Raw genomic sequence first — 56164 nt, 5'->3', positions numbered from 1 at the left:
TCGTACGGCAGGGCGTAGACGGGCGCGGGCTCGACGAACTTGCCGGCGGCGTCCAGCTGGGTGGGGATGAAGTCGGTGAGGCCGAGGGGCAGGTCCGGCAGGTTCGGATCGGCCTGCAACGAGCGCAGGTCCACCAGCCCCCGCTGGTACGGCGCGAGAACCTGGTAGGGGTCGGCGTAGACCACCTGGTACTGGGCCCGGCCCGAGGCCAGGTCGAGGGCGACCCGCTGGACCAGCGCGGTCAGCTCCAGCGTCACGATGTTGACGTTGATCCCCGTCAGATCGGTGAACGGGCGGAGGTTCGCGGCGATGGCCGCGGTGGGAGCGGTGTTCTCCGAGATGAAGTTCAGGGTGGCACCTTTGAACTGCCGCCACTGGTCGCCCCCGGCGACGCGTGCCACATCGTCGCGGGAACCGCAGGAGCTCAGGCTCCCGGCCAGCGTCAGGGAGGCTCCGGTGGCCAGCGCGCCACGGAGAACGTCACGCCTGCTCGGCTGAGATGGATGGTCGCTCACTGCACCTCCTGACACCGCAGGTCAGGGCAACGACGATAGATTTATTCCATTTATCCGGTTATATCGCAAAAATATTGATTTAAACATATATATGATGTTTTGTCCTAAAGATGTGAGGCCTTGGCTTCCATTGAGAAGTGGCGGCAGGGTTTGTTGAACCGAGGAGTGGCGGCGGATTCGTTGAACGCGCCCGATCGGACCGAGGCCGCCCTTTGCCTTACTTGCACCGTTATGGGTCGGTCGGGAAGCCGCAGCACCTTCCATGGTGCACATACAACGTCCTCGGGGTCGGTGGCTGACTTCTTGATGGATAACCTCGAAAGAGTGCCGTCGAGGCTCAGACCCGACGGGACGTCACCTATCGAGGCTCAGACCCGATGGGACGCCACCTGAGGCGCCGCGACACTGTCATCCCGACCACATCGGGGGCCTCCGCGGACCAACGCCTCGTCCCCCACCAGCGAAGGGCCACTGTCATGTCCAATTCTTGGGAGATCAAAAACCGGCTGTGCGACGCGGTCAACGCCCACGATCTGCACCGAGTGCTCGAGTGCTACAGTCCGGACGCCGTCCTCGTCGGGCCGGCGGGCGTGGCAGAAGGGTACGAGCAGATCGCCTGGTACTACGAGCATCTCTTCAAGGGCTTCCCGGACTTTCACCAGACGGCCTGGTTCGAGGTCGCCTGCGACGAGCCCGCGGTCACGGAATGGACGATTACCGGCACCCACATGGGGCCCCTCCTTCTGCCCGACGGGCGCGAGCTGGAAGGAACCGGCCGTCGCATCACCGTCCGCGCCTCATGCGCGGCCCACATCGCCGACGGCCTGATCGTCACGCACCGGGAATACTTCGATCAGCTGGAGCTGTACAGCCAGCTCGGCTTCGGCCTGACCAGGATTGACGGCTCCACCGTGTAGGTCAGGGTAGGTCGGGCGCTCGTCGCCAGGCCGAGGACCGCGCTCAGCTCGCGCTGGGGACGGTGACGTTCCTCTCCTTGAAGTTGTAGCCGTTCTTCGAGGCGTTCTCCCGCAGGGACTCGAAGGATCTCATGCTGGCGTCGAGGTCGGCCTGGGTGGCGGTGCCGTTCTTCAGCTTGCCGAGCAGGTTGTCGAAGCTGTCGCTGACCGCCTTGGTCCCCTTGCACAGCGTCGGGTTGGCCATGGCGAAGCGCCTGGCGACCCTCAGTTCGTGAAGGGTGAAGGCACCGGCCGCGGCCGCCTTCAGGAAGTTCCGCTTCCGTCTCGGCGCCCCGCGTTCGAAGCCGCCGCTCCGCAGCGGCCTGTAGATGTAGCGATAGAAGGCACCCAGGGCGAGTCCCGCGTGCAGCGCGAAACGCGTCTTGGCGAACGGCCTGGCGTTGGCCGTGGCCGGGCACTCCCCGTCGTACTCCCGGTCGGCTTCCACCGCCGGCGCACCCGCGGCGGGCGGGACGCCGGGGTCCGGCAGGTCGGGCGCGGGCGCGGAGTTCCTGGTCGCCGCGATCTCGGGATTCGCGGTGGTCGTCTGGTCGCCGGCACAGCCACCGAGCAGCGTCACGGCCAGCAACGCCGCCGCCGGGACGGCAACGGACCGGGCACCCCGTACAGGCATTTTTCCCCCTGAAGAACTTCAGGCGCTCCGATTCGCACCTTCCCTCACCGCCGTACCCTTCGTAGTCGATTAGACACATTCTGTAGCGGAGGTCGCGGGGATGCCTGGTCGGTCGTGTCTTCGCGTGTGATGTCGAGGGCGTTGGTTCCGCGCTCGGCACCCGTCTCACGCTTCCATGATGCTCCGGTGTCCAGGGGCGGTGCTCCGTACCGGGCCACCGCCCCGCCGGCGCATGGATTTCTTCTCCCGCTGCCACGTCGCAGTCGCGTGATCATCGAAATCGACGGAGTTCACGAGGAATCTCGACAGGACACCGTAGTCTGTCTTAACGATCATTTGCTTTCGACCTGTGCAGGAGCACCCGTTGCCTGACATTCCTCCCACTGCAGGCGAAATGTGGACTGAGCTGGATACTTCCGTGGCTCATTCCGCGCGACTGTGGAACTACCTGCTCGGCGGGAAGGACAACTTCGCCGCCGATCGCGAGGCCGCGGAACAGGTGCTCGCCTTCATGCCGGAGCTGGTGCAGTCGGCTCGGTTCAACCGGGAGTTCCTGGGTCGCGCGGTGCGGCATCTCGCCGGTGAGGCCGGTGTCCGGCAGTTTCTCGACATCGGCACCGGACTACCCACCGCCGACAACACTCACGAGGTCGCGCAGGCGACCGCTCCCGACTCCCGGGTCGTCTACGTGGACAATGATCCGATGGTCCTCGCGCATGCCCGGGCACTGCTGACGAGCAGCCCCGAGGGCGCCACCGACTACCTTGACGCGGACGTCCGCGACCCGGACCGGATCCTGGCGGAGGCCCGCAGAACGCTGGACTTCGGTCAGCCGATCGCGGTCATGCTGCTTGGCATCGTCAACTTCGTCATCGACGACGATGAGGCGTACGAGATCGTCCGGACGTTGATGGACGCGGTGCCTGCCGGCAGCTACCTGGTGATGTCCCACCCGACCCGTGAGGTCAACGCCGAGGCCGTCGACCGGGCCCTTGAGATGTGGAACGACGGCGGCTCCGCCCAGATGGCCGTCCGTACGCCGCAGCAGATCGCCCGTTTCTTCGACGGCCTCGACCTGCTCGACCCTGGCCTGGTCACCTGCTCGCGGTGGCGCCCGGACGGTAACGACACCACGCCGACGTCCGAGTTCGGTGCGGTCGGTCGTAAGAGCGGCTGACCCGGCCGCCGGTCGGGCCGGAGAATCGCGCGTCGCCGAACGGCGCCTCGCCACCGACGGCCGGCGGAAACCCAGAACGACCGCGGCAGACGCGAGACGGACCAGAGCCGCGATCGTTCTCGCGCACATCGCGCATGCCGTAACCCGCTGAGATCGCCTCATTGAAATGAACTTCGATATGCGACATTCGGACAGCCGGCTGTCCGGTTCGCGGTTCTCCCTTTAATCAGGATACGGAGATGCGACGGGGAATGGCCGGTGAGTGCCTTTCATCGATTACCGCCGGCCTTCAGTAACCCCCTATGCCCCACGCCAAGGAGCTCGATCCCACCAAGTCGCCAATTGCCTTCTTCGGCTATGAATTGCGCCGATATCGCCAGGAGGCCGGTCTGACCCAGGGAAAGCTGGCCAAACGGACAGGATTCGCGCTGGGCACGATCTCCATGGCGGAGACCGGCCGGAGACGCCCCACGGATGACTTCGTCAGGAGGTGCGACAAGGCCCTCGGCGTCGAAGGGGCGCTCATCCGGATCAAGGAGATGATGGACAATGTCGCCGCGCAGCTACCGGCCTGGTTCCGGCCCTGGGCCGAGATAGAGCAGGCCGCCGAAAGCCTGCGCACCTGGCAGCCGCTCCTCGTGCCGGGTCTGTTACAGACGGCCGACTATGCCCGGTCGATCTTCAATGGCGGACCTCGGGCCTCGGTGGAAAGCGTGGAGAGACACGTGGCCGCCCGGTTGGATCGTCAACTCATCCTGGAGCGGGAGGACCCGCCCATGCTCTGGGTCGTCCTCGACGAGGGGATTCTGAATCGCCTCATCGGTACCAAAACAATCATGGCGGGCCAGCTCGACCACCTCCTTGAGATGGCAGAGCGGCCGTATGTCACCATCCAGATCCTCCCCTTCGGCGCATGCAGCACCACCGGTCTTCTGGGCGGATTTGTCATTGCACAGACCAAGGGCGCCGCCAATACTGCGTATATGGAGTCAGCCGGTCATGGCCAAGTCACCGATAGACCTGGCGAGATAGCGGACATCACCATCAGATACGAGGTGATCAGAGCTGAGGCACTTCCGCAGCGGGCGTCGTTGGAGCCGATCACAGAGATGAGAGAACGATGGATCGGGAACTGAACGAAGCCATATGGGTGAAGTCGCCGTTCTCGGGTGACAACGGCGGCGACTGCGTGGAGGTTGCCCGGTTGTCGGGTGGGCGGGTCGGGGTCCGTGACAGTAAGGATCAGGCGGGTCCGGCATTGATCTTCACGCCGGGGGAGTGGGAAGCGTTCACCCGCTGGGTCCGCACCGACAACGCGGTCTAGCTTCACGATCAAGGCAGGATGCCACCGCGGTGGTCGTCTCACCCGGCAGCATCGGCAGCAGATGCGTCAGGGACTCCAGCCACTCCCGCGACGCCGTATACGGCCGTGCGCGGCCCACCTCTCCAGATCGTTTGCGACGGCGTCGAGGTCGGCCGCGACCGACTGCTCGCCGGGGTGCCCGGCCGATGGGCCGGCGCCGATTGGCCGGGCACCCCCGGCGTTCAGAGGCAGGTGGTCAGAAGAACGGAGATGACGGTGCAGGTGGCTGAGGCGTTGTTGTTGGCCGGGTTGGGGTCGGCGGGCGCGGAGGTGGTGCGCGTGCCGGTGATCGTGACCTGGCCGAGGGAGAGCAGGCGCAGGGGCAGACGGAAGGTCTTACTCGCGCTGGCGCCGCTGGTGATGGCTCCGTAGGCGCAGGTGACCGAGCCGGCGGCGCTGGTGCATCCGGCTGCCAGATTGGTGGCGGTCTTGCCCGGCGGCAGGGTCGCGGTGAGGGTGGCGGAGGTGACCGCGTTCGGGCCGGTGTTGCGGGCGGTCAGGGTGTAGCCGATGTAGGGCGTCAGGATGCCCAGGTGCGGCTGGGCGCCGAGGTCGACGTCGATGTCGGCGGCGGGCGGCGTGTTGACGGTGGTGTTTTCGGCGTCGCTGTTGTTGGCCGGGGTGGGGTCGGGTTTGATGCCGGTGACCGTGGAGGTTGCGGTCAGGGCACCGGTGGCGGTGGGCTTGACCGTGATGGTCACCGTGGCCGAGGCGCTGTCGGCCAGCGCGCCGAGCGGGCAGGTGATGGTCGGCGCGGCGACGGCGCACGAGCCTTGGGAAGCGGCGGCGGAAATGATGGTGCGGGCCGTACCGGACAAGGTGGTGGACAGGCTCACCCCGGTAGCGGCGTCGGGCCCGTTGTTGGTGATGGTCGCGGTGTAGGTGAAGGTACCGCCCTGGCTGACGGGGTCGGCCGAGTCGGCGACGGTGACGCCGAGGTCGGTGGATGGAGCGGCGCCGGGTGTGGCGAAGGCCACCGCGTAGGGGAAGTCGCCGACGGCGATGGTGGCGGTGACGGTGTTGGTGGCGGCGTCGATCACCGAGACGTTGTCGTCGCCGCCGTTGGCGGCGTAGACATGGGCGCCGTCCGTGGCCACAGCCAGCCCGTACGGGCTGTCGCCGACGCTGAAGGCGGTGGTGACGGTGTTGGTGGCGGTGTCGATCACCGAGATGGTGCCGGAGGCGACGTTGCCGACGTAGGCACGGCTGCCGTCCGGGGTCAGCGTGACCGTGAAGGGGGCGTATTCGACGGCGACGGTGGCGACCACGGTGTTGGTGGCGGTGTCGATCACCGACACGGAGGCCGAGTTCTGGTTGACGCTGTAGACGCGGCTGCCGTCCGGGGACACCGCGACCCCGTTCGGAGCTTCGCCGACCGGGACGGTGGCGGTGACGATGTTGGTGGCGGTGTCGATCACCGACACCGAGTCGGAATCGTGGTTGGAGACATAGACGCGGCTGCCGTCCGGGGACACCGCGACCCCAAACGGGACTGTGCCGACGCCGATGGTGGCGGTGACCGTGTTGGTGGCGGTGTCGATCACCGAGACGGTGTTGCCGCCGCCGTTGGCGATGTAGGCGCGGCTGCCGTCCGGGGACACTGCCACGCCCGCCGGGCTTGCGCCGACGGTGATGGTGGCGCCGACGGTGTTGGTGGCGGTGTCGATCACCGAGACGGTACCGCCGCCGTTGTTGGTGATATAGACGCGGCTGCCGTTCGGGGATGCCGCCGCGCCCGCCGGGCTGCTGCCGACGGTGACGGTGGCGGTGACGGCGTTGGTGGTGGTATCGACGACCGATACGGTTCCTGCGGCAAGATTGGCGACGTAGGCGAAGGTCTGAGCGGCCGCGTGCGCGGGCATGGCGGTGAGGCCGGTCATGGCTAGGGCGGTCAGCAGCGCGCACAGGGCTGCCATCGGGCGTCGTCGTAAGGGCGTGACGACGTGCGTGGTCGAAAGCATGAAGTTCCTCAGGGTGAGTCGAAGGATGATGCCGCGCGCGATGACGCCTTCACACGTCTGGGTGCCCCGTCCACCCTCGCCCGCGCTGGAACCGGCCCAAATCAGGCGGCGGGACCGGCCCGCCGTACGCGTCGTGGCCGTTGACGCGTAACCAAACGCTGAACGTCGCGGCATCGGGGAGGGCCTCGCGCTCGTCGTAACCTCATCTGCTCTCCCGTCGGTTGTGGCAGGTCCACACACCCGACGCGCGACAGAGCACATGACAGAGAGTGATACGCGTAGAACCTTCGGTTATTTACCTACATTGCCGCTCTCGGCTCGGCAACCGCGTTGGCCTATATTGGACAGTTTCCGCGACCAGCTGGACACGTACGGTTACTACCGAAATGTCGCTGGTTCAGCGCATACAAGCCACTTATTGCGCGAGGCAGAGGGTCGGCCATCCTCCGTTGCGATCAGGATGTGGTGCGGGTGGCTGCCGCGAGGGTGTGAATCTCCTCGATGATCGCGGGCCAGAGTTCGCGGGGGAGGTGGTGACACATTCCCGGATAGAGCACCAGGCGCGCGCCGGGGATGGCGTCGGCGGTGGCCTTCGCCGCGCTCGGCCGTACCATCGGGTCGGCCTCGCCGTGCAGGACGAGCGTGGGAATCCGCAGTCCGGCGAGCCGGGAGGTGAGATCGCCCGTCGCGCCGAACGCCGCCGAGTGGCGCATCATGCCGTCCTCGCCGGGGTCGCGATCGTAGGACAGTTCGGCGAGTTCCCGCACCTCCGCCTCGTCGAGGGGATAGGCGGGGGAGCCGATGAGACTCATGGCGTCGACGAGCCGGTCCCCGGCGCCTTCCCTGCCCGGAGCGCGGCGTCGCAGGGCCGCTCGCGCGGACTTCGGTTCACCCCGTGACCTCATCCGCTCCGGGATGATCGAGATGCTGCCGCTGGACGACGAGCGGCGCACCGAGGCGCGCATCGCGATGGCCTTTCTCGGCCGGTCCGTGGTGGCGCCCTCCCTGGCCACGCTCCTGAGAGAGGCCTACCCCCACATCATCGCCTTCTGGGCGCTGCAACTCCGTACCGCCCAGGAGGCCGGCCAGGTGCCGGGCGACCTCGACCCCGAGCGTGAGGCGATGATCCTGTACGCCCTGACGCAGGGGCTGGTCAGCCCGACCCTGATCGACTGCTGTCCGGCGGAGCTCGTCGAGGCCACCGTCGACTATCACCTCGACAGGCTTTTCCGCCGAGGCCGGTGACGGAAGAGCGTCCAGCCGTACGGCCTGCTCACCGGTGCCGGTGCGGACCTGAACATACGGAGCTTCTTCGGAGCGCTGTCAGCAGATCTTGGTGCCGTACACGTGGTCGACCGTCATCGTCATGAGCACCCTGCGGTCGGCCACCATCACCGACCGATATTCGTCCCAGTCCGGGTGCTCCCCGGCGGCGAGGCGGTAGTAGTCCACCAGCGCCTCGACCTCGGGACCGTGAGGGTCGGTTCCCGGCCCGGTGAGTGTCGCCGTTCCCTCGGCGGTGGCCCACGCCAAGCCGTCGGGGCTGGTGACCTCCAGCGTGGCGCGTGGGTCTCGACGCAGATTCGCCGTCTTGGCTCGTCCCTCGGTCATCGAAACGTGGATGACACCGGCGTCCTGGTCATAGAAGGGCATGACGGGAGAGAGCTGGGGGCGGCCGTCCGATTTGATCGTTGCGAGGACGCCGAGTCGACTTTCCGCGAGCAGCGTGCGTGGGTTGAACGATGTGGCGGTCATGCTCAGGTCCAAGTCACGACCGGATGCCGGCTATTCCCGGCGATGCCTGGCCTGAACGGGCGGAGATGTGACCTGCGTCAAGCGTGAGTCCCCAAGGTTCAGAGGGTTTTTGTCGTCGCCAACCGTGAATCGGGACGACGCGAGGGGCGGAGGCGGTGCCACCTATACGCGAGCGTGAACATAGAGTTACAGTACAACTACCTAGAGTAGTGGAATGGAGACGCGATAATGGCCGCCGTCAACCGCAAGCATGACCTCTGGTTCGACACGGGGGACACCGACCGTGATGGCGGAATCGCACGTGCGGACCCGCCCGCTCCGTGCCGGCAGGCCGTCGGGCAGCTCGGATGCGCGTCGGATCCGGCCAAGATCCGTCACCTGGTCGACGTCTACAACACCCTCTGGGAGTCGCTGGTCCGGCAGGCGGACGTCAACCGTGACGGCAGCGTCTCACGGGCGGAGTTCTGGGCGGCGATGGAGCGGTGATGCGCCGGCCTCGCCCACTTCGTGCGGCCGGTCGCCGAGGTGGAGCCCACCCTGATCGGCGTGGACGACGGCGGCGTTCCGCCGACCGAGGAGTGCGCATCGATGGACGCGGCATCCTGTAGATCATTTTCAATGATCATGGGTGTGTCTCAGGCCCCTCACCCCTTCGCGGTGTCCCGGGTTCCGGTCCGGCCGCGTCGCGTGCGGCCTGCCGGGAGCGGGTGGCCAGCCAGAGGTCGAATCGGTCGCCCGCGTCGTCGAGGTGGCGCCCGGTGATCCGCATCGCCTTGTCGATCCGGTTGCGTACGGTGTGGCGGTGCACCCTGAGCAGGCGGCTGGTCTCGTCCCAGGAACCGCCGGTGTCCAGCCAGGCCGTCAGGGTCGCCACCAGGTTTCCGCTGGGATCGGCGTGATCGAGCGCTCCGAGCATGGCGTCGGCGTAGCCTTGCAGCGCTCGGCGGTCGCCCAGTTCCAGCAGCAGCCGGCTGGAGCGGCTCTCCCGCGCCTCCACGGGCTGCCCGGTCAGCCTGCTCATCTCCAGGAGGTTCCCGGCCTGCCGGATCGACGAGGCGGCCGACTCCGGCGCGACGGGGGGCCCGATGCCCGCGGGGCAGCCCGGAGCGAACCGGCTGAGGACCTCCCGCACGTCGAGATCACCGCCGACGACGACCTCGATCACCCCGTCCGTGATCCTGGCCAGCCCGCCCGGTACGGCGAGCGCCAGGTCCGCCGCCACTTCCGCGGCCTCGCTCGCGGGTCTGACCGCCAGGCCGCGTACGGCGTCGGTGACCAGCCCGGCCTCGGCCAGCACGTCCCGGGCCCGCCCGGCAGAGGCCGCGTCCAGCAGCCGCCCCAGCAGGGCGGATCGGTGCCCGCGCTCGGGCTCTTCGGCCAGGTGACGTCGTTCGAGTTCGAGGGAGAGCAGCGAGACCAGGCCCGAGGCCAGCAGCCGCGTCGTCGGCTCCATCGAACCGGTCAGCATGAGCAGCCCGCGCAGCCGCCGGGCACCGAGCGGCTGCACCTCCACGTGGGCGGTGCCCACGATGCTGCTCCCGCTGCCGTGCATGCCGCGGGCGGCGACCCGCTGGATCAGGTCCGCGCCGGAGTCGAGCAGCAGGTCCGCGGTGTCCTGCCCGGATGCGGCGATCAGCCGCCCGAGGGGGTCGGTCACCGCGACGCCGATCCCGGTGGCCTCCGTCCACGCCTTCAGGATCGGGGCAAGCCCGCGGCCCGAGGCGGCGGCGGCCGTCAACCGCCGCTGGGTCTCGAACGCGCGCTCCAGCCTCCGGTGCTGCTCGGCCGCCCGCGCGGCGAAGACGGCCTTGGTGACCGCGATGAAGGGGATCTCGTCGGGCACGGTCAGCAGCGGCAGCCCGGCCTCCTCGGCGGCGGCGATCAGCGGTGCCGGCGCGTGCTGGTAGGGCAGGCCGTGCCCGAGCCCGAGCGCCAGCCCGCAGGCTCCGCCCCCGGCGACGTCGCGCACGTAGGCTCGGCACGAGGCGGGGTCCATCGGCAGCAGCAACCCGATGGTCATGAGCAACTCGCCGCCCTGCAGCCACTCTCCCGGCCGGACCAACTCGGACGTGTGGGCGGCCTCGACCAGGCGATCCAGATGATGTGACCCGACGACTACCGACAAGTGAAGCTCCGGCATGGCGACCAGGTCGGCGATGCAAAACGCCATGGACACAGTGTCCAACAGTTTCCGGAAGATTCGCCATTCGTTCCATCCTCGTTTTTATTCCGGCGACATACGGTTCCTGGCAACAGCCCGCCGCGACGCCCCCGAGGAAGACCCATGAGCGACAGACCAAGGCCCTTATCGGGCATGCCGGCCATCGAAGTGCGCTCCATCGACTACGTCCCGGCGAGGGAGAGACACGGCAAGGTCTGGCACCAGGGACCGTTCTGGTTCACCGGCAACTTCGTGCTGACCACGATGGTGACGGGCTTCCTCGGCCCCGCCTTCGGGCTCAGCCTCGGCTGGTCGGTGCTGGCCGTCGTTCTGGGCGCGTGTTTCGGCACCTTCTTCATGGCCTTCCACGCCAACCAGGGCCCGCGGATGGGCCTGCCGCAGATGATCCAGTCGCGGGCCCAGTTCGGTCTCCGCGGGGCGATCGTCCCGTTCGCCGCCGTGGTCTTCGTCTACGTCGGGTTCAACGTCTTCAATGTCGTACTGGCCACGCAGGGAATGCAGACCATCCTGCCCGGCGGCGCCGGCCTGTGGTATCCGCTGCTCATCGGTCTCGCGATCGTGCTCGCCGTGGTCGGCCACGACCTGCTGCACAAGGTGCAGCGCTGGCTCACCTACCTGCTCATCGCGGTGTTCGCCATCATCACGATCGGGGCGTTGACCCAACCGGACGGGCCCTCGGCGGCCCCGGTCTCCGGTTTCTCCTGGACGTCGTTCCTCCTGGTGTTCTCCGCGGCGGCGGGCTACCAGATCAGCTACGCGGTCTACGTGTCCGACTACTCCCGCTACCTGCCGAAGGACGTGTCCTCCAAGAAGGTGATCTGGTGGACCTATGCGGGTGCCGCGGGCTCGGCCGTCTGGCTGATGTCGCTGGGCGCCCTGCTGGCCTCGATGACGCCTACGCCGGACGCGATCGCCGGTATCCAGCAGATCGGGAACGACATCGCGCCCGGGTTCGGCACCTTCGCCGTGGTCGTCTCCGCCCTGGCACTGATCACCGTCATGGCCGTCAACGCGTACGGCGGCATGCTCACCTCCGCGAGCATGGTGGACGCCTTCCGCACGGTGCGGCCGACCATCGGGATCCGGGTGATCGGCGTCGTGGCGATCCAGGTCGTGGTTCTCGTGGTGGCGTTGCTGCTGCCCGCCGACTATCTGGCCAGCCTGAACGTCTTCCTGCTGCTGATGCTGTACTTCCTGATCCCGTGGACCGCGGTCAACCTCGTGGACTTCTACTTCGTACGGCGGGGGCACTACGCCATCACGGCGATCTTCGATCCGCGCGGCATCTACGGGCTCTGGTCCTGGCGCGGCCTGACCGCCTACCTCGTGGGCATGGCCGCGATGGTCCCCTTCTTCTCCACCTCCTTCTTCACCGGTCCGGTGGCGGCCGCGCTGGACGGAGCCGACATCTCCTTCGCGGTGGGCCTGCTGGTGTCCGGCCTGCTGTACTTCGCGCTCACCCGCGGGATCGACCTGGAGGCCGAGAAGGTGGCCGTCGCCGCCAGCGACCGCGAGCTGGAACGCCGTGAGCCGCAGGCCGGCCACGACCCGTCCACGTCCCCGGTGACGGCAATATGAGCACTATGAGCCAGATGCCCCTGACCTCCGTCGCCTGCTGCCAGATCACCCTCGCCGTGGGAGACCCGGACGGCAACCGCGCCGCCGCCCAGCAGGCCGTCGAACGCGCGGCGGCTGCCGGAGCCCGGGTCGTGGTCCTCCCCGAACTGGTCAACAGCGGATACGTGTTCCGCGATCGGGAGGAGGCGGCCGGGCTCGCCGAGCCGCTGGACGGTCCCACCGTGGCCGGCTGGATCGCCTCCGCCCGACGGCACGGTCTGATCCTGGTGGGAGGACTGTGCGAGCGTGACGAGAACGGGCTCGTGCGCAACTCCGCCGTGCTCGTCGACGCGAGCGGCGTGCGAGCCGTATACCGCAAGACACATCTGTGGGACATGGAGAGGACCGTCTTCACCCCGGGGGACGAGCTTCCGCCGGTCGTCGACACGGAGGTCGGCCGGATCGGACTCCTGGTCTGCTACGACCTGGAGTTCCCGGAGTGGGTCCGCACCGTGGGGCTCCGCGGCGCCGACCTGCTCTGCGTTCCCACGAACTGGCCGCTCTCCCCGCGGCCGACGGGGGAGCGCCCCGCCGAAGTGGTGCGGGTGCAGGCGAACGCCTCGGTGAACCGCATGTTCGTCGCCGCCTGCGATCGGGCCGGACCCGAGCGCGGCGTGGCCTGGGTCGGCGGCTCGGTCATCACCGACGCCGACGGGTTCCTCCTCGCCGGCCCCCTCCCCGACTACGACGAGGGCCTGGTGATCGCCGAGTGCCGGCTCGGTGACGCCCGGAACAAACGCATCAGCGAGCACAACGACGTGCACGCCGACCGTCGGCCAGAGCTGTACCGGTCGATTCTGGAGCCCGCGCAGAGTGCGGACCGATTCCTCATGGAGAGAAAGCACCATGCCTGAAGCACCCCGCGATTCCAGCGGTCCGGGAGATCCCGTCGGCCCGGTCGACGCGATGAGCGTGCCGCGGTTCGCGGGTCCCTCGACCTTCGCCAGGCTGCCCCGCGTGGACGAGGTCGGTCATGTCGACGTCGCCGTGGTGGGGGTGCCCTTCGACGGCGGGGTCAGCTACCGGCCCGGGGCACGGTTCGGCCCCGCCCACGTCCGCGCGTCCTCCAAGCTGCTCCGTCCCTACAACCCGGCCCTGGGGGTCTCGCCGTTCGCCGTACAGCAGGTGGCCGACGCCGGTGACATCGCGGCCAACCCCTTCGACATCGGCGAGGCGGTGCGCACCATCGAACGGGCGGCCCGCGATCTGGGCGCCGACGGCACGCGGCTGCTCACCATCGGCGGTGACCACACCATCGCGCTCCCGCTGCTGCGGGCGGTCGCGGCGGTGCACGGTCCCGTGGCGGTCGTCCACTTCGACGCGCACCTGGACACCTGGGACACCTACTTCGGTGAGCCGTACACTCACGGCACGCCGTTCCGCCGGGCCGCCGAGGAGGGGTTGCTCGACCCCGAACGGTGCCTGCACGTGGGAATCCGCGGGCCGCTCTACACGCCGGACGACCTCAGGGAGGACGACGTCCTCGGCTTCCAGGTGGTGCACTCCGACGACTACCAGGACGCGACCGTCGCCTCCGTGGTGCAGCGGATGCGCCGCCGGCTCGGCAGCGGCCCCGTCTACGTGTCCGTCGACATCGACGTGCTCGACCCGGCGCACGCCCCCGGCACCGGGACGCCGGAGGCCGGAGGGCTGACCAGCCGCGAACTGCTGAACACCCTGCGCGGCCTGGTCGGACTCGACGTCGTCGGAGCGGACATCGTCGAGGTCGCCCCCGCGTACGACCACGCCGAGATCACGGGTATCGCCGCGGCGCACGTCGGCTACGAACTGCTCTCCGTCCTCGCCCGCAACCGCCAGGACGCGCCCCTCGTGCCGGATGGGACCGCGCGGTCGCGGGAGTAGGAGTGCCACGGCGACTCCGGGAGGATCGGCGGCCCACCCCGGACCGGGCGGCCGCGGGAGTGGGAACACGACGACGGCCCCGGGAGGACCGGCGGCTCACCCGCCGACCGCCTCGGCCACGACGGGTCCGGACGCCTCCGCCGTCTCGCCGTGAGCACGATCGCCACCGGCCCGAGCGGGTCCGGACGCCTCCGATGCCTCTCCGGCAGGGTCCGGTTGGGAACGTTCCCAACCCGGAGGACGATCGACCGGGGTGATGCCGCACAGTGCGGCGACCGCGTCGAGCGGCACGTCCTCGGCGACGGCGCGCACCAGCAGGGTCTCCATCCCCCGCAGCAGCGTGTGGACCGTGGTCCGGGGCAGGTAGGCGGTGTCGGCCAGCAGGTGGAGTTCGCAGGTTTCCCTGGCCGGGCCGATGATGAACTGGACCGTGGTGGCGTCCACGTGATCCCAGGAGCCGGCCGGGGCGAACGTGGTCCGTCCGGTGAGGGCGGCGATCGCGGCGGGGTCTCCCGGCTGATCCAGCGCGGGCAGGTCGGGCCAGTCGCCGCCGCCCCGCGTGTCGTTGAAATAGGCCGACAGGTCGATGGGCCCACCCCGTCTGCGGCCCACCTCCTCGCGCATCGCCATCAGCCCCAGCGGTTCGTAGTGCGCGTGGCGGTAGGCGGTCAGGGCCTGCCGGTGCCCGATGCGGGTGGCTTCCGCCAGGGTCCCGCCCGGCAGTTCCAGCATGAAGATCCCGTCCTGCGCGGCGGGGCCCACCAGGGCGCCGATCCGGGGATCGTGCCGGTTGGCCCCGATCAGTTGCATGGCTATCCGCCGGTGCCCGGTCAGGGTCGACAGGAGTACGGCGCTCGCCGTGGTCAGCACGCTGGCCGTGCTGACCGACCAGCGCGCCGCCAGCGTGTCGGCGGCGGCGCCGAGTGCGACCGACCTCATGAGGATCCGGATGAACCTCGGCTCTCCGGCCGGGTGGCGGGGGTAGTCGAACATGAACGCGGGCGCCTTCTCCAGCACCGCCTGCCAGTATCGGACCGCTCTCTCCCCGCGTACGGCGCCCGGCCCCTCGCGCTCGAAGGCGGCCTGGTCCATCGGCTGCCAGGTGGGTTCGGGCGGCTCGTTCCCGGACAGCAGGTCGCGCCAGTCGGCCGCCAGCAGGCCCAGCGCTCCTCCGTCAGCTGCCAGGTGGGACAGGCCGAAGGCCACGGCGCGAGGCCGTCCGCCGATCGTCACGACGGCGCATCGCACCGGCAGCTCGGCCTCGTAGTCGAACGCCGCAGCGGCCAGGCCGGCGGCCAGTTCCCTGGCGGCGGTCAGAGGTCTGGCGTGCCCGCCGTCGACGACCCGGACCGTCAGCCGTCCCTCGCGCGTCACGTGCTGGACCATGCCGCCGGGGGACCGCCGGAAGTTCGTCCGGAGGGTCTCGTGCCGTTCGAGGAGGCGGCGCAGGGCCCCCAGGACGGTGTCGAGGTCGCGCCTGCCGTAGACGGGCAGCGTCCAGGGCATGTTGAAGTAGGAGTCGCCGTCGGCCCGCCACGTGGTCAGCCGCCAGATCGACGACTGTCCCCAGGTGAGCGGGGCCACGCCGCCCCGGGCGCCGGTGAACTCCACGACGGCCGTGCCGTCGTCCACCGTCGCTCCCGGTTCGGGCGGCGACGGCACCCGTGACGCCGGGGCCGGAGCGTCGGTCTCGGCACGGAACCGCTCGGGATCGGTTCGCAGAAAGGTCGCACCGTCAGAATTCACGCCACCAGGCTGATCTTCCCGAACCACGGTGTCAATGGGTGTCTCAGCGACCCGGGCCGGTCGTTCCGTCCACACGGGATCCGGGCGCCCGCTTGGGCCGGAGGATGCCTAGCCGTCCGCGGGCGCCCCGCCGATCGCCGGCCCCGAGACGTCCTCACCTCGGAGCGGGTCGCTCGGCGGCGGTTTCGAGGGCCCGGACCTAGATCGACCGTAAGAGATGTGTCAACGCTTGTACCTATTGTGTATATTTTCCGTAATTAGATCTCATGTGAGGGAGGATTTATCGTGCGAGCTTTCCCGCAGGTGTTGTTCGACGAGGCACACAGCGAGTCATGGACCATCCGGCGGGACGTGGCCGAGACGATGAATCCGGGGCACCCCGACGACAGCAGCTACGCCCGCGCCGCGGGACTGCTGCGCGGTCTCGGGCACTCCGTCGCCGCGCACACCGAGGGCCCGATCACCCCGGCCCTGTTGAACGCGCGGGACGTCTTCGTGATCGCTCATCCGTCCGCCGAGCGCTGGGAGCGCACCACCGGCCTGGGCAGCCCCGTCCTGCCCGTCGAGGAGCTCGACGCGATCGAGGAGTACGTCGTGGACGGCGGCGGGCTGATCGTGCTGGCCGAGTACGAGCAGGAGAAGTACGGCAGCAACGTCACCGAACTGCTCGCCCGTTTCGGCGTCGGCGTCGAGCACACCCTCGTCCGGGACCCCAGGAGCGCTCACAACGGCGTGGCCTCCTGGGTTCTCGGCACCCCGGCGGACACGACCGGAGACGCGTCCGGGCAGGACCTCCTCGCGGGGGCCCGCCGCGCCTGCTTCTACCGGTCCGGCGTGCTCACCGCCCCCGGGCACGCGACCGTGCTGTTTCGGACATCGCCCACCGCCGACCCCGCCGGCAGGCCCCTGGCCGTGGCCGTACGGCACGGCAGGGGCCGCGTCGTGGTGATCGCCGACTCCGACCTGTTCGGCGACGACTCGATCGGCGACTACGATCACGCCGCCCTCTGGGGCAACCTCGTCACCTGGGTCGCGCGCGTGCCCGTCCCGGCGGACACCAGGGAGTCGGAGGCGCGAGCCGCCTTCCGGGGGCTCAAGGACGCCGTGGAGGCGATCAAGCCTCTGCAGGCGAAGGACGGCTCCATCGAGGGAGATCGCGGCCGGGCGGCGGAGCTGGTCTCCGAGATCGTCGACCACGTCGTACGGCTCGCGCCCCGCTTCCCCCACGACGAGGCCTACCTGACCGCCGTCGTCGCCGACTTCCGCAAGTGGGTCGAGCAGGGCCTCGGCGTGCCCGACTTCCTGGACTCGCTCGACGCCTTCCACCCCGACACCCAGCGGGTGGACGGCCTGGAGCACCTGGTCGTCTTCCCGATGTACACGCAGAACGGCACCACCTTCCGCCACATCGAGGCCGTCTGGATCCGGACGATCTGGCCGGAGTGGCTGGCCGAGCTGGAGCGCACCCGCTACGACAACCCGATGTTCGTGCCGATCGCCTTCGAGGACTTCACCTCCGGCTACGACACCAACTCCGCGGTGCTCTTCCCCGAGACCATCGCCGTCCGCGAGGCCCCGGCCCGTTTCACCTGGGGCGGCATCTTCGCGGACCGGGAGGCCGCCCGGTTCCGCGCGGTGAGCAGGGCCGCCGCCGCCACGCTCAAGCTCGCGCTGCCGCCGGACGCGACCCGGCTGATCGAGTCGCAGGATCTGGCCCAGGACACCTTCGTGCTCTGGGACCTGATCCACGACCGTACGCACAGCCACGGCGACCTGCCGTTCGACCCATTCATGATCAAGCAGCGCATGCCGTACTGGCTGTACGCCCTGGAGGAGCTCCGCTGTGACCTGACCGCGTACGGCGAGGCCGTCAAGCTGGAGGGGGAGGGCGTGCCGCACGCCCGCTACGTCCAGCTCGCGATCCTGTTCGACAGGCTGTTCCGCTTCCCGATCACCGGTGCCCGGGTCCGCAACTACGACGGGCTCGGCGGGCAGCTGCTCTTCTCCTACCTGCACCGCAACGGTGTCGTCAGGTGGACCGACAACCGGCTGAGCGTCGACTGGGACCGGCTCGCCGACGGTGTCGCCGACCTGCGCGGCGAGGTGGAGAAGCTCTATCGCGACGGCATCGACCGCTCCAAGCTCGCCCACTGGCTGGCCGCGCACCAGCTCGTCGCGGCCTACGTGGAGCCGCACCCCGCCTCCGTCTGGGCTCGCGGCGTGGACGCGCTGCCCGTCGAGGACCCCCGGGCGACCGGAGGGAGTCCTCCCGCGAGCAACAGCACCAAGGCCGTGGTGGACGCGGTGCTGCCCGACGAGTTCCCCCTGAGCATGTTCTACGAGGCCCTGCGCCGTAAGCTCGGCGATGTCGTCGACTCCACGAAGGGCATCCGAGCATGATCATCGTTGTTACCGGCGCGTCCGGTCCCGCGGGCCAGGCCGCCGTCCGCCGATTCACGGGCCAGGGGCACACGGTCATCGGGGTGGACCGGTCCGGCGACCACGGGATGACGGTGGAGCAGCCGGACCAGGTCGCGGGGCGCGGGGAACGAGCCGGCGATCGCCCGGTCAAGCATGATCACCGGCAGGTCGACCTGCTCGACTTCGACGCCGTGAAGGACCTCGCGGAGTCCATCGGGGCCGAGCACGGCCGGGTGGACGGGGTCGTGCACCTGGTCGGAGGCTGGCGCGGGTCCAAGACCTTCGCCGAGACCAGGCTGGAAGATTGGGACCTCCTTCACGATCTGCTGATCCGTACTCTCCAGCACGTCACGCTGGCCTTCGAGCCACTGCTCAAAGCCAGCGAGCGCGGCCGGTTCGCCATCGTCTCCGCGAAGGCGGCCGAGCGCCCCACCCAGGGCGGCGCGGTGTACGGCACGGCCAAGGCGGCCTCCGAGGCCTGGACCCTGGCCTTCGCCGACGCGCTGGAGGGCACCGCCTCCACCGCGAATATCCTGGTCGTCAAGGCGCTCGTGCACGACGGCATGCGTGCGGCGAGTCCGGAGAAGAGATTTCCCGGCTTCACCGACGTCGACGACCTCGCCACGGCGATCGACGGCCTCTGGGACACCGACGCCAACGGCACCAGATTGGATCTCACTCACGAGTGAGCGCCAGACCGGGTTTCGCCCACGGGTGAGTACCGGATGGGATCTCGCCCGCGAGTGAGCGCCAGATCGGACCTCGCCCACGGGTGAGTACCGGATGGGATCTCGCCCGCGAGTGAGCGTCAGGTCGGGCCTCACGTACGAGTGAGCACTGGATCGGGCCTCGCCGCGGGGGAGCGTCAGGTCGGACCTCATCCGTGAACGGCGCCGGATCGGACCTCACCCGCGGATGAGGAGACAGGCACAACCAGCGGCCGGCCGTCCACGCACCGCCGGACCGCTTCGCTGAGGGGAAGAAGTGACGGACGCGATTCGCAGGCACGACCCGCTGGTGAAGGGCTTCGCCAGCGACAACTACGCCGGGGTGCACCCGGAGATCCTCCAGGCCCTGGCACTTGCCAATGAGGGGCATCAGACCGCCTACGGCGACGACGTCTACACCGAGGCGCTGCAGGAGATCTTCCGCGGGCACTTCGGACCGGAGGCCGTGGCCTGGCCGATGTTCAACGGCACCGGTGCCAACGTGGTCGCGCTCCGCGCGATGACCGCCCACTGGGAGGCGGTGGTCTGCGCGGATTCGGCGCACATCCACACCGACGAGGGCGGGGCGCCGGAGCGGTCCGCGGGACTCAAGCTGCTGCCCGTGGCCACCCCGGACGGCAAGCTCACCCCCGACCTGATCGACAGGCAGGCGTGGGGGTTCGGCGACGAGCACAGGGCTCAGCCCAAGGTCGTCTCGATCACCCAGACCACCGAGCTGGGCACGCTCTACACTCCCGCCGAGATCAAGGCGGTCTGTGACCACGCCCACGAACTCGGCATGGTCGTTCATCTCGACGGCTCGCGCGCCACCAACGCCGCCGCCGCGCTGGACGTGCCGCTACGCGCGTTCACGACCGACGTGGGTGTGGACGTGCTGTCCTTCGGCGGGACCAAGGCCGGGCTGATGTTCGGCGAGGCCGTCGTGGTGCTCAACCCCGACGCCGTCCGCGGCCTGCGCTACCTGCGCAAGAGCTCCATGCAGCTCGCCTCCAAGATGAGGTTCGTCTCGGTGCAGTTCGAGGCGCTGCTCGCGGGCGACCTGTGGCTGCGCAACGCCCGCAACGCCAACGCCATGGCCCAGCGGCTCGCCGTCGCGGTCAGGGGCATCGACGGCGTGGAGGTCCCGCGCCCCGTGCAGGCCAACGCGGTCTTCGCGATCCTGCCCCGTGACGTGACCGAGCGCCTCCAGAAGCGCTTCCGCTTCTACACCTGGAACGAGGCCACCGGCGAGGTTCGCTGGATGACCGCGTTCGACACCACCGAGGCAGACGTGGACGCCTTCGCCGCCGCCCTGGCGGAGGAGATGGACTCGTCGGCGTGAGGCAGGCGTGAGGCAGGCGTGAGGCACTGCCCGGAGCCTGTGACGGTCCCGCCCATCGGCGGAACCGTCACCGTGATCTGAGGTCCGGGCGCGTCAGGCCTTGTGGCCGGTTTCGTGCTCGTAGGCGGTGAGCTGCTGTTCGAGGGCCTTCATCAACTCGAACACCTGGCTCGGAGGGATGCGGATCCGGCTGACGATCCGGGTGGGCACGCTGACGAAGTGCTGGCCGGAAGAGGGGTCGTTGGCCAGCTGGGGTGGTCTGGTGATCACCGCGAAGTCCAGCACGAAGCCATCCTGGGTGTGCCACACGGAGGCGAAATTGGCGTATTGCCCCGATTCGACCTCGGCGGAGATGCTCACCTCCAGGCGGTTCTCCGGCTCGTCGTTCACCATTTTTTCCTCCGGCCAGGTTGGCTCCATGCTGCCCTGGCCGGAAACCGGCCGCACAGGGACGCGCCGACACTATTAAAGGATGGAAGGCAGCCGCTGGGCGCCGCGTTGCCTCAACATGTCGGTCATCAAACTGATCTCACTGGTCTGCCCGTCGACGATGTGCTGAGCCATCGTGGTCACCTCGTCCCGGTCGGACAGTTTCAGCAAGCCTTGGGCCATCTGCACGCCGCCTTCGTGATGGCGGATCATGAGCTGGAGGAAGAGGATCTCTTTCTCCTTACCTTTGGCGTCAGTGAGCCTTTTGATGTCGTCCTTGCTGGCTATACCGGGCATCGTGGTAGGCGCCGCAGCCGTTACACCGTGACTGTGACCGGTCATCCAGGCCATCTCCGGCCGCTCGCCCGTCTGGTTCAGGCCCCACTGCTGTAACCAGCCGGTGAAGATCCCGCGCTGGGCCGTCTGCGTGATGATGATGTCGTAGGCGAGCCGCCGCAGCGACTCGTCCGTGCTGCCGTCTCTGGCGATGAAGGCCATCTCGACGGCCTGGGCGTGGTGCGTGGCCATGTCGCGGGCGAACCCCGCCTCGGGCGAGGCGTCGGTGGGGGTCGTGGTCCTCCCGACGAGGAACAGGAGGATGGCCCCCACGGCCAGAAAGCCGAACAGCACGCCGAGCGTCACGCCACGCCTGGATTTTGGAACCTCTTCAACAGGGATTTCCATAGCTCATCCAGAGTACCCACTGTCGTGAATCGTCGCCGTACCGCGCTTTGCCGATCGCTTATTCTCTGCATACGCCGGTAGGGCATAGGGTGACCGGAGTTGTTTGCCGGCTGGAGGCCCGATGACCAAGGAAAAGGCGCAGTCGAGGCGAGACCATCTCGTCAGGATGCGTGCAGAGCAGAAGCGCAAGGAACGCCGGACCGCGTTCCTGATGTGGGGCGCTGGAGGCGCCGTCATCCTTGTGCTCGTTGGGTTTGTTGCTTTTTACCTGGTCAAGGAACGGGCGACGACGTCACTGGACGCCGTCACGAGTGCCAAATACCCGGGAAGCCTCCACGTACAGACCAAGGTGAAGTACAAGGAGAACCCGCCGGTCGGTGGCGAGCACAACCCGGCGTGGCAGAACTGCGGCATTTACGATCAGCCGCTCAACAACGAGAACGCCGTCCACTCGATGGAGCACGGCGCCGTGTGGATCACCTACCAGCCTGATCTGCCCAAGGCTCAGGTGGACAAGCTGAAGGAGCTGGCCTCCAAGGACTACATGCTCCTGAGCCCCTACCCGGGACTCCCCGCCAAGGTCGTGGCGAGCTCCTGGAACAAGCAGCTCAAGCTGGACAGCGCGGAAGACCCGCGTCTGCCCAAGTTCATCAGCACGTACAAGAACAACAGCGCGGAGACCCCCGAGCTCGGAGCGGCCTGTGACGGCGGCGTGAGCACCGTCGCCGCCGACGCCCCGATTCCGGAGACCACGCCGACGGCGGCGCCGAGCTCGACCGCGGGCACCGACGCGCCCGTGACCTCCGCGCCCAGCAGCTCGCCGACCGGCTGACCTCCGGTACGGCTCCGCCCTGCGGAGCCGTACCGGCAGGACGGAAGACGGCGGAAGAACGGCGCGAAAGCTGTATTCCCCGACGGAAGAACCGGTCGACCCGATCCGTCGGGCGCTCCGGCGGATCGGCCCTTTCCGGTCGGCCCGCTGAGCGCCCAACGGATCGATACGTGCGCCGGGCGGAACCGGAGTTCCCGATCCGGGCTCCGTTTCGCGGAGCGCTATCGGGCCAGCACCCGCTCCAGGGGGACCGCTTTCATCCTCTGAGCCTCGGCGACGGCCGGGTTGGTCAGGTGTCCCTCGTGGGTGTTCAGCCCGAGGGCCAGCGCGGGGTCGTTCCTCAGGGCTTCGAGCCAGCCCAGGTCGGCGATCGCCAGGGCATAGGGCACGGTCACATTGGTCAGCGCGTACGTCGAGGTGTGCGGGACCGCGCCCGGCATGTTGGCCACGCAGTAGAACACCGAGTTGTGCACCTGGTAGATCGGGTTGTCATGGGTGGTGGGCCGGGAGCCCTCGAAGCAGCCGCCCTGGTCGATGGCGATGTCCACCAGGACCGAGCCGGGCTTCATCCGCGAGACCAGCTCGTTGCCGACCAGCTTGGGAGCCTTCGCGCCGGGCACCAGGACCGCGCCGATGACCAGGTCCGCGGCCAGGACCGCGCGCTCGAGCTCGTAGGTGTTCGAGGCGACCGTCATGCAGCGGCCCTGGTAGATCAGATCCGCCTGGCGGAGCCTGTCGATGTTCTTGTCCAGCAGCACCACCTCTGCCTGCATGCCCATCGCGATGGTCGCGGCGTTCATGCCGGAGACCCCGGCGCCGATCACGACCACGTTGGCCGCGTGCACGCCCGGCACCCCGCCCATCAGCACGCCTCGCCCGCCGCCCTGACGCATCAGGTGGTACGCCCCCACCTGCGGGGCGAGCCGCCCCGCCACCTCCGACATCGGGGCCAGCAGCGGCAGGGAGCCGTCCGGCGTCTCCACGGTCTCGTAGGCGATGCCGGTGACACCGGATTCGAGCATGGCCCGGGTGCACGCCTCCGACGCGGCCAGGTGCAGATAGGTGAAGAGCACCTGCCCCTTGCGCATCCGGTGGTACTCCTCGGCGACCGGTTCCTTCACCTTCAGGACGAGGTCCCCCTCGGCCCACACGTCGTCCGCCGAGTTCAGGATGGTCGCGCCCACGCTGAGGAAGTCGGAGTCGAGGATCGAGGATCCGACTCCGGCGTCTTTCTCGACGAAGACCCGGTGGCCGTGCCGGATGAACTCATGGGCTCCGGCGGGAGTCAGGGCCACACGGTATTCGCGGTTCTTGACCTCACGGGGAACTGAGATCTTCACGGCTCCTCCAGGTGCGCATCTGGCGTCACTTTCACTCTGCGTTCCCCGGAGAGCAGCCACTATGTGCAGCATGGAAGGAATTGGTCAATGTTGGTGACAGGATGTCAATCACGGCCGGTCTCCGTGTTTTCGACGCCGGTCTTGACCGTCTGGTTACCCGCCTTCCTGCGCTGATCGGTAGGCTCGCCGCGAGCAAATGCGAGGAATACGGGGATGTGACATGGAGATGCACGAGGGTCCGGGTGGGCCGCCCGTGCCGCAGGGACCTCCGGCCGGGTCTCGTGAGCCTTCTCTGTGGACGCGGGGAGCCTTCCCCGAGCCATATGGCTTTCCCTCCGGTACGCAGGAACCTTCGGCAGGATCTCCCAGCGACCCTTCGGGCTCGCGGGAATCCTGGTTCGAGTCGCCCCATACCCCTTCTCCGGATCCGCAGGGATCTCCGGCGGGGCCCTACGACCATCCTTCGGACCCGCGGGAACCTTCGCCCGGTCCTTACGACCATCCTTCGGACCCGCGGGAGCCTTCGCCCGGTCCTTACGACCATCCTTCGGACCCGCGGGAGCCTTCGCCCGGTCCCTATGACGATCCTTCGGATCCTCAAGCACCTCCGGCCGGTCCCTATGACTACCCTTCGGGCCCGCAGGAATCTCCGGCCGGGCCCCGTGGTCCGGAGCCGTCCGGCCCCTACGGATCCGTGCCCTCCGAGCCTTTCTCCAGCCCGCAGGAACCGTTCGACGGTCCGCAGGGACCGCCCGAGCCTCCGCCCGGCTCGCAAGGGCCGGCGGGAAGCCCACCCGGTTCGCCGATTCCGCCGGTGCCGCCGGTGCCGCCGGTGCCGCCTGTGCCGCCGCGCGGCAGGCACAGGTCGCGCGGCCCCGAGGCGAGTCCGCCCGGCGGTGTGCCGGGTGACCCCAGGGCGAGCCGGGTCACCACCGGGATCCTGATCGCCGCCCTGGTCGTCGTCGTACTGATCACCGGGGTGCTCAGCACCATCGCGGTGCTCATGACGAGGAACCCGGACATGCCTCTCGGCGGCACGCCGCCCAGGCGTCTGTCGATCCCCATCCACTTCGCCCCGGTGACCGGGACACAGGCCGGATCCTGCACGACCCCCGAGGGCGTTCCCGACGACCAGGGGCAGACCTGCTACACGATCGCCGCCGGGGTGAACGTGGACGCCGTACGGAAGATCGAGGCCGTCCAGGAGAAGAGCGGCGCCTACTCGGTCAGGATCGCGTTCGCTCCCGCGTTTCGCGAGCAGATCAACGACCTGACCCAGGAGGCTGTCAACCAGCCGATCGCGATCGTCGTGGGGGAGAAGGTGGTGGCGGCCCCCCGGGTCGCCCAGGTGATCACCGATGACAGCCTGAGCATCGCGGGCTCCTTCACCAAGGAGCAGGCGGACGCCATGGTCGTGCGACTCCTCGGTGGCGGAACCGGCGGAACCGGCGGAACCGGCGGAACCGGGGCGCCGACGGGCCAGCCTCAGCCGACCTCGCCGACCGTCACGTCCGGTCCCTCGAACCAGCCGGTGTCCCCGCCGGGCGCGACCCCGCCCGCCGGAACCACCTCGCAGCCGACGGCTTCGTCCCCGACGATCGCACCGGCCGCCGGGCCGGCCACGACGCGCTCGCCGGTCACCACACCGGTCACCCGGCCGGTCACCACGTCCACGGCGGGGGCCGCCCGCTCCGGGGAGGGAGGCCTCGATCACAGGTACCCGGACTGCAAGGCCGCGTTCAAGGACGGTTACGGGCCCTACTTCAAGGAGACCCACGAGGAGTACAAGTGGTACGTCGACAAGGACAAGAACGGCGTCGCCTGCGACTCCGGTGACATGACCTAGAACATCAGCTCCTCGATGCCGTCGATGGCGAAGTACGCCGCGAAGATCAGCGCGATCACCCAGAGCAGCCACGGGATCTCCCGGATCCTGCCGAGTGTCGCCTGGATGACCGTGTAGGAGATCACGCCCGCGCCCACGCCGTTGGTGATGCTGTAGGTGAACGGCATCAGCACGATCATCAGGAACGCCGGGATCGCCAGGGTCAGATTCTCCCAGGGCACGTTCCTGGCCTGGGTCATCATCAGGGCGCCCACCAGCACCAGCGCGGGAGACGCGGCCGCCGACGGGACGACCGTGGCGAGCGGGGTGAAGAACAGGGTGACGGTGAACAGGGCGCCGGTGACGAGGGCGGCCAGCCCGGTCCTGGCCCCCTCGCCGACCCCGGCCGCCGACTCGACGAAGACGGTGTTCGCCGAGGCGCTGGCGAACCCGCCGATCGCCACGGCCACGCCGTCCGCGGTCAGGATGGCTCCCAGCCGGGGCACCCGGCCCTGGGAGTCCACCAGGCTCGCCTCGTCGCTCACCCCGATGATCGTGCCCATCGCGTCGAAGAACCCCGACAGCACCAGGGTGAACAGGATGATCCCCGCGGTCAGCACCCCGGCGCGGGCGAATCCGCCGAACAGGTCCACCTGGCCGACCAGCCCGAAGTCCGGCACCGCTATCACCCCCTCCGGCACCCGGGGGACCACGATTCCCCAGGACTCCGGGAGGACCGTCGCGACCGAATTGACCACGATGGCCAGCACGGTGGTGACCACGATGCCGATCAGGATGGCCCCCCGGATCCTGCGCACGAAGAGGACGATTATCAGCAGGAGGCCGATGCAGAACACCGCCACCGGCCAGCCCGTCAGGTGACCGGTCCTGCCGAGCTGTACCGGCGTTCCCGTCCCCCTCCCGACGAACCCGGCGTCCACCAGCCCGATCAGCGTGATGAACATGCCGATCCCCACGCTGATCGCGTGTTTCAGAGCGAGCGGGATGCTGTTCATGATGAGGCGGCGCAGCCCGGAGGCCGCCAGCACGATGATCAGCAGTCCTTCCAGCACGACCAGTCCCATGGCCTGCGGCCAGGTCATCAGCGGTGCGGCCTGGTAGGCGACCACCGCGTTCAGGCCCAGTCCCGCCGCGACGCCGAACGGGGCGTTGCCCACCAGCCCGATCAGGATCGTGCTGACCGCCGCCGCGAGGATGGTCGACGTGGTGAGCTGCGGAATCGACAGTTTCGCTCCGGTGACGTCGGTGGCGCCGCCGAGGATGATCGGGTTCAGCAGGATGATGTAGGCCATGGCCATGAACGTCGTGAGGCCGCCCCTGATCTCCTGGCCGACCGTCGACCCCCGCTCCGACAGCTCGAAGAACCGATCCATGACTTCCCCCTCGCGGACAGGGGGCGACCGATTCCTACCCGTTCAGTGCGATGTCATGGGGGCGGATGGGCACGCGGGGCAGCGGCAGGCCGGTGGCGGCCCGTACGGCGGCGGCCACCGCCGGGGTGGAGGAGAGGGTGGGGGGCTCGCCCGCGCCACGCAGGCCGTAGGGGGAGTGCGGGTCGGGGTTCTCCAGGATCGACACCTTCATGGGAGGCATGTCGAGGATGGTGGGGATCAGATAGTCGGTGAAGGACGGGTTCAGCACCCTTCCGTCGCGAACCTGGATCTCCTCCATCAGCGCCAGTCCCAGCCCCTGCGCGGAGCCGCCGTGGATCTGGCCCTCCAGGGCGAGCAGGTTCATGATCTTGCCCACGTCCTGGACGGCCGTCAGCTCCACCACCTTGACCAGGCCGAGCTCCACGTCCACGTCCACGACCGCGCGGTGCACGCACAGTGCGAGCTGGGTGTGGGAGTCGCCCTGCCCGGTGACCGGATCCATCGGGAAGGTGCGCCGGTGACGGTACTCCCGGGTCTCCTCGACCGCGCCGGTCCGCTCCAGCACCTCGACCAGCGACGATCCGTCGGCCCTCAGATCCTCCAGACGTTTCCTCACGGCCTCGCAGGCGGTCTTGACCGCGCCGCCGGTGACATACGACTGGCGGGAGGCCGACGAGGACCCGGCCGAGCCCACCGTCGTGTCCGCCTTCGCGACCGTCACCCTGTCGATGCCGAGCTCCGTCCTGGCGATCTGCGCCTGGACCATCAGCAGGCCCTGACCCACTTCGGCCGCCGCCGTGTGCACCAGGACGTGCGGCTCGCCGCCGAGCAGTTCCACCCTGACCCGGGCGGTGGAGTAGTCGTCGAAGCCCTCGGAGAAGCAGATGTTCTTGATGCCGACGCCGTATCCGACGCCCCGCCGTACGCCCTCGCCGTGGGTGGTCTGGGAGACGCCGCCCGGCATGTCCAGCAGGCCGGGGTCGTCGGCGACGGCGGGCAGCGGCATCGCGGCGAGCTCGCGGAGCATGTCGGCCAGCGGTGCGGGGGTGTCGATCACCTGCCCGGTGGCCAGCGTCGAGCCCTGGGAGACGGCGTTGCGGACGCGGATCTCGACCGGGGAGATCCCGCAGGCCTCGGCCAGCCTGTCCATCTGCGACTCGTAGGCGTAGCAGGCCTGCACCGCGCCGAAGCCGCGCATGGCGCCGCAGGGCGGGTTGTTGCTGTAGACGCCGTAGGCGTCGATCCAGACGTTGTCCACCTCGTACGGTCCCACCCCCAGGGATGCGGCGTTGCCGACCACGGCGGGGGAGGAGGAGCAGTAGGCGCCGCCGTCGAGCAGGATCTCCGCCCTGACGTAGAGCAGCCTGCCCTCGCGGGTCGCGCCGTGTTCGTAGCGCATCCAGGCCGGGTGCCGGTGGACATGACCGAAGAACGACTCCTCGCGGTTGTAGACGATCTTCACGGGGCGACCCGTGCGCAGCGCCAGCATGCACGCGTGGACCTGCATGGACAGGTCCTCGCGAGCGCCGAACGCGCCGCCCACCCCGGCCAGCGACAGCCGTACCTTCTCCTCGGGAAGCCCGAGGCACGGCGCGATCTGGTCGCGGTCCACGTGCAGCCACTGGGTGGCGACGAACAGGTCCACCCCGCCGTCCTCGGCCGGCACGGCCAGACCGGACTCGGGGCCGAGGAAGGCCTGGTCCTGCATGCCGACCTCGTACTCCCCGGTGACGACCACGGGGGCCTCGAAGTCGGAGCCGACCCGCACCGGCTGGTGGCGCAGCACGTTGCCGTGGTCGTGGACCCTCGGGTAGGAGGGGTCGAAGGCGGCCCGGCGGGGGTCCGTGACAGCCTCGCGGAGCTCGTACTCCACGACGATCGCCTCGGCCGCGCGCCTGGCGCGCTCGGGGTGGTCGGCGGCCACCAGCGCGACCGGTTCGCCCTGGTAGCGGACCTGGTCGACGGCCAGCACCGGCTGATCCTTGTGCTCCAGGCCGTAGAACTTCTCGCCGGGCACGTCCTCGTGGGTGAGCACCGCGAACACGCCGGGCATGGTCAGCGCGGGGCCGACGTCGATGGAACGGATCCACGCCGAGGGATGCGGGCTGCGGAGGGTCACGCCCCAGATCATGTCCGCGAGATACAGGTCGGAGGAGTAGGCGAACTCACCCGTCACCTTCAGGGTTCCGTCGGGGCGCAGAACGCTCTCGCCGACGCCCTGACCCCGTCGGGTCTCGACGCCCTGGCTCTGTCGGGTCTCGATGTCGCTCACCACAGCAGTACATCAGCAGGGCCGGACGCCGGACAGGGCAGACACGACGAAACACGGGCCGGAGCCATTGGCGACTCTTGTGGCCGCACCTGTTGCGGCCGCCCCGGTCATCGGGGACCCGGCGGTCCGGAACCGTTCACGACGACCGGTCGGGTGGAACCGTTCACGACGACCGGCCGGGTAGAACCGTCCACGACGGCCGGGGACCCGTTCACGACGGCCGGCCGGGTGGAACCGTTCGCGGGCTCTCAGGGCGTCATGACCCCGTCAGAGCCGTGATCGGCCTCCCGTGAGCGGCCAGAACCGCCTCCTCCTCCGCCAGCCCGTTCTTCAGCTCCTCGGTGCCCGTCGCCCGGGCGGTCGCGACGGAACGGGCCAGGTAGACCGCGGCCTGGTCGAACTCGCCCAGGAGGCGCGAGGATCGGGCGAGGCCGAGGAGCATGTACGGCTCGGCGATGCTCAGCTTCGCGACATGCGCGCAGGTCAGAGCGGTCTCGTAGCAGATTCTGGCCGAGGCGGGATCTCCCAGGTCAAGATGGATGTCGCCGAGCTTCTCATGCACGGCCGTCTCCTGGTAGAGATTGCCGTCCTCGCGGGTCTGGGTCAGCGCATCGCCCAGCACCTTCAGCGCCTGATCGAACTGACGAAGTTTGTGGCGTGCCGCACCGATCGTGGTGGCCGCGTAGTGCTCACCCGGCCTGTATCCGATCGTCTTCGCGACTCTTCGCTGCGCCTCGGCGTAGCCGATCGCCTCCTCGTAGCGCCCCAGGAGGAGATGGATCTCCCCGAGGCTGCCCAGGGCGATCTGCTCGCCGTGAGGGTCGGACAGTTCGCGGAAAAGAGCCAGTTCCTCCTGGACATGGGCCAGGGCCTCCTCGCGGTGACCGGTCATGCTGAGGGCCATGCTCATGTAGCCGTGTGCGTACGCCTGGATGTTGCGGTCACCCAGCCGCTGCCCGACGCCGAGGACCTGCCGGTTGATCGCGAGAAGGCGCGAGGGGAGACCGGAGCGCTGGAGGTGCCAGAAGAGGGAGAGGGCGAGGGCGGCTCCGAGGCGGGCGGTCCGTTCCTCGGGGGCGGCCATCGCCTGGGAGGCGGCAGACAGGAGATTGGCGAGCTCCTGCTCCAGCCACTCGCAAGCCTCGTCCTCAGAGGTGAGCGGGGCGGGATCCGCGCTGAGGTCGACCTCTGTCGGCGCCGGGCGCCGGTAGCCGGAGAGCTTCACGGCCAGGCGCGTGGTCGCGACGTACGAGCTCAGCGCCCGGTCCAGCGTGGCACTGCGGGCCGCCCGCGTCTGCTGCCGTACGGCCTGCTCGCCAGCGAACAGCCGTACCAGGTCGTGCAGCCGATATCTTCCGGTCTCGTCCACCTCCGCGAGATGCCCGTCGACCAGCCGCTCCATGGCGCGTTCGGCCATGTCGACGGGAACGTCCAGGAGGGCGCCGATGATGTGGGAGGTCACGTCGGGCACCTGAAGCACACCGAGCGCGCACAGCGCGTGGGCGGCGGTCCGGTCGAGGGGATGGGCGCCGCCGAGGAACAGGTCGTAACTGACCGCCAGGCTGGAGCTGACCGCGAGATCTCCCGCTTCCAGCTCGTGCAGACGCCGCCGTTCGTCCTCCAGACGTTCCACCAGATCGGCCACCTCCCACTGTGGCCGGTTCGCCAGCCTGGCCCCCGCGATGCCCACGGCCAGCGGCAGGTTTCCGCAGAGGCCGACCAGGCGCGTCGTCGCCCGGACGTCCCTGGCGACCCGCTCGGCGCCCGCCAGCCGCGCGAGCATGGTGGCCGCCTCCGTCTGGCTCATCCGGCTGATCCGCACATGAACGCAGTTGTCGACCAGGGCGAAGGTCTGCCGGCTGGTCAGCAGGATCGTGCTGCCCTTCGGCACCGACAGCAGAGGACGGACCTGGGCCAGATCGACGACGTCGTCGAGTACGACGAGGACGTCCCTGCCGTCGAGCAGGCTGCGCCACAGGGCCGCGGCCTCGTCGACGTCGGAGGGAACGGTGTGCGGGGCGACTCCCAGCGCCCGCAGGAACCTGCCGAGCACCTCCAGGGGTTCGAGCCGCCGGATGCCCGGCGTCGCCCCGTGCAGGTTGGCGTAGAGCTGCCCGCCGGGAAAGCGGTCGCGGACCAGGTGCGCGGTCCGTACGGCCAGGGTCGACTTACCCGAACCCGGCGGCCCGGTGATGGCGACGACATGGTGGGGCAGCCTGCCGTTCGGCGGGGAGAGCAGCGATCTCAGCTGCACCAGCTCCTCTCCGCGCCCCACAAAATCGGCGGGGTCGCGCGGCAGCTGGCGGGGTACCGGATCGTACGGAGCCGCTTCGACGAGATGGATCGATTTTGCCGGAAGTCTCAGATCGAAGACGCTGCCGGAGGCGAGTATCCGCTGGTGGAGATCCTGAATCGGCTGGCAGGGCTCCAGACCGGTCTCCTCCGCGACGACCTTTCTGAATCGCTGGTAGGCGCGCAGGGCCGCGGCTCTGTCTCCCGCCCCGTACAGGCTGAGCATGAGCTGTGCCCACAGCCGCTCGTGTGTTGGATTGGCGAGGGCCGCCGCGCGCAGGCCGGACGCGGCCTCGGCGTATCTGCCCAGACTGAGCCGTATCTCCGAGAGCTCCTCCAGCGAGGCGAGGTGCTCTGCGGAGAGGTGAGCCGCCGCGTCGTCCAGGGACTGGCTTCCCCGGGAATTGAGCAGGGCCTCGCCGCGCCACAGACCGAGGGCCTGCTCGAAGTAGTGGTAAGCGGTGTCCAGGTCGCGGACGCGGGACGCCTGTCTCCCCTGCCGGACGCGGGTCTGGAAGGTGAGCAGGTCGAGATCTTCCGGCTCGATGGCGATGAGGTATCCGTCCGCCTGGGTCTCTATCGGCGTCGAACGCAGATCATCGGGAGAGAGCAGCTTGCGGAGCGTGTGAACGTACGTGTTGATGTTCCGCTCCGCGGAGGGCGGAGGGGTGCCATCCCACAGAGACTCCATCAGATGCTCAATGGATGTGGGCGTATTGGCCCGCAGGAGGAGCGTCGCCAGAAGCTGGCGATGTTTGAGACGCTGGATGTGAATGGTCTCGTGCTTGGCATTGCGAACCGTCAGGCTACCGAGTATCAGAAATGTCATGGGCTAGTCCCAATGCTCTCGGCTTCGGTCCGTCCCAGTGCTGACAAACGAGATTTTTGAGGATAATAGTAGCCGATCATTGCCTCAAGCCATTTTTTTCGGGGGGTTGTTTTCTTGTAATGTATTGGGAGTGTATTAACTGCCCTTCGCGCAATCCAGGCGCACCCGCTCCCGGCGGCCGAGGCGTGAGATCGGGGCCCCGCCGGATCGGTCAGGTGGCCTGACGACATCGCGGCGGGCACTGGACCGGCTGCTGTTCCTGGGGTTGGGGGCTTTCCGTCTTTGGCCCCACCGGCTTCCGGGAGGTCCTCCAGCCCCTGCTCAGGTGCCGGGGAGCGGTGGGCCGGGCCATCGAGGCGAAGTGTGGAGGCCCGCTCGCCCTCGGATCCGAATGAACCATTCGCTCCGTGGCTGAATCGTCCGTGGCGTGTCCGGCGCACATTACCCGGTGTCCGGCGCGAAATCCCTGGATCGGGGCTTGGAGATGGGCCTTGGTCACGATTTCGCCGCCGGGTCATCGCGTATATCTGGTAAACGCGATAAGCGGGCGCCGTCTTGCCCTTGCGATTAGCATTAAAATGTGGTTTTCTCGCATTGCGTTCGGTTTCGGGCCGGCCGACGAATGTGCTCCAGGGGCGGCCTGCATTCCCGGCGTGGATCGGACACACTTGCCGGAGAAGCGCCGGCGCGTCTCTCGGTTGTGAGAGATCGGGAAACGCGCCGAACACTCCAATTTCAAGATCGATTAGTTCTGCTGACGAGTGTGGCCGGGGAGAGCTGGGGCGATCTCCGGCCATGATCCGCCCTACGTGCCGCAAGAGGGTGGGACCCACGCGGCACCCGCTAGATGGAAGAACTCGTCACCGGGTGGAGATTCCCTGCCTGTCGCACCGGTCGATCTACTGGCCCGTCCTCATGGGCAGGGAAGTAGGCGAGCTGAGCTCTTGCCTATTCGGCGTAGGTCCAGGCCGACCTGAACTCCGTATTGACGGGGGTCTGACCCAGGTTGGACTCCAGTTCGGGGTAGGTCCAGCCCAGGCTGGACCCGTCCCCTTGCGAAGAATACTGAGGGGCGGCCGCTGGGGGGGCAGACGAATCAGCGCTGGCGGTCGTAACATTGCCGGTAACGGCTAAAACGGCCGCAAACAGCGTGGCGAGGGCAGGCAAGGCAAGACGTCGGCGCACGGGGAAGACTCCTGTCGTAGGTTCTGCTGCTCAACGATATCTTTCAAGGGGTAACGTGACTGGTCAAGACTTGGTCGGGCAGCGCATCAAGACCGTCCGTCGTCAACGGGGTTTCTCCCAGGCGCAGCTCGCTCATCCAGAACTTTCAGACAGTTACGTGTCCCTGATCGAAAGTGGCAAGCGTACTCCGACGCCCGCGGTCCTGGAGCTTCTGGCCAACAAACTGGACTGTTCGCTCACCTACCTCATCAACGGTGTGACGGCCGAGCAGATGAAGGAGATCGAGCTCGTCCTGAGCTACGCGCAGCTGGCCATGAACAACGGCGAGGTGGCCGAGGCGCGCATGCGCTACGCGGAGCTCCTCGCCGACAGCGGCCTCGCGGGGCTGCCCCAGCTCAAGCTGGACGCCGAGTACGGCCTGGCCCTGGCGACCGAGGCCTGCGGAGACCTGGACGAGGCGATCGCCCTGCTCAACGGTCTGCGTCAGAACGAGTCGGCGCCGATGACCCCGGATCGCCAGATCACCGTCGCCGTCATGCTCTCGCGGTGCTACCGCGAGCAGGGAGACCTCGCCGAGGCCGTGCGGGTCGCCGAGCGGATCCTGGGCAGCACGGTGCGGCCGGCCTGGACCGACGATTTGATAAGGCTGGCTTCCCAGCTTGTCGCCGCCTACATCGATCGGGGAGATCTGCTCCGGGCCCGTCAGTTCTCCGCGGAGGTGCTCGCCGCCGCCGAGCTCCTCAACACACCGCTGTCGATCGTTCTGGCGCGCTGGAACGCCGCGATCGTCGCCGTCGAAAGCGGGCAGGACGAAGCGGCGATCGCCCAGGTCGAGCGGGCCTTCGCCATCCAGTCCGAGTACGGCGATCCCCGTCGGCTGGCACGGCTCCGCAGCGCCTACGCGGAGGTCCTTCTGGCCGTGCGGCCCATGCAGGCCGGCACCTGGCGTGACGTGCTGCTCAAGGTGGAAGCGGAGCTGGCGGAAACCTCCGCCAACCCGTTGGACAAGATGCGCTGCGCGATGAACCTCGCCCGCGTGGAGCTGCTGCTCGACAAACCCGAACGGGCCGGAGAGCACATGAAGGGGGTCTGTGCCATGCTCGACGGAATGCCGCAGGCCATGCAGGCGGAGGCCCGGATCCTGTACGGCCAGGCTCTCGCGGAGCTGGGCAGGCAGGAGCAGGCCCTGGACGAGCTGCTCACGGGGGCGAGGTGCCTGGAGCAGTCGCCGGCCACCCGCTACACCGCCCACGCGTGGCTGACCGCCGCGCAGGTTCTGGAGCGCGTCGACGAGCCGACCCGCAGCGTCGACGCCTACAAACGGGCGCTGGCCTGCGTCGGGCTGTAGATCGGGGGCGGGGAGGTCGAGACCGCGTGGAGGCGTCGGTAGCCTTATGGGTGCTATGAAGACTTCCCCTGTCGCGGTCGCCCTCGCGCTTCTCGCCACTTTCGTCCTCGGTACGGCCTTCGCCTCGCCCGCTCTCGCCCACGACGCGCTCAAGAGCAGCGATCCCGCGAAGGGCGCCAAGGTCGAGAGCCTGACGGAGGTGAGGCTGACGTTCAGCGCCACGACGCGCTTCCCGAACGTCATCGTGCGCACCGCGGACGGTGGTGTCCACCAGGACGGCAAGCCCGTCGTCGACGGTCCCGTGGTCATCCAGAAGGTCAAGGACGACCTCCCGCCGGGCGAATACGTCATCGCCTATCGGGTGGTCTCCTCCGACGGTCACCCGATAGAGGGGGAGATTCCCTTTACCCTGGTCGGTTCCCCGAAACCCCCCTCCGCGTCCGCTTCCACGTCAGAGGAGGCGTCTGCGCCCGCCTCGGAGAGTCCCACCGCGGCGCCCGTGGACGCCACGACCACCGGCACACCCGGCTCGGCTCTCGCGGCGGACAGCGCGGACGAGCCCGCCTCCTCGGGCGGTGTGCCCGGCTGGATGTGGCTCGTCGTCGGAGGTCTGGCCGGTATCGGCATCGGCCTGTTCTTCAGCCTGCGGAACAAGAAGCAGTCGTGAACAGGCCGGGGCAGGCCGCAGCGGCCGAGCGCGCGGGAATTGGCCGGATCGTGAAGCTCGCGCTGGCGGCCGCCGCGGCCGCCGTCGTCGCGCTGGTGATCGCCATGATCGCCAGTGGCGCGGCGACTCCGCGCATCATCCCCGGACTGCCCGACCAGGGCGCGTTCACCCGCTGGGGGATGCCGCTGGCCAAGATGACGATGGACACCGCGGGTATGCTCACCATCGGCGCGTTGCTGGCCGCCGCGGTCTTCCTTCCCAGCGACAAGGGTCTGCTGGGCAAGCCCGCACTCGCCTATGTCAAGGCCGCCTCCTGGATCGCGCTCGTCTGGGCCTGCGCGGCGGCCGCCACGATGGTGTTCAGCCTGTCCGAGGCGCTGGGCCTGCCCGTCACCGACGTGCTCGGCGGCAACGAGCTCACCAGCTTCGCCAGCCAGGTGTCCCAGGGCATCGCGCTCACCCTGGTCGTGCTGTTCGCGGTGGCGATCGCGCTGTTCGCCCGCGGGGCGATCACCGTGGGCACGGCCGGCGGGCTGCTGGTGCTCGCGCTGGTCACCCTGCTTCCTCCCGCGCTGACCGGGCACTCCGCCTCCTCGCCCAACCACGACCTGGCCACCACCGGCGTCGCCGTGCACCTGCTGGTCCTCGCGCTCTGGGTGGGCGGGCTCGCCGTGCTCTGCACGCACGCGCTGCGCCGGCAGCCACAACTGGAGATCGCCGCCACCCGGTTCTCCGCGATGGCGCTGTGGTGCTTCATCGGCGTGGGCCTGTCGGGCGTGTTCAGCGTCATCGCCAGGCTCACCTCGATCTCCGAGCTCTACACCTCCGCCTACGGCCTGCTGCTGCTGGCCAAGACTGCCGCGTTCGTGGTGCTCGGTCTCATCGGCTGGTGGCATCGGAAGCGGACCCTGCCCCTGCTCGCCGCGGGCAGCCCGAGCACGTTCGTCCGGTTCGCCTCCGGCGAGGTCCTCGTCATGTTCGTGGCCGTCGGGCTGGCCGTCGCGCTCTCCCGCACCGCCCCGCCGCCGCCGATCCTGCCGGTCGACCAGGCCTTCGACGTGCTCGGCTACGTCATGCCGCCGGAGATCTCGCTGGCCAACCTGGCCTCGCTGTGGTGGTTCGACCTGTTCTCCGGGACCTTGATCGCGCTGCTCGGCGGCCTCTACCTCGCCGGGATCATACGGCTCGCACGACGCGGCGACTCCTGGCCAGGAGGCCGCACCGCCGCGTGGTTCGTCGGCGTGGTGATCCTGATCATCGCCACCCAGAGCGGCGTCTCCCGCTACGCCAAGGTGCTGTTCAGCGCGCACATGGCCGAGCACATGACGCTGTCCATGCTGGTGCCGATCTTCCTGGTGCTCGGAGCCCCCGTCACCCTGGCGCTACGCGCGCTCAAGCCCGCCGCCCGCAGAGGCGACCGCGGCCCGCGCGAGTGGCTGACCGCGATCCTGCACAGCAGGTTCCTCCGCTTCGTCGGTCACCCGGCGGTCGCCACCGCGATCTTCATCGTCTCCACCTACGCGCTGTACTTCACCCCGCTGTTCCCCGCCGCGATGGAGGAGCATCTCGGCCACATCGTCATGACGATGCACTTCCTGCTCAGTGGTTCCCTGTTCTTCTGGGTGATCATCGGCGTGGATCCGGCCCCCTACAAGCTGCCGCACGTGGCCCGGTTGATCCTGCTGTTCGTCACGATGCCGTTCCACGCGTTCTTCGGCCTCGCGTTGATGAGCATGAGCACCGTGCTGGCCAGCGAGTGGTACGACCAGCTCGGCCGGACCTGGGGTGCCTCCGGAGTCCACGATCAGCAGACCGGAGGCGCCATCGCCTGGGGCTTTGGGGAGGTTCCGACACTGATCGTGCTCCTCGCCCTGGCCTTCCAGTGGTGGCGGGACGACGAACGGATGGCCCGCCACGCCGACCGCCGGGCCGACGCCGCCGCGGCCCGCACGGGCGGCACCGGTGATGCGAAACTCGATGCCTACAACGACTATCTGGCCAAACTCAGTAAACGAGACAGCGAGAACTAGCCGGACGGTTACGGCCGCCTGTCTTCGGCTCCTGCCGCGGGCGCGTCCTGGTGGCCTAACACAGGCGTCTCCAGTAACCTGACAAAAGAGGACATGGGCTCACCATGGCGGGCGCAGCGCTCCGTTGTCGCATGCCACGCCCCATCACATGTCCGGTCGGGGGACCGGTGGCTTTCATGTGGATCAGGAAGGTTGAGCGGTGTCCGAGGAACTGCGCCTGCACGAGGGACGTAGCCTTGCCCAGGCGCTGGAAGAGCACCTCGCCGAGTGGGCCGAACGCACCGGGATCGCCGTCGAGATATGGGCGCTGCCCGCGCACGACGTTTCTCCCGGCACGGCCAGAGCCGTGCTCGCCACGCTGGGCGAGGCGCTTGCCAACGTCGAGTCGCACAGCGGCGCCCGCGTCGTCTCGGTCGCCGTCACCCTGGGCCCCAGCGGCCTGCGCATGACGGTGAGCGACGACGGTGTCGGCTTCATCGGCCCGCTCACGGGCCGGGGCGTCACCGCCATGCGGACTCACTTCGCCGAGGTCGGAGGCACGCTCAGCATCAACGGCGTCCTCGGGGAGGGCACCACCGTCACCGGGGCGGTGCCCCATCGAGGTTAGGCGTCGCCGGACGCCGGGGCGGGCGCGCTCTTCGAACTCGGGCTCCGGCCCGGGAATACGGTTCAGGGCAGGGTCAGGACCTCGTGGCCGGTCTCGGTGACCAGGATGGTGTGCTCGAACTGGGCGGTCCGCCTGCGGTCCTTGGTCACGGCGGTCCAGCCGTCCGGCCAGATGTCGTAGTCGATGGTGCCGAGCGTCAGCATGGGCTCGATGGTGAACGTCATGCCAGGTTCGAGCGTGACCGCCAGCGACGGATCGTCATAGTGCGGGACGATCAGACCGGAGTGGAACGTGGTGCCGATGCCGTGGCCGGTGAAGTCGCGGACCACGCCGTAGCCGAACCGCTTGGCGTAGGCCTCGATGATGCGGCCGGCCACGTTGAGCTGGCGGCCGGGGGCCACGGCCTTGATGGCTCGGTTGGTGGCCTCGCGGGTGCGCTCGACCAGCAGGCGGGACTCCTCGTCCACCTCGCCGACCAGGAAGGTGGCGTCGGTGTCACCGTGCACGCCGCCGATGAAGGCGGTGATGTCGATGTTGATGATGTCGCCCTCGTGCAGCACGGTGTCGTCCGGGATGCCGTGGCAGATCACCTCGTTGATCGAGGTGCACAGCGACTTGGGATATCCCCGGTAGCCGAGCGTGCTGGGGTAGGCGCCGTGGTCGCAGAGGAACTCGTGGCCGATCCGGTCGAGCTCGTCGGTGGTGATGCCGGGCTCCACCCGCTTGCCGACCTCTTCGAGCGCCTGAGCCGCCAGCTTGCCCGCGATCCGCATGCGTTCGATGATCTCGGGGGTTTTGACGTCGGGCTCTCCGGTCTTCGGAGATTTCTTCCCGACATACTCCGGCCGCTCGATGTGGGCGGGAACCTTGCGCAGGGGCGAGATTCGCCCGGGCTGGAGCAGTGTCGTCATGGTCCCCCAGTCTAGTTGCGCTTCTCACTGGGCAGGATTGCCCCATGAGTGATCGATGGTGGTTCTGCCTGACGCACATGGCGGTCGAGCCCGACGAGGGCTGCCCTAACAAAGACCGGATGGGACCCTATGAGAGCCGCGAGGCCGCGGCCAACGCGCTGAAGACCGCGGCCGACCGTAACAAGCAGTGGAAGGAAGGGGACAAGGCCTGGGACGGCGACGACTAGACCATTCAGACGGAACCGGCCGGGGGCCGCGCCTGGCCGTCAACGACGGCGTAGGCGCGGACCGGGAAGGTCCCCAGGCCCGCCACCATCGGCGGGGCCGCGTGGAAACGGAAACCGGCGTCGGGCAACGCGGCCAGGCCGGTCATGTGCTCCACGATCGGGATGCCCGCGCCGAGCAGGAGCGTGTGCGCGGGCCGTTCGCCGCGAGGCGGGGTGTCGTCGATGTTCAGGGTGTCGATCCCGACGAGCGCGGCTCCCCGCTCCACGAGCCATCCGGCCGCCTCCGGTTCGAGATAGGGGTGGCCGTGGAAGTAGTCGTCGGTGCCGAAGTGCCGGTCCCAGCCGGTGTGGATGAGCACGGCCTTCCCGCGCACGTCGGCTCCCGCGAACCGGTCCAGGCCCACCGAGCGCAGTCCCTCGGCCCGTACGACCAGGCCGGGAAGATCGGCGATCGCCTCCAGCGGCACCCCGGACAGGTCGGGCCCCTCCGGATAGCGGTGATAGGGAGTGTCCAGATAGGTGCCGGTGTTGGCGACCAGCTCGATGCTGCCGATGTGAAACTCGGTGCCGGGCGCGTAGATCTCGCGCGAGGCCTCCCGGCTCAGATGCACACCGAGCCGCGGGCCGGGCACCCCCGGGTAGGTGCGCATGCCTTCGATGATGCGATGGCTCAACTCGACCAACCGGGTCACGGGACGCTCACCGTCTTCTCTCTGGATCGGGCCGCCGCCATCCTGACGACGGACACGACGCCGATCACGCCCCAGACGACGTTGAGGATCGTCGAGGGCCAGGCGGAGTGGTAGGCCGAGTTGATCATCAGGGCGATCGACCCGGCGAGATTGATCGCCTGGTACGGCGTGCCGTCCCCGGCCATGCGGGAGGTGGAGACCATGGCGTAGCCGTACAGCATGATCCCGGCTCCGACCCAGCCGAGGAGGTTGACGAAGAGGGACACCGGCGTCATGTGCCGGTGGAGAAGGGGCTCATGTCCTCATGATTTCCACTCTTGTCGCTGAAGGGCAAATAAAGTTTCCTTACTATCCGCGTAAGCTGAGCTGTATGGACATCGATCCCCGACGGCTGCGGGTGCTCCACGAGGTCGCTCGCCGCGGTGGCGTCATGCGGGCGGCCGAGGCGCTCCATCTGACGGCCTCGGCGGTCTCCCAGCAGCTCATGATGCTGGAGCGGGAGGTCGGGCTCGCGCTCATCGACCGGTCGCAGCGCAGGGTCTCCCTCACCCCCGCGGGCAGGGTCCTCGCCGGATACGCCGAGCGGATCGAGGAGGAGCTGGCCGAGGCTCGGCGGGAGCTGATCCGCTTCACCGAACGGCTGGCCGGTCCGGTGGCGATCGCGGCGTTCCCCACGGTCATCCGGCACCTGCTGGTGCCCGCGCTGGGCATCCTGGCCGACCGCCATCCCCAGATCGAACCGCGCATCCACGAGCTGTACGGACCGTCCGCGCTCCAGGAGCTCCGGCTCGGCGGGATCGATCTCGCGGTCACCGAGCAGGACGCCGACAAGATCGTCGCGGTTCAGCCGTCGATCGTCTCCCACCCCCTCCACGTGGACGAATACCGCATCGTGGCGCCGCCGGGCTGGACGGAGATCCCCCGCGGGGTCGCGGACCTGGGCGGCGTGCCCTGGGTGGCCGGGCCGCCCGACCAGGCCTGCGGGCACGCCCTGGAGCGGCTCGCCGCCCTGCACGGTTTCATCCCGCGACGGGTCCACGTGATCGAGGAGTTTCCGCCCACGCTCGCCCTGGTCGCGGCGGGGCACGGCGTGGCGATCGTGCCGTCGATGGCCCTGCTGGAGGTCCCGGCGGGGGAGGTCGTGGTCACCGACATCCCCAATGTGGGCGCCCGCCGACTGGACGCCGTGACCCGCCTCAGCCGCACTCGCTCGGGGGAGCCCGACCCGGTGCAGGCCGTGGTCGTCGCGGCGCTCAGGGAGGCGGCGGACGGCCTGGTGACCCGGCTCGGCGAGCGCCGCGAGACGCGCCGGCCCTAGTCGCCGATCTGCGGGCCGTTGACCCGGTCCAGCAGCCTCGCCAGCCGGTCGCGCAGGCCGGAACGCCGGTGGGTTCCCTCGCCCGCCGCCGCGCTCACCAGATGCTGGGCCCCGTCGAAGGAGAACGGCGCGTGACTGGGGATCGTCAGCGCGTCGTGGGCCAGCCCCTCCAGCCTCCGGTCGCCGCCGTCCAGGGCCAGGATCGTCGCTCCGGTGCGCCGGGCGTCGCTCACCCTTTCGAGCAGCGCCTCCGGGGCCTGCTCCTCGGTCACCACGAACAGGGTCTCGCCCCGCCTGGCGTGCTCGATCCGCTCCATCCCCACCCGCAGGTGCGCGGGCGCGCCGGGGGCGGGCGCCCAGCGCACCAGCGTCGGGGCGAGCTGCGGCAGGCCGGAGAGCCGGGCCTCGTCGCTGAGATGCGCGGTCAGGTGCCAGGGCTCCTCTTCGGGAGTGCCGACCACCAGCAGGCCTCCGGGGGAACGCGTCGAACGGAGGGCGAGACCGAACTCGCGGGTGCGCTCGACCCAGTCGGTCGAGGCCAGGATCTCACGCAGAAGTGACACAGCCCCAGCGTCCATGCTTTCCATCGTGCACCAGTCACCCCCGGATGGTCCCGATAATGCGCTCCTGGGATGATCTGGACAGGCGATATCTTCAATGAAGATCCCTAGAACAGCCGAGGAGCGACAAGTGAGCACTGATATTCCGGACGTGAGCGGAATCTCGATCGGGATCCTGGGCGGTACCGGCGATCAGGGCAAGGGTCTGGCCCGGCGGTTCGCCCTCGCGGGACACACCGTGCTGATCGGCTCGCGGAGTGCGGAGCGGGCGCAGGAGGCGGCGGCGAGCATCGGCGGGCCGGTGCGCGGCGCGGACAACTCGACCGTGGCCGCCGAGGCCGACGTGGTGATCGTGGCGATCCCGTGGGAGGGACACAGATCCACCCTGGAGTCCCTGCGGACCGAACTGACCGGAAAGATCGTCGTCGACTGCGTGAACCCGCTCGGCTTCGACAAGCAGGGCGCCTTCGCGCTCCAGGTCGAGGAGGGCAGCGCCGCCCAGCAGGCCGCCGAGGTCCTGCCCGGCAGCCGCGTGGTCGCCGCCTTCCACCATGTCTCGGCCGTGCTGCTGCTGGACCCGGAGGTCGCCGAGATCGACCTGGACGTGCTCGTCCTGGGCGACGACCGCGAGGCCACCGACACGGTTCAGGCGCTGGCCGGCCGGATCCCTGGCGTGCGCGGCGTGTACGGCGGGCGCCTTCGCAACGCCCACCAGATCGAGGGGCTGACCGCCAACCTCATCTCCATCAACCGCCGCTACAAGGCCCACGCCGGGCTGCGCGTCACCGACGTGTGACGGCTCCGGGCGGATGAGTCCGGGGGTGACTCCGGACTCGGGCCCGGCTGTCTCGGAGCAGGTGCTGTTCCCGGTGGCGGGGGTCCGGCCGCCGTCGCGCGAGACCACGGGGCGGCGTCTTCGAACGCCGACCGGTTTGTCTCGGGAAGCGGGAGCCGAACCCGGTCAGCGGTGTGCGCGGGGCGACTAGATCCAGCCGGCGTCCTGGGCGATCCGGATGGCGTCGATCGTGTTGCGGGCACCCGTCCTGGTGATGGCGCCGGTCAGGTAGTTGCGCACGGTTCCGGGGGAAAGGTGTAGCCGTCTGGCGATCTCCTCCGCCGGGGCGCCGCGTGCGGCCTCCTTGAGCACGGTGGCCTCGCGGAGCGTCAGCGGGCTCGCACCGTACTCGACGGCCGCGGCGACCAGCTCGGGATCCAGCACTCGCAGGCCCTGGGCGGTGCGCCGGATCGCGTCGGCGAGGCGGTCGCCGGGAGCGTCTTTGACCAGGAACGCCTCGATACCGGAGTTCAGGGCACGGCGCACCTGGCCGGGCTGACCCATCGCGGTGAGCACCAGCACCCGGCAGCCGGGCAGTTTCTCGCGCAGCTCCACCGAGGCGGTGATGCCGTCGACTCCGGGCAGGTCGATGTCCAGCACCGCCACGTCCGGCCGGCTGCGCAGGGCCGCGGGGACGATCTCGTCGCCGCGGGTGACCTCGGCGACCACGTCGATGTCGGGCTCCAGCCTCAGCAGCGCGCTGAGCGCCGCCCGGATCATGTGCATGTCCTCGGCGAGCAGCACGCTGATCATGCGGGCACCTCCATCGTGAACCGGAACCCGTCGTTCTCGATCCGCTCCGCGCTCACCGAGCCGCCCAGTCCGGCGGCTCGCTCCTTCAGGCCGGTCAGCCCGCCGCCGTCCGCGCGACGTTCCCGGGCGCCGTCGTTGACCAGCTCCAGCCGTACGGCGCCGGCCTGTACGGAGGTGCTGATCGAGCAGTTCTTCGCGCGGCTGTGCCGTACGACGTTGGTGGTCCCCTCGCGCACCGCCCAGGCCAGTGCCTCGTCGACCTGCCGGGGCACCTCCAGCGGGGCGAGGCTGGTCCGGCAGCTCACCCCGGAGGCCTCCAGCAGGGCCATCGCCCGGTGCACCTCCTCGGTCAGCGACACCTCCCGGTAGCCCCGCGCCACCTGCCGCACGTCCTGGGCGGCGTCCCTGGCCACGTGGATCAGCTCGGCGAGCTCCCCGTCCGCCGCCCCGGGGTCGCGCCCGATCAGTTTGCGCGCGAGGTCGCCCTTGAGGGCGATGGCGGCCAGGCTGCTGCCCAGCCCGTCGTGCAGGTCCCGGGAGATCCGCAGCCGCTCCCGCAGCACCGCGGCCTCGGCCAGCTCCGTCCTGGCCTGTGCCAGTTCGTCGCTGACGACCACCAGCCGCACCACCCCGTAGATCGTGAATCCGGTGACGAAAAGGTTGCAGAGGCCGTAGACGCCGTTCAGAATCATGAATTCCGATTCCGCGACGGCGCTCGCGGCGGCGAAATGGACCACCGTCATCGGGACCAGGCAGCCGAGGGCGAGCGGCAGGCGCAGGCGCAGGAGCACCGGGCCGAGCAGGATGGACGGCATGCCCCACCAATATCCTCCGAGCGAGTCGGGGAGGAGCACGATCGGGGCGTAGGCGGCGATCGCCTGGATCAGCAGTCCGACGGTCGGGCCGCCGGGCTCGGCGCCGCGCAGGGCGGCCCGGATGTGCAGGAAGTGGGGGACGAAGAAGCCGGGGAGCGCGATCGAGACCACGGCGATCCCGGTGAACCCGCCGTACTGGACGATCAGGATGACCGCGGAGATCATGAAGCCTACGGAGATCAGCACGATCACGCCGATGGCCAGGCGCCGGGGGGTTATCCGCATATGTGTGAACCTATGACTTCCTCGTCTTCCCAGGGAGCCGGCGCGAGGGGGCGAGGCCACGAGCGTTCCGTCTTCCAGGGGCCTGCGCGATGTGGGTGAACCCACGACCTTCTTGCCTTCCAGGGGACCGGGTGGACCTATGACCTTCTCGTCTCCCAGCGGAACCAGCGTCTGACCGCGAGAAGCCCGATGGCCGCCCAGACCACCAGCTTCAGTGCCGGTACGGCAGCCGCCCCCAGATCACCGAGGAACGTGCCGTCCGCCGCGTAGGCGACCTGTGCCGCCTCCACGACCGCGGCGGTCGGCAGCAGATCGAGCACCGTGCCGGCCCAGCCGGGAAGCATCTCCAGCATCGGGCCGAAGCCGCCCGCGCCGATACCGGCCAGGAAGAAGAACGGCATGGTCATGACGGTGGCGACCTCGGTGCGTGGGATGACCGCGGTGAACGCCGCTCCCAGGAGGCACAGGACGGCGGAGCCCGCGACCACGAACACCAGGTACAGCAGGGGGTCGCGCGGCATCGTCAGGCCGGTCAGCGCGTACAGGGCCACCGACACGACGCCGGTCAGCAGCGTCGCCTGGATGACCAGATTGCCCACCTCGCCGCCGAGGATGTCGCGGTCGCTCAGCCCGGTGGTCCGCATCCGTTTGAGGAGAAGCTGGTCGCGGCGGGCGGTGAGCGTCGTCGCGATCTGGCTGAACGTCGCGACGGTGAGGAACGTCACGAGCACCCCCAGATGGATGTCCAGCAGGAACTTCGGGCCCTCCGGGCCGACCCTGTCCATCATGAGCGGGAGCCCGATGCCGAGGAGGACAAAGAGCCCCACGGACGTGGTCAGGGCCGTCTTGTCGCGCCAGAAGAGACGGCTGTCGAAGCGGGCCACCACCGCCAGATCGCGTGCGGACATGATCACACCGTCGCTTTCTTCTCGTGCTTCTCTCCGGAGGCGAGGTCGAGGAACAGGTCTTCGAGCGTCGCCGTACGGACCTCAAGGCCGCGCAGGCGCAGGCCGCGCTCGCTCGCCCAGTTCAGCAGGGTTCGCGCGGTGAGGTCGGGGTCGGCGAGGCGGTACACCGCGAGGCGGCCCTCCATCGTGGTGACGGGCACCGGCAGCTCCTCGGGGGGGACCGAGGAGGGCAGTTCGAAGGCGACCCTGCCGGTCTCGGCGGCCAGGGTCTCGGCCATGCCGCCGCCGGCGACGATCAGCCCCTGGTCCATGATCGCCATGGAGGAGGCCAGGCGCTGGGCCTCCTCCAGATAGTGCGTGGTGAGCAGGATCGTGGTGCCCTGTCCGGCCAGTCTCTGGATGACCTCCCAGGTGTTCCTGCGCGCCTCGGGATCCATTCCCGCCGTGGGCTCGTCGAGGAACAGCGCGTCGGGGCGGCTCAGGACGGCCAGGGCCAGATCCAGGCGGCGCTTCTCGCCTCCGGAGAGCTGGCGCACCTTCGTCGTCGCCTTGGCGGCCAGCCCGGTGAGTTCCAGGGTCTCGTCACGCGGCCGGGGGGCGGCGACGAAGTCGCGCCAGGCGTCCACGGTCTGCGCCACCGTCAGGTCGGGGAAGAACCCCGCCTCCTGGAGCATGATCCCGATGCGGGCGCGGACCCTGCTCCGATCCCTGGCCGGATCGAGCCCGAGCACTCGGACGGTGCCCTCGTCCGGCGCCTGGAAGCCCGCCAGCACCTCCATCGTCGTGGTCTTCCCGGCCCCGTTGCGCCCGAGGAGGGCGAAGATCTCGCCCGGGGCGACGTCGAAGGAGATGCCCTTGACGGCCGCGAAGTCTCCGTAGCTCTTCGTGAGCCCGTCCACCTGAATCGCTGTCATGTCTCAGATCCTGGAGGCCTGGCCCGGCGGGCAGTAGTGAGAAATTCATGACTTCGTCCGAGCGGTGTCGCGATCCGGTGGAGGGCTGCCGGGGAGTCGCCGGGATGCGGTGGCCGTATCCGGGTCTCCGGCATCGCCGGTGATGTGCGGACGGCGGAAAGCCGGAGGCGAACCGGTGGTGCGCGGACGGCGGACCGCCGGGGGTGTGGATCCGGTGTCGCCGTCCTGCGGGCGGATGATTTTGCCCCCGCGGGAAAGGGTCGTACGTCACTCTCGACCGTTTGGATCTGACAAACACCTGGTTAACCGGACATTCTTGACGCATGACTGAACTTCGCCCTGAGACGCGCACCGTCCATCTTCCTCACCCGCAGCTGAACGGCAGTCGTCCCATCTCGGTGCCGATCTACCAGACCTCCGGTTTTGTCTTCGACGACCCTGCCGTCTTCGCCGACGGGATGGGGCGTCCCGACGGTGCCTTCGTGTACGGGCGGATGTCGAATCCGACCGTCAGGTCACTTGAGGAGGCCGTCGCCGGGCTGGAGGGCGGCGTCGGCGCCGTGGCCACCGGCTCGGGCATGGGGGCCATCAACTCCGTACTGCTCGGCCTGCTCAAGCCCGGTGACCACCTGATCGCGCAGAAGCCCCTCTACGGCGGCACCGCCGGGATGATCAACGATCTGATCGAGCGCTTCCAGATCGCCGTCTCCTACGTTTCCGAGGCCGACCCGGAGGCCCTGCGCGCGGCCGTGCGGCCCGAGACCAAGCTGGTCTACCTGGAGACCATCGCCAACCCGGTGACCCAGGTCGCCGATCTGCCCGGCATGTGCGCGGTGGCTCGCGAGGCCGGTCTGATCTCGGTGGTGGACAACACCTTCGCCTCGCCGATCCTGTGCAGGCCGCTGGAGCACGGGGCCGACATCGTGGTCCACTCCACGACCAAATATCTGAGCGGGCACACCGACGTGCTCGGCGGGATCGCGGTCTTCGCCTCGGACGAGCTCTACCGCAAGGTGTGGTCCTTCGCGACAGAGCTGGGCGCCACCGCCGACCCGTTCGCCGCGTGGCTCACCCTGCGAGGCATCCAGACCCTGCCGCTGCGGATGGAGCGCCACTGCTTCAACACCCGCGAGCTGGCCACCCGTCTCAACGACCATCCCGCGGTCTCCGCCGTGCACTGGCCCGGCCTGCCCTCGCACCCCTCCTACGAGCTGGCGGCGAAGCTGCTGCCGGACTTCGGCGGGGTCTTCTCCTTCGACCTGGCGGGCGGGCGCGCGGCGGGGGAGAGGTTCATGGGTGCGGTACGGCTGGCGCTGCTGGCCCCGTCCCTCGGGGGAGTCGAGACGCTCATCCTTCACCCCGCCAGCACCTCCCACCGCATGCTGACGGCCGAGGAGCTGGTCAGGAACGGGATCGGGGAGGGCACGATCCGGGTGGCGGTGGGCATCGAGCACGTCGAGGACCTGTGGGCGGACTTCGAGCAGGCGCTCTCCTGATCCTCCGTGCTCTCCGGCCTTGGCCACCTCCACTCGCGGGGCCCGACCCGATGACCGCCGGCGGCTCCTGCCCCGGGCCTCTCCACTCGCGGGGCCCGACCCGGTGACCGCCGTCGCCTCCGGCGGCTCCCGGCCTTGACCACCCCCGTTCGCGGCCTCTGATCGACAGCCGCCGGAGCCTCCGGTGACCGCCGTAGCCTCCGGCGGTTCATGATTTCGACAGCCGTCGCCTCCGGTGATTCCCTGCCCGGGCGAAAAGGCGTAGACATGGTTCGCAGGGTTTGCTTTCCGGAGGGTGGAGCCAGTGCCGCTGAAGAGCTACGGGGTCCTTGCGGGCCGCGCCGTCGACAGTCGTCGCGAGGGGTCCATGGACTCCCCGCACTACCAGATCCACCTCGTCGACCAGGCCGGGACCTCATACCGGGTCGCGGTCAACGTCGAGTCCCAGCAGGCTCCTTCCGAGCTGCTCTATCTCGCCGACGAGGACTTCCGGCACCCGGCGGTGCAGGCGCTTCCCCAGGCCGCCGGAGGCTGGACGGCCCTGCCGTCCCGTCCCGGTGGCGCGGCCCTCGACTACATCCGGGGCAACCTGTTCGACCCCGCGGGGATGCGCATCATCCCGCCCGACCTTCCCGGCGTGGACAACGACCTGGCCGACAAGCTCGACCACTACATCCAGCGGGCGATCGCCGACCCCGCCGCGATCGTCTACGCCTTCGGCGAGCGCTGGGGCCCCGAGTCCGGCACTCCCGACAAGGTCTTCGGATTCCGGCCGGGCAACGGCGTGCACGACATCCATATGAACCAGGGCAACTCCCGGCAGTTCCGCGGTGACGACGGCGTGTGGCAGGACGGCGGGGTGATCCTGCACTTCCCCGCGGAGTCGCGCTGGGTCGCGATCTTCCTGGCCTTCCAGTCCCAGTCCTGGCACACCGATGACATCACCGGGCACACCCTGCCGGAGACTCCCGTACGGCCGGGCAAGGGCGAGGAGCCCGTCCGGATCCTCGCCGCCCTCGTCAACCCCGCCGGGTCCGGGTCCGAGACGGTCACTCTGCTGAACGCCTCTCCCGGCCCGGTCGACCTCGCGGGCTGGTCTCTGGTAGACAGACAGAAGAACCCTTTTCCCCTGCCGGCAGGCCCGCTGGCTTCCGGCGACACCCTCGCGCTCGCCATCGGTTCCCCGTTCGAGCTGGGTGACGGAGGAGGCGCGATCACGCTGCTGGACGCCGCCGGGCTCAAGGTCCACGGAGTCTCCTACACCGCGGCCCAGGCCAGGCGGGAGGGCTGGACGATCACCTTCTGAGAAGGATGTTGCGAGTGAGCGTGTCAATCGGGGATGTCGAGCGAGCCGCCGAGCGGATTGCCGGATACATCCGCCGTACGCCCGTGCTGGAGGTGGCACCGGGGTTGTTCCTGAAGATGGAGGGGATGCAGCACTCGGGGTCGTTCAAGGCCAGGGGCGGTTTCAACCGGGCCCTGATGGCGGGGGAGTTGCCCGAGGCCGGGTTGATCGCGGCGAGCGGTGGCAACCACGGTCTGGCGGTGGCGCACGTGGCACGGACCCTGGGCGTCAGGGCGGAGATCTTCGTGCCGACGGTGTCCAGCCCGGTGAAGGTCGCGGGGCTGCGTGCGCTGGGCGCGGAGGTGACCCAGGTCGGGGCCGTCTATGCCGAGGCGTACGAGGCGTCGGCCAAGCGGGCGGGCGAGACCGGCGCCCTGGACATCCACGCCTACGACCAGGCCGAGGTGGTCGCCGGACAGGGCACGGTCGGGCTGGAGACGCTGGAGCAGACCGGAGGGGTGGACACGGTTCTCGTCGCGGTCGGCGGCGGCGGGCTGATCGCCGGGATCGTCGCCGCCCTTGACGGCAGGGCCCGCGTGGTCGCCGTCGAGCCCGAGCTCATTCCGACCCTGAACCGGGCGCTTGAGGCCGGAAGGCCGGTCAAGGTCGGGGTCAGCGGGGTCGGAGCCGACGCCCTGGGCGCCAGCCAGATCGGTGCGATCTCCTACGACCTCACCAGCGCCGCGGGAGTGCGGAGCGTCCTGGTCTCCGACGAGGCCATCGTCGACGCGCGGCTGGAGCTGTGGCGGTCCTACCGCATCGTCGCCGAGCACGCGGGTGCGGCGGCCCTCGCGGCCCTTCGCTCGGGCGCCTACGTCCCGGCCCCCGGAGAGCGGGTGGCCGTGATCGTGTGCGGCGCCAACACCGACCCGGGGGACCTGGTCTGACCCCACGCCGGAGCCGCTCGCCCCGTACGGGGCGAGGGCCGGCCGCCCGGGTGCCGTCAGGATGTCTTCCTGGGGCGCCGGGGCGGCCGGACACGCGTATATCAGCGGTAGCCGCGCTCGGCGGCCGTCAGTGGTAGCTGTGCTCGGCGGTGGGGAAGGCCCCGGTGGCCACCTCGTCGGCGAAGCTCCGGACGGCCCTGTCCATCTCCTGGGCCAGGTCGAAGTACTTCTTGACGAACTTGGCGGGGCGGGCGGTCAGGCCCATGAGGTCCTGCCACACGAGAACCTGGGCGTCGGTGGCGGGACCGGCGCCGATGCCGATCGTGGGGATCGACAGTGACGCGGTGACCCGCTCGGCGAGCTCGCTGGGGACGCACTCCAGGACCACCGAGAAGGCTCCGGCGTACTCGAGGTCCTTGGCGTCGGACATCAGCTCGTCGCCTGACTGGCCGCGGCCCTGGACCCGGTAGCCGCCGAGGGCGTTGACCGACTGGGGGGTCAGGCCGAGGTGGGCCATCACCGGAATCCCGGCCGAGACCAGGGCCTCGACCTGAGGGAGCACCCTGCGTCCGCCTTCGAGCTTGACCGCGTGGGCGCCGGCCTCCTTCATGAAGCGGGCGGCTGTCTCCAGCGCCTGCTGGGGCGAGGACTGATAGGAGCCGAACGGCAGGTCGGCGACGACCATCGCGCGAGACGAGCCCCGCACCACGGCCGCCGTCAGCGGCATGAGGTCGTTCACCGACACGGGCAGCGTCGAGTCGTATCCGTACACGACCATGGCGGCCGAGTCGCCGACGAGTAGCACCGGAATGCCCGCCTCGTCGAAGACCTTGGCGGTCATCGCGTCATAGGCGGTGACCATCGGCCACCTCTCGCCTCGCTCCTTCGCCGCGGCGATGTCTCGTACGGTGATCCTTCGTCCAGCCTGGCCGCCATAGAGAGAGGTCGGACGGCTGGTGACGGAAGAGGACATGGGAACCCTCCAGAGAGTCTCGAGGCGCCCCAGTGGCGTCCCCGGACATTTCCGATGATTGCATGCGTTCGGTTGGTTCAACAGTCCCGGCCTGCCCGGTAATCCAGTGGCGGTGCTGTCGGGGGTATACGACACAATGCATGCGGAGGTAAGCAATCAAATGGCTATAGAACCTTACCGTCGGCTGCTGGCCATCCCCGGTGTGTGGTCGTTGCTGCTGGTGGGCCTTCTCGCCCGGATCCCCTCGACCGCCGTCGGCATCACGCTGACGCTGCACGTCGTCACCGGGCTCAAGCTCGGTTACGGCGCGGCCGGTCTGGTGACCCTGACCAGCACGGTGGGGATGGCCATCGGCTCGCCTCTGTCCGGGCGGTTCGTCGACAGGCTCGGTCTGCGCCCGGTGCTGGCGGTGACCACCCTCGCCCAGCTCGTCTTCTGGAGCACCGCGTGGGCGATGTCGTTCCCCGTGCTGCTCGCCTCCTCCGTGCTGGCGGGCCTGCTGAGCCTCCCGGTGTTCAGTGTAATCAGGCAGTGCCTCGCGGCCCTGGTCCCGGTCGACCAGCGCAGGATGGGCTTCTCCCTCGACTCGATGATCGTTGAGCTCTCCTACATGGCCGGGCCCGCCCTGGCGGTCGCCGGGGTGACCATGCTCGGCAGCATCTGGACCATGTGCGTCCTCGCGGCCGGTCTGGTCTTCTCCGGGACGGCGCTGATCGTGCTGAACCCGCCCACCCGTTCGGTGGAGGAGCTCCAGACGCCTGGCGCGAAGGTCTCCCGACGCCAGTGGCTCACCCCCGGCCTCCTCACGCTGCTCGGGGCCGTGTCCGCGGCGACCTTCGTGCTGGCCGCCACCGAGCTGTCGCTGGTGGCGACGATGACGGCGTCGGGCGACACCGCGTGGGTCGGGCTGGCGATCGGCGTGTGGTGCGTATACTCGCTGGTCGGTGGCTTCGTGTACGGCATGCTGCCCCGGGGATTGTCGCCGCTGGTCCTGGTCGGCGCCATGGGCGCGCTCACGATCCCCGTGGGGCTGGTGAGCGGTGACTGGCACTGGCTGGTCCTGGCCCTTCTTCCGGCCGGAGTGCTGTGCGCCCCGGCGCTGTCCGCCACGGTCGACACCGTGAGCCGCTGGGTTCCCGCCGGCGCCCGGGGCGAGGCGATGGGCCTGCACGGCACGGCGCTTTTGATTGGCGGGGCCTCCTCGGCGCCGATCGCGGGGGCGATCATCGACGGTGCCGGTCCCAACTGGGCCTTCACCGTCGCGGGGGCGTTCGGCGTGGTGATGGTGCTGATCGCCCTGCCGTTCTGGCGGCGGAGCGGATCGCCGGTCGAGGCGCCCGTCCCGGCCACGGCCTGACCTCTCGGCCGTCCGCGTGAGTCACTCGCGTTAACATGACGTAAATACGAAACGATACGGTTGCGTATCGAATAGATCATCGCTACGCTTGCGTTTCGAAACGCATTCGTATCGAAAAACGGGGCTCGCATGGAACAGCAGCTTGGTCATCCCAAGCGGTGGCGGATCCTGGGAGTGCTGGTATTCAGCCTCCTGGCCGTCGTGCTCGACAACACAATCCTGAACGTCGCTCTGAAGACCATCGCCGACCCCGAAGTCGGCCTGGGTGCCACCCAGAGCCAGCTGGAATGGGCGATCAACGCATACACGCTCGTGTTCGCGGGGCTGCTGTTCACCTTCGGGGTGATCGGCGACCGGACCGGGCGCAGGCGCATGCTCATGGTGGGCATGGTTCTTTTCGGTCTGGCCTCACTGGGCAGTGCCTACGCCCAGGATCCCGGACAACTGATCATCGCCCGCGCGTTCATGGGAATCGGCGGGGCCGCGATCATGCCGGCCACGCTGGCGATCATCTCGAACGTCTTCCCCCCGGAGGAGCGCGGCAAGGCGATCGGCGTCTGGGCCGGTGGCGTGGGCCTGGCCGTGGCGATCGGACCGATCACCGGGGGCCTGCTCATCGAGCACTTCTGGTGGGGCTCGGTCTTCCTGATCAACCTGCCGATCGTGCTGATCAGCATGGTGCTCATCTCGCTGATCGTGCCCGAGTCGCGTGACCCCAAGCCTTCCAAGCTCGACCCTGTCGGCGTGGTCATGTCCATCATCGGTCTCGTCGCCATCACCTACGGCATCATCCGGGGTGGCGAGCTGGCCACGATCGCCAGCGCCCAGGTGCTCGTCCCGACGATCCTGGGTGTGGCCGTGCTGGCCGCCTTCGTCTGGTACGAGCGCCGGATCGACCACCCGGCCTTCGACGTCACCTACTTCCGTGACCCTCGCTTCGCCACCGCGATCGGCATGGTCGGCATCATGTTCTTCGCGATGATGGGCGCGATGTTCTTCCTGGTGTTCTACCTGCAGATCGTGCTGGGCTTCAGCCCGCTGCAGGCGGGCGCCCTGATGATCCCCTTCGCCGCCGCCCAGCTCATCTTCGCCCCGCTCAGCCAGCAGGTGGCCAGGCGTTTTGGCGGCAAGCTGGCAGGCACCGTCAGCATGGTCATCGTGGCCTGCGCACTGGCCTCCTACGCGCTGATGGACGCGAACACCTCCATTCTCCTGATCGAGATCGTGTTCTTCCTCCAGGGCGCGGCGATGGCCAACATCATGCCGCCGGCGACCACCGCGATCATGGAGGCGCTCCCCAGGGAGAAGGCCGGGGTCGGCTCTGCCATGAGCAACACCGTCCGCCAGGTGGCGGGCGCCCTCGGGGTGGCGCTGCTGGGCTCGGTGCTCTCGGCCACCTACCGCGACGAGATCGCCCCCGCGCTGACCGGCCTGCCCGAGGCGGTCAGGCACGTCGCCGGCGAGTCCATCACCGGCACGCTCACCGCGGCCCAGGGCCTCGGCGCGCACGGCGCCGCACTGATCGAGCCCGCGAAGCTGGCGTTCGTCGACGGCATGCACGTCACGGCTCTGATCGCGGCCGCGATCGCCCTTGTCGGAGCCCTGGTGGTGGTCAAGTGGCTGCCCGGTAAAAATGCCAAGATTTCCGTTCCGGAGAGCCGGGATCACGACAAGGAACCGGCAGTAGTGTAGACACGCGATGACGACCACCGACGAGACGCAGACGGCCCGCCCCGCGGGCCGTCCCCGCAGCGCCAGGGCAGAGAAGGCGATCATTGACGCGACCCTCGACCTGATAGGCGAGAGCAGCGGCCTCGGCGAGTTGTCGATCGAGGCGATCGCCGCTCGCGCGGGGGTCGGCAAGACCACGATCTACCGGCGCTGGTCCAACAAGGAGGACCTGCTCGTCGACGCGCTGGCGACCCTCAAGTCACCGCTGCCCTCACTCCGGGGCGGTTCGGTCCGCGAGGATCTCGTCGCGTACGTGGAAGTCTTCCAGCGCGACGCGTGCGACGCGAGCAAGCGCTGCGTGATGAACATCGCGATGAACGAGGCCGAGCGGCACCCGCGCCTGGTGGAGCGGATTCGCCAGGTGACCATCGAGCCCCGCAGGGCGGCGATCGCCGCCCTGCTGAGGCGCGGTATGGCCACCGGCGAGCTCCGGGCCGACATCGATCCGCTCATCGCGATGGCCACGCTGATCGGCACCGCGATGTGGTACGTCCGAAGCGAAGGGGCCGCCGAGGTCTCGAGGGAACTCGCCGAACGGGTCGTCGACCAGCTTCTGGCCGGCATCGCCCCGGCTGGAGCCGTAAACGCCGGGGCCGTGAAGCCGGAGCGGTGAAGCCGGAGCCGTGGCCGGAACCACAGAACTGAGCCGCAGAGCTGAGCCGCAGAGCTGAGCCGTAGAGCTGAGCCGTAGAGCGACAGGGCCCCCATCCACCTGGACGGGGACCCTGCCGAGGTCAGCTACCGAGGTGGTCGAACTCGCCGAGCTTGACGCCGGCGATGAAAACATCCCATTCGATCCGGGTGAAGAAGAGCTTCGGCCCCTGGGGATTTTTGGAGTCACGGAGCACGTGCAGGGCGCCGAGGCCGGCCTTGTGCCCGGTGCCGGGGGCGTCCATTACGGCGACCTCGACGCAGTCACCGCCACCGGAGCCGCTGAGGGAGGATTTACGCCAGGTTGCGCCGGTCAGGTCTGCTGCCATTCGGTTATCACCTTCGCTACGAGGTCGGCACCGGCCCGCGCGGGCAGGGCCTCCGAGCGGGTAGCTTCGTATCGCTTGCAGATCGCCGCGACGTTGTGTGGATGATTCGTGACATGCCCTGCGACGGCGGATTCCAGAAATACACTATCCAGGCTGCTTTCGGTCTCCGCAATGGGGAACTCTCTTTTCCGCGCCTGCAATCGAACCTCCGATTGGCATGCCCTTTTCGGTAATATTTGGATGGAAATCTTCCTGCGTTCGGTCGTGGCCAACGGGGCGGCGAGTCGGTCATCATGAGGTTGGACTCTCCAGGGCTACGGGAGGCCTGGGAGGCGTCGGATCTTATCGATGCCATTTTTGGCGATCGGATACTCGCTTTCAATATGTTCCGGAAGGATCGCGGACAGTCTCCTCGCGGTAATTCGGACATCCGCTGCGGGTTTCCGGTCCCCTTGGCGTACATGTCGAGAACATGCCGCCTGGACAGATGCCGTAATTTCCCACGGCCACGAAGTCATCGGCGCAGTACTCCTCGAAAAACTTCTCGTCATAGGCCGCGTCGGCGTTCGGCATCCGCTGTTCGATTTCTACCAGCGTCTTTTGATGTCGCTCACTCTGCCGACTCCTCCGCGTAATGTGCGGCCTACGCTGCCGGCCGTACCTGACATCTCCCGACCGGTACGCCTACCGCAGGAGCCCGGAGACTTTCGGGCCGACGGTCCGGGCTCGTCGAACGGTTCCGGGTGGCCGCGGAGAACCTGAGGCGATCGCGCGCTGCGACGTCGAGTCCCTGCCCCCTTGTACGGCCGGCGGGTGGTCGGTCTCGCCCGCCGTATTCCGTCGGTGGTCTTCCCGTACGGCGAGACGACATTCAAAAACGGCCGGTTCGGGGCGGCCGGAAAGAGTCCGTCAGGTGGTGGTCTCGCGCCAGCGGTTGGTGATGGGGAGGCGGCGGTCGCGGCCGAAGTTCTTGGGGGTGATCTTGGGGCCCGGGGGATACTGCCGGCGCTTGTACTCGGCGAGGTCCACCAGGCGGATGATCCGGGCGACCAGGGCCGGGTCGTGACCGGCGGCGATCAGTTCGGCGGAGCCCATGTCTTTTTCGACGTAGTCGTACAGCAGGAGATCCAGCACCTCGTACTCCGGCAGGGAGTCGGTGTCCCGCTGGCCGGGGCGGAGCTCCGCGCTCGGCTCCTTCTCGATG

52 protein-coding genes (2 of these 52 cut by a window edge) are annotated in these 56164 nt (G+C 68.9%); 27 read left to right on the top strand and 25 right to left on the bottom strand.

All coding sequences use genetic code 11. From position 1 onward, the window contains the following. Positions 1–515 carry the 5' portion of an extracellular solute-binding protein gene (locus CHC08_RS00785; protein WP_089205165.1) on the bottom strand. The gene continues 949 nt to the left of window position 1, outside the view, so 515 of the gene's 1464 nt are visible here — the first part of the coding sequence; the start codon lies at positions 513–515; its stop codon lies off the left edge, out of view. Positions 516–991: 476 nt separating this feature from the next. Between CHC08_RS00785 and CHC08_RS00780 the strand changes: the two genes are divergently transcribed. Then, positions 992–1432 carry an ester cyclase gene (locus CHC08_RS00780; RefSeq protein WP_089205164.1) on the top strand — a complete coding sequence of 147 codons (441 nt, stop codon included), beginning with the start codon at positions 992–994 and terminating at the stop codon, positions 1430–1432. Between the two features lie 43 nt (positions 1433–1475). Here the strand turns inward: CHC08_RS00780 and CHC08_RS00775 are convergent, their stop codons facing one another. Continuing rightward, positions 1476–2105, bottom strand: coding sequence for a hypothetical protein (locus tag CHC08_RS00775; protein WP_089205163.1), 630 nt, complete (start codon positions 2103–2105; stop codon positions 1476–1478). A gap of 394 nt (positions 2106–2499) precedes the next feature. Between CHC08_RS00775 and CHC08_RS00770 the strand changes: the two genes are divergently transcribed. From CHC08_RS00770 to CHC08_RS00760, 3 genes are all read left to right on the top strand, one after another. Next, positions 2500–3282 (top strand): SAM-dependent methyltransferase, encoded by a 783-nt coding sequence (locus CHC08_RS00770; RefSeq protein ID WP_089205162.1) that lies wholly within the window; start codon positions 2500–2502, stop codon positions 3280–3282. Positions 3283–3584: 302 nt separating this feature from the next. Further along, on the top strand, positions 3585–4418 hold the full coding sequence (locus CHC08_RS00765) for a helix-turn-helix domain-containing protein (protein ID WP_089205161.1): 834 nt from the start codon (positions 3585–3587) through the stop codon (positions 4416–4418). Next, positions 4403–4606 (top strand): DUF397 domain-containing protein, encoded by a 204-nt coding sequence (locus tag CHC08_RS00760; RefSeq protein WP_089205160.1) that lies wholly within the window; start codon positions 4403–4405, stop codon positions 4604–4606. The genes CHC08_RS00765 and CHC08_RS00760 overlap by 16 nt, the downstream gene beginning before the upstream one ends. Before the next feature lie 221 nt (positions 4607–4827). On the opposite strand, the gene CHC08_RS52255 is transcribed toward CHC08_RS00760, so the two are convergent. Both CHC08_RS52255 and CHC08_RS00750 read right to left on the bottom strand, forming a co-directional pair. Beyond that, on the bottom strand, positions 4828–6606 hold the full coding sequence (locus tag CHC08_RS52255; RefSeq protein WP_218825052.1) for a beta-propeller fold lactonase family protein: 1779 nt from the start codon (positions 6604–6606) through the stop codon (positions 4828–4830). A 455-nt stretch (positions 6607–7061) separates the two neighbouring features. Continuing rightward, the gene (locus tag CHC08_RS00750; protein ID WP_218825051.1) at positions 7062–7511 is read right to left on the bottom strand and encodes an alpha/beta fold hydrolase; all 450 of its coding nucleotides are present in this window, start codon (positions 7509–7511) and stop codon (positions 7062–7064) included. A gap of 10 nt (positions 7512–7521) precedes the next feature. On the opposite strand from CHC08_RS00750, the gene CHC08_RS00745 reads away from it, so the two are divergent. Further along, a complete protein-coding gene (locus CHC08_RS00745; protein WP_218825050.1) occupies positions 7522–7851 on the top strand; it encodes a TetR family transcriptional regulator C-terminal domain-containing protein in 330 nt (109 codons plus the stop codon). 78 nt (positions 7852–7929) lie between these two features. On the opposite strand, the gene CHC08_RS00740 is transcribed toward CHC08_RS00745, so the two are convergent. Continuing rightward, positions 7930–8361, bottom strand: a complete 432-nt coding sequence (locus CHC08_RS00740; RefSeq protein WP_089205376.1) for a PPOX class F420-dependent oxidoreductase — start codon at positions 8359–8361, stop codon at positions 7930–7932. 228 nt (positions 8362–8589) lie between these two features. Between CHC08_RS00740 and CHC08_RS00735 the strand changes: the two genes are divergently transcribed. Next, entirely contained in the window at positions 8590–8847 is a 258-nt protein-coding gene (locus CHC08_RS00735; protein WP_089205159.1) for an EF-hand domain-containing protein, read from the top strand. A gap of 136 nt (positions 8848–8983) precedes the next feature. Here the strand turns inward: CHC08_RS00735 and CHC08_RS00730 are convergent, their stop codons facing one another. Continuing rightward, positions 8984–10531: a PucR family transcriptional regulator gene (locus tag CHC08_RS00730; protein ID WP_089205375.1), complete on the bottom strand. Its 1548-nt coding sequence runs from the start codon at positions 10529–10531 to the stop codon at positions 8984–8986. Between the two features lie 114 nt (positions 10532–10645). Between CHC08_RS00730 and CHC08_RS00725 the strand changes: the two genes are divergently transcribed. The 3 genes from CHC08_RS00725 to speB are packed head-to-tail and all read left to right on the top strand — an operon-like array spanning position 10646 to position 14023. Continuing rightward, positions 10646–12121 carry a purine-cytosine permease family protein gene (locus CHC08_RS00725; protein ID WP_089205158.1) on the top strand — a complete coding sequence of 492 codons (1476 nt, stop codon included), beginning with the start codon at positions 10646–10648 and terminating at the stop codon, positions 12119–12121. Between the two features lie 5 nt (positions 12122–12126). Next, a complete protein-coding gene (locus CHC08_RS00720; protein ID WP_089205157.1) occupies positions 12127–13014 on the top strand; it encodes a nitrilase-related carbon-nitrogen hydrolase in 888 nt (295 codons plus the stop codon). Beyond that, positions 13007–14023, top strand: coding sequence for an agmatinase (gene speB, locus CHC08_RS00715; protein WP_089205156.1), 1017 nt, complete (start codon positions 13007–13009; stop codon positions 14021–14023). The genes CHC08_RS00720 and speB overlap by 8 nt, the downstream gene beginning before the upstream one ends. Before the next feature lie 96 nt (positions 14024–14119). On the opposite strand, the gene CHC08_RS00710 is transcribed toward speB, so the two are convergent. Then, a complete protein-coding gene (locus CHC08_RS00710; RefSeq protein ID WP_179281823.1) occupies positions 14120–15769 on the bottom strand; it encodes a condensation domain-containing protein in 1650 nt (549 codons plus the stop codon). 285 nt (positions 15770–16054) lie between these two features. Here CHC08_RS00710 and CHC08_RS00705 point away from each other — a divergent pair, with 285 nt between their 5' ends. The 3 genes from CHC08_RS00705 (at position 16055) to CHC08_RS00695 (ending at position 20239) form a co-directional block, all read left to right on the top strand. After that, positions 16055–18169 carry a DUF6421 family protein gene (locus CHC08_RS00705; protein WP_089205154.1) on the top strand — a complete coding sequence of 705 codons (2115 nt, stop codon included), beginning with the start codon at positions 16055–16057 and terminating at the stop codon, positions 18167–18169. Then, positions 18166–18879, top strand: coding sequence for an SDR family NAD(P)-dependent oxidoreductase (locus CHC08_RS00700; protein ID WP_179281822.1), 714 nt, complete (start codon positions 18166–18168; stop codon positions 18877–18879). Before CHC08_RS00705 ends, CHC08_RS00700 begins: the two co-directional genes overlap by 4 nt. Positions 18880–19174: 295 nt before the next feature. After that, positions 19175–20239: a threonine aldolase family protein gene (locus CHC08_RS00695; protein WP_089205153.1), complete on the top strand. Its 1065-nt coding sequence runs from the start codon at positions 19175–19177 to the stop codon at positions 20237–20239. A 93-nt stretch (positions 20240–20332) separates the two neighbouring features. Here CHC08_RS00695 and CHC08_RS00690 read toward each other — a convergent pair whose 3' ends face one another. Together CHC08_RS00690 and CHC08_RS00685 are read right to left on the bottom strand one after the other, a co-directional pair. Beyond that, complete coding sequence (locus tag CHC08_RS00690; RefSeq protein ID WP_179281821.1) at positions 20333–20632, bottom strand: DUF3467 domain-containing protein; 300 nt, start codon at positions 20630–20632, stop codon at positions 20333–20335. A 72-nt stretch (positions 20633–20704) separates the two neighbouring features. Beyond that, complete coding sequence (locus CHC08_RS00685; protein ID WP_089205152.1) at positions 20705–21352, bottom strand: DUF305 domain-containing protein; 648 nt, start codon at positions 21350–21352, stop codon at positions 20705–20707. A gap of 166 nt (positions 21353–21518) precedes the next feature. Here CHC08_RS00685 and CHC08_RS00680 point away from each other — a divergent pair, with 166 nt between their 5' ends. Next, entirely contained in the window at positions 21519–22184 is a 666-nt protein-coding gene (locus CHC08_RS00680; protein ID WP_245878047.1) for a DUF3105 domain-containing protein, read from the top strand. Positions 22185–22405: 221 nt separating this feature from the next. On the opposite strand, the gene ald is transcribed toward CHC08_RS00680, so the two are convergent. Continuing rightward, positions 22406–23524 carry an alanine dehydrogenase gene (gene ald / locus CHC08_RS00675; RefSeq protein ID WP_089205150.1) on the bottom strand — a complete coding sequence of 373 codons (1119 nt, stop codon included), beginning with the start codon at positions 23522–23524 and terminating at the stop codon, positions 22406–22408. Between the two features lie 832 nt (positions 23525–24356). Here ald and CHC08_RS00665 point away from each other — a divergent pair. Continuing rightward, positions 24357–25370 (top strand): SecDF P1 head subdomain-containing protein, encoded by a 1014-nt coding sequence (locus tag CHC08_RS00665; protein WP_179281820.1) that lies wholly within the window; start codon positions 24357–24359, stop codon positions 25368–25370. Here CHC08_RS00665 and CHC08_RS00660 read toward each other — a convergent pair. From CHC08_RS00660 to CHC08_RS00650, 3 genes are all read right to left on the bottom strand, one after another. Next, complete coding sequence (locus CHC08_RS00660) at positions 25367–26743, bottom strand: NCS2 family permease (protein ID WP_089205148.1); 1377 nt, start codon at positions 26741–26743, stop codon at positions 25367–25369. The two genes, CHC08_RS00665 and CHC08_RS00660, sit on opposite strands and share 4 nt — an antisense overlap. Positions 26744–26777: 34 nt before the next feature. Beyond that, positions 26778–29018 carry a xanthine dehydrogenase family protein molybdopterin-binding subunit gene (locus CHC08_RS00655; protein ID WP_179281819.1) on the bottom strand — a complete coding sequence of 747 codons (2241 nt, stop codon included), beginning with the start codon at positions 29016–29018 and terminating at the stop codon, positions 26778–26780. Between the two features lie 253 nt (positions 29019–29271). Beyond that, entirely contained in the window at positions 29272–32136 is a 2865-nt protein-coding gene (locus tag CHC08_RS00650) for an AfsR/SARP family transcriptional regulator (protein ID WP_089205147.1), read from the bottom strand. Positions 32137–33376: 1240 nt separating this feature from the next. On the opposite strand from CHC08_RS00650, the gene CHC08_RS00645 reads away from it, so the two are divergent. The 4 genes from CHC08_RS00645 (at position 33377) to CHC08_RS00630 (ending at position 37973) form a co-directional block, all read left to right on the top strand. Further along, positions 33377–34669, top strand: coding sequence for a helix-turn-helix domain-containing protein (locus CHC08_RS00645; protein WP_089205146.1), 1293 nt, complete (start codon positions 33377–33379; stop codon positions 34667–34669). Between the two features lie 55 nt (positions 34670–34724). Continuing rightward, positions 34725–35336, top strand: a complete 612-nt coding sequence (locus CHC08_RS00640; RefSeq protein WP_179281818.1) for a copper resistance CopC family protein — start codon at positions 34725–34727, stop codon at positions 35334–35336. Continuing rightward, the gene (locus CHC08_RS00635) at positions 35333–37366 is read left to right on the top strand and encodes a bifunctional copper resistance protein CopD/cytochrome c oxidase assembly protein (RefSeq protein ID WP_089205144.1); all 2034 of its coding nucleotides are present in this window, start codon (positions 35333–35335) and stop codon (positions 37364–37366) included. The genes CHC08_RS00640 and CHC08_RS00635 overlap by 4 nt, the downstream gene beginning before the upstream one ends. Positions 37367–37565: 199 nt before the next feature. Further along, positions 37566–37973: a sensor histidine kinase gene (locus CHC08_RS00630; RefSeq protein ID WP_089205143.1), complete on the top strand. Its 408-nt coding sequence runs from the start codon at positions 37566–37568 to the stop codon at positions 37971–37973. 62 nt (positions 37974–38035) lie between these two features. Here the strand turns inward: CHC08_RS00630 and map are convergent, their stop codons facing one another. Next, positions 38036–38884 (bottom strand): type I methionyl aminopeptidase, encoded by an 849-nt coding sequence (gene map / locus CHC08_RS00625; RefSeq protein ID WP_089205142.1) that lies wholly within the window; start codon positions 38882–38884, stop codon positions 38036–38038. A gap of 44 nt (positions 38885–38928) precedes the next feature. Here map and CHC08_RS00620 point away from each other — a divergent pair, with 44 nt between their 5' ends. Next, positions 38929–39111, top strand: a complete 183-nt coding sequence (locus CHC08_RS00620) for a hypothetical protein (RefSeq protein WP_089205141.1) — start codon at positions 38929–38931, stop codon at positions 39109–39111. A gap of 5 nt (positions 39112–39116) precedes the next feature. On the opposite strand, the gene CHC08_RS00615 is transcribed toward CHC08_RS00620, so the two are convergent. Beyond that, positions 39117–39803 carry a cyclase family protein gene (locus CHC08_RS00615; RefSeq protein ID WP_089205140.1) on the bottom strand — a complete coding sequence of 229 codons (687 nt, stop codon included), beginning with the start codon at positions 39801–39803 and terminating at the stop codon, positions 39117–39119. Then, positions 39800–40078: a CBU_0592 family membrane protein gene (locus CHC08_RS00610; protein WP_089205139.1), complete on the bottom strand. Its 279-nt coding sequence runs from the start codon at positions 40076–40078 to the stop codon at positions 39800–39802. Before CHC08_RS00610 ends, CHC08_RS00615 begins: the two co-directional genes overlap by 4 nt. Positions 40079–40173: 95 nt before the next feature. Between CHC08_RS00610 and CHC08_RS00605 the strand changes: the two genes are divergently transcribed. Beyond that, positions 40174–41121, top strand: a complete 948-nt coding sequence (locus CHC08_RS00605) for a LysR family transcriptional regulator (protein ID WP_089205138.1) — start codon at positions 40174–40176, stop codon at positions 41119–41121. On the opposite strand, the gene CHC08_RS00600 is transcribed toward CHC08_RS00605, so the two are convergent. Beyond that, positions 41118–41699 carry a hypothetical protein gene (locus tag CHC08_RS00600; protein ID WP_179281817.1) on the bottom strand — a complete coding sequence of 194 codons (582 nt, stop codon included), beginning with the start codon at positions 41697–41699 and terminating at the stop codon, positions 41118–41120. The two genes, CHC08_RS00605 and CHC08_RS00600, sit on opposite strands and share 4 nt — an antisense overlap. Positions 41700–41811: 112 nt before the next feature. On the opposite strand from CHC08_RS00600, the gene npdG reads away from it, so the two are divergent. Then, complete coding sequence (gene npdG, locus CHC08_RS00595; protein ID WP_371779538.1) at positions 41812–42477, top strand: NADPH-dependent F420 reductase; 666 nt, start codon at positions 41812–41814, stop codon at positions 42475–42477. A gap of 186 nt (positions 42478–42663) precedes the next feature. Here the strand turns inward: npdG and CHC08_RS00590 are convergent, their stop codons facing one another. From CHC08_RS00590 to CHC08_RS00575, 4 genes are all read right to left on the bottom strand, one after another. After that, positions 42664–43269, bottom strand: coding sequence for a response regulator transcription factor (locus CHC08_RS00590; protein ID WP_089205135.1), 606 nt, complete (start codon positions 43267–43269; stop codon positions 42664–42666). Continuing rightward, on the bottom strand, positions 43266–44369 hold the full coding sequence (locus tag CHC08_RS00585) for a sensor histidine kinase (RefSeq protein WP_089205134.1): 1104 nt from the start codon (positions 44367–44369) through the stop codon (positions 43266–43268). Before CHC08_RS00585 ends, CHC08_RS00590 begins: the two co-directional genes overlap by 4 nt. Positions 44370–44506: 137 nt before the next feature. Beyond that, entirely contained in the window at positions 44507–45277 is a 771-nt protein-coding gene (locus CHC08_RS00580; RefSeq protein ID WP_143653033.1) for an ABC transporter permease, read from the bottom strand. Positions 45278–45279: 2 nt separating this feature from the next. Next, positions 45280–46191 (bottom strand): ABC transporter ATP-binding protein, encoded by a 912-nt coding sequence (locus CHC08_RS00575; RefSeq protein WP_089205132.1) that lies wholly within the window; start codon positions 46189–46191, stop codon positions 45280–45282. Positions 46192–46514: 323 nt separating this feature from the next. Here CHC08_RS00575 and CHC08_RS00570 point away from each other — a divergent pair, with 323 nt between their 5' ends. The 3 genes from CHC08_RS00570 to CHC08_RS00560 all read left to right on the top strand — a co-directional run bounded on the left by CHC08_RS00570 (position 46515) and on the right by CHC08_RS00560 (position 49919). Next, the gene (locus CHC08_RS00570) at positions 46515–47687 is read left to right on the top strand and encodes a trans-sulfuration enzyme family protein (protein ID WP_089205131.1); all 1173 of its coding nucleotides are present in this window, start codon (positions 46515–46517) and stop codon (positions 47685–47687) included. Between the two features lie 304 nt (positions 47688–47991). After that, on the top strand, positions 47992–48993 hold the full coding sequence (locus tag CHC08_RS00565) for a DUF2278 family protein (RefSeq protein WP_089205130.1): 1002 nt from the start codon (positions 47992–47994) through the stop codon (positions 48991–48993). 14 nt (positions 48994–49007) lie between these two features. Then, positions 49008–49919, top strand: a complete 912-nt coding sequence (locus CHC08_RS00560; RefSeq protein ID WP_089205129.1) for a threonine/serine dehydratase — start codon at positions 49008–49010, stop codon at positions 49917–49919. 127 nt (positions 49920–50046) lie between these two features. Here CHC08_RS00560 and panB read toward each other — a convergent pair whose 3' ends face one another. Next, on the bottom strand, positions 50047–50892 hold the full coding sequence (gene panB / locus CHC08_RS00555) for a 3-methyl-2-oxobutanoate hydroxymethyltransferase (protein WP_089205128.1): 846 nt from the start codon (positions 50890–50892) through the stop codon (positions 50047–50049). A 160-nt stretch (positions 50893–51052) separates the two neighbouring features. Between panB and CHC08_RS00550 the strand changes: the two genes are divergently transcribed. From CHC08_RS00550 to CHC08_RS00540, 3 genes are all read left to right on the top strand, one after another. Then, positions 51053–52249 carry an MFS transporter gene (locus CHC08_RS00550; protein ID WP_089205127.1) on the top strand — a complete coding sequence of 399 codons (1197 nt, stop codon included), beginning with the start codon at positions 51053–51055 and terminating at the stop codon, positions 52247–52249. 129 nt (positions 52250–52378) lie between these two features. Next, the gene (locus CHC08_RS00545) at positions 52379–53941 is read left to right on the top strand and encodes an MFS transporter (RefSeq protein WP_089205126.1); all 1563 of its coding nucleotides are present in this window, start codon (positions 52379–52381) and stop codon (positions 53939–53941) included. A gap of 7 nt (positions 53942–53948) precedes the next feature. After that, a complete protein-coding gene (locus CHC08_RS00540) occupies positions 53949–54593 on the top strand; it encodes a TetR/AcrR family transcriptional regulator (RefSeq protein ID WP_089205125.1) in 645 nt (214 codons plus the stop codon). Between the two features lie 121 nt (positions 54594–54714). Here the strand turns inward: CHC08_RS00540 and CHC08_RS00535 are convergent, their stop codons facing one another. From CHC08_RS00535 to CHC08_RS00530, 3 genes are all read right to left on the bottom strand, one after another. Then, positions 54715–54960, bottom strand: coding sequence for a DUF397 domain-containing protein (locus CHC08_RS00535; protein WP_089205124.1), 246 nt, complete (start codon positions 54958–54960; stop codon positions 54715–54717). Positions 54961–55338: 378 nt separating this feature from the next. Next, positions 55339–55533 carry a hypothetical protein gene (locus CHC08_RS50500; RefSeq protein ID WP_218825049.1) on the bottom strand — a complete coding sequence of 65 codons (195 nt, stop codon included), beginning with the start codon at positions 55531–55533 and terminating at the stop codon, positions 55339–55341. Positions 55534–55869: 336 nt separating this feature from the next. After that, positions 55870–56164 carry the 3' end of an NAD+ synthase gene (locus tag CHC08_RS00530; protein ID WP_089205123.1) on the bottom strand. The gene runs 1490 nt beyond the window's last position, so the window shows 295 of its 1785 coding nt (coding positions 1491–1785); its start codon lies off the right edge, out of view; it ends in the stop codon at positions 55870–55872.

Origin of the sequence: Streptosporangium subroseum (assembly GCF_900188345.1) — a bacterium.
In the GTDB taxonomy this organism is placed as follows: Bacteria; Actinomycetota; Actinomycetes; order Streptosporangiales; family Streptosporangiaceae; genus Streptosporangium; species Streptosporangium subroseum.
Note: the sequence above shows the minus strand (reverse complement) of the source record. Positions and strands in the feature narration are given on the sequence as shown.

What these genes read in the sequence shown, in the direction of transcription:
- CHC08_RS00720 (WP_089205157.1), top strand. Translation starts at nt 12,127, where the DNA reads ATGAGCCAGATGCCCCTGACCTCCGTCGCCTGCTGCCAGATCACCCTC.
- panB (WP_089205128.1), bottom strand. Translation starts at nt 50,892, where the DNA reads ATGTCCTCTTCCGTCACCAGCCGTCCGACCTCTCTCTATGGCGGCCAG.
- CHC08_RS00680 (WP_245878047.1), top strand. Translation starts at nt 21,519, where the DNA reads ATGCGTGCAGAGCAGAAGCGCAAGGAACGCCGGACCGCGTTCCTGATG.
- CHC08_RS00535 (WP_089205124.1), bottom strand. Translation starts at nt 54,960, where the DNA reads ATGGCAGCAGACCTGACCGGCGCAACCTGGCGTAAATCCTCCCTCAGC.
- CHC08_RS00745 (WP_218825050.1), top strand. Translation starts at nt 7,522, where the DNA reads ATGATCGAGATGCTGCCGCTGGACGACGAGCGGCGCACCGAGGCGCGC.
- CHC08_RS00780 (WP_089205164.1), top strand. Translation starts at nt 992, where the DNA reads ATGTCCAATTCTTGGGAGATCAAAAACCGGCTGTGCGACGCGGTCAAC.
- CHC08_RS00570 (WP_089205131.1), top strand. Translation starts at nt 46,515, where the DNA reads ATGACTGAACTTCGCCCTGAGACGCGCACCGTCCATCTTCCTCACCCG.
- CHC08_RS00690 (WP_179281821.1), bottom strand. Translation starts at nt 20,632, where the DNA reads ATGGTGAACGACGAGCCGGAGAACCGCCTGGAGGTGAGCATCTCCGCC.
- CHC08_RS00605 (WP_089205138.1), top strand. Translation starts at nt 40,174, where the DNA reads ATGGACATCGATCCCCGACGGCTGCGGGTGCTCCACGAGGTCGCTCGC.
- CHC08_RS00590 (WP_089205135.1), bottom strand. Translation starts at nt 43,269, where the DNA reads ATGATCAGCGTGCTGCTCGCCGAGGACATGCACATGATCCGGGCGGCG.
- CHC08_RS00660 (WP_089205148.1), bottom strand. Translation starts at nt 26,743, where the DNA reads ATGGATCGGTTCTTCGAGCTGTCGGAGCGGGGGTCGACGGTCGGCCAG.
- CHC08_RS00740 (WP_089205376.1), bottom strand. Translation starts at nt 8,361, where the DNA reads ATGACCGCCACATCGTTCAACCCACGCACGCTGCTCGCGGAAAGTCGA.
- CHC08_RS00610 (WP_089205139.1), bottom strand. Translation starts at nt 40,078, where the DNA reads ATGACGCCGGTGTCCCTCTTCGTCAACCTCCTCGGCTGGGTCGGAGCC.
- CHC08_RS00580 (WP_143653033.1), bottom strand. Translation starts at nt 45,277, where the DNA reads ATGTCCGCACGCGATCTGGCGGTGGTGGCCCGCTTCGACAGCCGTCTC.
- CHC08_RS00620 (WP_089205141.1), top strand. Translation starts at nt 38,929, where the DNA reads ATGAGTGATCGATGGTGGTTCTGCCTGACGCACATGGCGGTCGAGCCC.
- CHC08_RS00540 (WP_089205125.1), top strand. Translation starts at nt 53,949, where the DNA reads ATGACGACCACCGACGAGACGCAGACGGCCCGCCCCGCGGGCCGTCCC.
- CHC08_RS00700 (WP_179281822.1), top strand. Translation starts at nt 18,166, where the DNA reads ATGATCATCGTTGTTACCGGCGCGTCCGGTCCCGCGGGCCAGGCCGCC.
- speB (WP_089205156.1), top strand. Translation starts at nt 13,007, where the DNA reads ATGCCTGAAGCACCCCGCGATTCCAGCGGTCCGGGAGATCCCGTCGGC.
- CHC08_RS00600 (WP_179281817.1), bottom strand. Translation starts at nt 41,699, where the DNA reads ATGGACGCTGGGGCTGTGTCACTTCTGCGTGAGATCCTGGCCTCGACC.
- CHC08_RS00585 (WP_089205134.1), bottom strand. Translation starts at nt 44,369, where the DNA reads ATGCGGATAACCCCCCGGCGCCTGGCCATCGGCGTGATCGTGCTGATC.
- CHC08_RS00650 (WP_089205147.1), bottom strand. Translation starts at nt 32,136, where the DNA reads ATGACATTTCTGATACTCGGTAGCCTGACGGTTCGCAATGCCAAGCAC.
- CHC08_RS00640 (WP_179281818.1), top strand. Translation starts at nt 34,725, where the DNA reads ATGAAGACTTCCCCTGTCGCGGTCGCCCTCGCGCTTCTCGCCACTTTC.
- CHC08_RS00750 (WP_218825051.1), bottom strand. Translation starts at nt 7,511, where the DNA reads ATGAGGTCACGGGGTGAACCGAAGTCCGCGCGAGCGGCCCTGCGACGC.
- CHC08_RS00725 (WP_089205158.1), top strand. Translation starts at nt 10,646, where the DNA reads ATGAGCGACAGACCAAGGCCCTTATCGGGCATGCCGGCCATCGAAGTG.
- CHC08_RS00760 (WP_089205160.1), top strand. Translation starts at nt 4,403, where the DNA reads ATGGATCGGGAACTGAACGAAGCCATATGGGTGAAGTCGCCGTTCTCG.
- CHC08_RS00545 (WP_089205126.1), top strand. Translation starts at nt 52,379, where the DNA reads ATGGAACAGCAGCTTGGTCATCCCAAGCGGTGGCGGATCCTGGGAGTG.
- map (WP_089205142.1), bottom strand. Translation starts at nt 38,884, where the DNA reads ATGACGACACTGCTCCAGCCCGGGCGAATCTCGCCCCTGCGCAAGGTT.
- CHC08_RS52255 (WP_218825052.1), bottom strand. Translation starts at nt 6,606, where the DNA reads ATGCTTTCGACCACGCACGTCGTCACGCCCTTACGACGACGCCCGATG.
- CHC08_RS00685 (WP_089205152.1), bottom strand. Translation starts at nt 21,352, where the DNA reads ATGGAAATCCCTGTTGAAGAGGTTCCAAAATCCAGGCGTGGCGTGACG.
- CHC08_RS00775 (WP_089205163.1), bottom strand. Translation starts at nt 2,105, where the DNA reads ATGCCTGTACGGGGTGCCCGGTCCGTTGCCGTCCCGGCGGCGGCGTTG.
- CHC08_RS00550 (WP_089205127.1), top strand. Translation starts at nt 51,053, where the DNA reads ATGGCTATAGAACCTTACCGTCGGCTGCTGGCCATCCCCGGTGTGTGG.
- CHC08_RS50500 (WP_218825049.1), bottom strand. Translation starts at nt 55,533, where the DNA reads ATGCCGAACGCCGACGCGGCCTATGACGAGAAGTTTTTCGAGGAGTAC.
- CHC08_RS00575 (WP_089205132.1), bottom strand. Translation starts at nt 46,191, where the DNA reads ATGACAGCGATTCAGGTGGACGGGCTCACGAAGAGCTACGGAGACTTC.
- CHC08_RS00730 (WP_089205375.1), bottom strand. Translation starts at nt 10,531, where the DNA reads ATGGCGTTTTGCATCGCCGACCTGGTCGCCATGCCGGAGCTTCACTTG.
- CHC08_RS00770 (WP_089205162.1), top strand. Translation starts at nt 2,500, where the DNA reads ATGTGGACTGAGCTGGATACTTCCGTGGCTCATTCCGCGCGACTGTGG.
- CHC08_RS00735 (WP_089205159.1), top strand. Translation starts at nt 8,590, where the DNA reads ATGGCCGCCGTCAACCGCAAGCATGACCTCTGGTTCGACACGGGGGAC.
- CHC08_RS00765 (WP_089205161.1), top strand. Translation starts at nt 3,585, where the DNA reads ATGCCCCACGCCAAGGAGCTCGATCCCACCAAGTCGCCAATTGCCTTC.